General features: G+C 70.4%; 44 protein-coding genes, 1 tRNA gene and 2 pseudogenes. 15 read left to right on the forward strand and 32 right to left on the reverse strand.

The features are described 5' to 3' along the window. From AC1DWC_RS22310 to AC1DWC_RS22340, 7 genes are all read right to left on the reverse strand, one after another. Nucleotides 1-1,280, reverse strand: a 1,280-nt coding sequence (locus tag AC1DWC_RS22310) for an Ig-like domain-containing protein (RefSeq protein ID WP_477911571.1), incomplete at its 3' end; no start/stop codon positions are given. Nucleotides 1,281-1,587: 307 nt separating this feature from the next. Next, nucleotides 1,588-1,663: transfer RNA gene (locus AC1DWC_RS22315), tRNA-Ala, on the reverse strand. Nucleotides 1,664-1,731: 68 nt separating this feature from the next. Beyond that, nucleotides 1,732-2,460 carry a phosphoglycerate mutase family protein gene (locus AC1DWC_RS22320; protein ID WP_477911573.1) on the reverse strand — a complete coding sequence of 243 codons (729 nt, stop codon included), beginning with the start codon at nt 2,458-2,460 and terminating at the stop codon, nt 1,732-1,734. Nucleotides 2,461-2,463: 3 nt separating this feature from the next. Further along, nucleotides 2,464-3,243, reverse strand: a complete 780-nt coding sequence (gene sepX / locus AC1DWC_RS22325; protein WP_477911575.1) for a divisome protein SepX/GlpR — start codon at nt 3,241-3,243, stop codon at nt 2,464-2,466. Nucleotides 3,244-3,479: 236 nt separating this feature from the next. Next, the gene (locus AC1DWC_RS22330; RefSeq protein WP_477837420.1) at nt 3,480-4,091 is read right to left on the reverse strand and encodes a GNAT family N-acetyltransferase; all 612 of its coding nucleotides are present in this window, start codon (nt 4,089-4,091) and stop codon (nt 3,480-3,482) included. 50 nt (nt 4,092-4,141) lie between these two features. Continuing rightward, nucleotides 4,142-5,401 (reverse strand): molybdotransferase-like divisome protein Glp, encoded by a 1,260-nt coding sequence (gene glp, locus AC1DWC_RS22335; RefSeq protein WP_477911577.1) that lies wholly within the window; start codon nt 5,399-5,401, stop codon nt 4,142-4,144. Between the two features lie 23 nt (nt 5,402-5,424). Further along, a complete protein-coding gene (locus tag AC1DWC_RS22340) occupies nt 5,425-6,345 on the reverse strand; it encodes a UTP--glucose-1-phosphate uridylyltransferase (protein WP_477911579.1) in 921 nt (306 codons plus the stop codon). Between the two features lie 101 nt (nt 6,346-6,446). Here AC1DWC_RS22340 and AC1DWC_RS22345 point away from each other — a divergent pair, with 101 nt between their 5' ends. The 4 genes from AC1DWC_RS22345 to mscL all read left to right on the forward strand — a co-directional run bounded on the left by AC1DWC_RS22345 (nt 6,447) and on the right by mscL (nt 8,684). Further along, on the forward strand, nt 6,447-7,034 hold the full coding sequence (locus AC1DWC_RS22345) for a 5-formyltetrahydrofolate cyclo-ligase (protein WP_477911581.1): 588 nt from the start codon (nt 6,447-6,449) through the stop codon (nt 7,032-7,034). A 97-nt stretch (nt 7,035-7,131) separates the two neighbouring features. Further along, the gene (locus AC1DWC_RS22350) at nt 7,132-7,434 is read left to right on the forward strand and encodes an FmdB family zinc ribbon protein (RefSeq protein WP_477836882.1); all 303 of its coding nucleotides are present in this window, start codon (nt 7,132-7,134) and stop codon (nt 7,432-7,434) included. Between the two features lie 87 nt (nt 7,435-7,521). After that, a complete protein-coding gene (locus AC1DWC_RS22355; protein ID WP_477911583.1) occupies nt 7,522-8,193 on the forward strand; it encodes an SAF domain-containing protein in 672 nt (223 codons plus the stop codon). A 95-nt stretch (nt 8,194-8,288) separates the two neighbouring features. Beyond that, nucleotides 8,289-8,684, forward strand: coding sequence for a large conductance mechanosensitive channel protein MscL (gene mscL, locus AC1DWC_RS22360; protein ID WP_477836886.1), 396 nt, complete (start codon nt 8,289-8,291; stop codon nt 8,682-8,684). A 99-nt stretch (nt 8,685-8,783) separates the two neighbouring features. On the opposite strand, the gene AC1DWC_RS22365 is transcribed toward mscL, so the two are convergent. The 14 genes and pseudogenes from AC1DWC_RS22365 to mrf form a co-directional block, all read right to left on the reverse strand. Further along, complete coding sequence (locus tag AC1DWC_RS22365; RefSeq protein WP_477836888.1) at nt 8,784-9,461, reverse strand: MspA family porin; 678 nt, start codon at nt 9,459-9,461, stop codon at nt 8,784-8,786. A 77-nt stretch (nt 9,462-9,538) separates the two neighbouring features. Then, on the reverse strand, nt 9,539-10,204 hold the full coding sequence (locus AC1DWC_RS22370; RefSeq protein WP_477836890.1) for an MspA family porin: 666 nt from the start codon (nt 10,202-10,204) through the stop codon (nt 9,539-9,541). A gap of 263 nt (nt 10,205-10,467) precedes the next feature. Next, on the reverse strand, nt 10,468-11,133 hold the full coding sequence (locus AC1DWC_RS22375; protein WP_072847433.1) for an MspA family porin: 666 nt from the start codon (nt 11,131-11,133) through the stop codon (nt 10,468-10,470). Nucleotides 11,134-11,210: 77 nt separating this feature from the next. After that, a complete protein-coding gene (locus AC1DWC_RS22380; protein ID WP_477836891.1) occupies nt 11,211-11,888 on the reverse strand; it encodes an MspA family porin in 678 nt (225 codons plus the stop codon). 469 nt (nt 11,889-12,357) lie between these two features. Next, the gene (locus tag AC1DWC_RS22385) at nt 12,358-12,540 is read right to left on the reverse strand and encodes a hypothetical protein (RefSeq protein WP_477837421.1); all 183 of its coding nucleotides are present in this window, start codon (nt 12,538-12,540) and stop codon (nt 12,358-12,360) included. Between the two features lie 3 nt (nt 12,541-12,543). Next, on the reverse strand, nt 12,544-13,041 hold the full coding sequence (locus AC1DWC_RS22390) for a MogA/MoaB family molybdenum cofactor biosynthesis protein (protein ID WP_174556753.1): 498 nt from the start codon (nt 13,039-13,041) through the stop codon (nt 12,544-12,546). Nucleotides 13,042-13,094: 53 nt separating this feature from the next. Next, entirely contained in the window at nt 13,095-14,531 is a 1,437-nt protein-coding gene (locus tag AC1DWC_RS22395; RefSeq protein WP_477911585.1) for a S1C family serine protease, read from the reverse strand. 120 nt (nt 14,532-14,651) lie between these two features. Continuing rightward, nucleotides 14,652-16,052 carry a HAMP domain-containing sensor histidine kinase gene (locus AC1DWC_RS22400; protein WP_083577603.1) on the reverse strand — a complete coding sequence of 467 codons (1,401 nt, stop codon included), beginning with the start codon at nt 16,050-16,052 and terminating at the stop codon, nt 14,652-14,654. A 56-nt stretch (nt 16,053-16,108) separates the two neighbouring features. After that, nucleotides 16,109-16,801 (reverse strand): response regulator transcription factor, encoded by a 693-nt coding sequence (locus AC1DWC_RS22405; RefSeq protein WP_477911587.1) that lies wholly within the window; start codon nt 16,799-16,801, stop codon nt 16,109-16,111. Between the two features lie 52 nt (nt 16,802-16,853). After that, nucleotides 16,854-17,324: pseudogene (locus AC1DWC_RS22410) on the reverse strand (trimeric intracellular cation channel family protein); the annotation flags it as partial. Nucleotides 17,325-17,404: 80 nt separating this feature from the next. Continuing rightward, nucleotides 17,405-20,545 carry a protein kinase domain-containing protein gene (locus AC1DWC_RS22415; protein WP_477911589.1) on the reverse strand — a complete coding sequence of 1,047 codons (3,141 nt, stop codon included), beginning with the start codon at nt 20,543-20,545 and terminating at the stop codon, nt 17,405-17,407. 114 nt (nt 20,546-20,659) lie between these two features. Then, nucleotides 20,660-20,833, reverse strand: a complete 174-nt coding sequence (rpmF, locus tag AC1DWC_RS22420) for a 50S ribosomal protein L32 (RefSeq protein ID WP_072842863.1) — start codon at nt 20,831-20,833, stop codon at nt 20,660-20,662. Between the two features lie 42 nt (nt 20,834-20,875). Beyond that, nucleotides 20,876-21,127 (reverse strand): type B 50S ribosomal protein L31, encoded by a 252-nt coding sequence (locus AC1DWC_RS22425; protein WP_072842864.1) that lies wholly within the window; start codon nt 21,125-21,127, stop codon nt 20,876-20,878. Beyond that, entirely contained in the window at nt 21,124-22,428 is a 1,305-nt protein-coding gene (gene mrf / locus AC1DWC_RS22430) for a ribosome hibernation factor-recruiting GTPase MRF (RefSeq protein ID WP_477911591.1), read from the reverse strand. The genes AC1DWC_RS22425 and mrf overlap by 4 nt, the downstream gene beginning before the upstream one ends. An 83-nt stretch (nt 22,429-22,511) precedes the next feature. Here mrf and rpmB point away from each other — a divergent pair, with 83 nt between their 5' ends. From rpmB to AC1DWC_RS22460, 6 genes are all read left to right on the forward strand, one after another. Further along, complete coding sequence (gene rpmB / locus AC1DWC_RS22435) at nt 22,512-22,748, forward strand: 50S ribosomal protein L28 (RefSeq protein WP_477911617.1); 237 nt, start codon at nt 22,512-22,514, stop codon at nt 22,746-22,748. After that, nucleotides 22,748-22,912 carry a 50S ribosomal protein L33 gene (rpmG, locus tag AC1DWC_RS22440; RefSeq protein ID WP_477911593.1) on the forward strand — a complete coding sequence of 55 codons (165 nt, stop codon included), beginning with the start codon at nt 22,748-22,750 and terminating at the stop codon, nt 22,910-22,912. Before rpmB ends, rpmG begins: the two co-directional genes overlap by 1 nt. After that, on the forward strand, nt 22,912-23,217 hold the full coding sequence (gene rpsN, locus AC1DWC_RS22445; protein ID WP_477911595.1) for a 30S ribosomal protein S14: 306 nt from the start codon (nt 22,912-22,914) through the stop codon (nt 23,215-23,217). Before rpmG ends, rpsN begins: the two co-directional genes overlap by 1 nt. Nucleotides 23,218-23,239: 22 nt before the next feature. Further along, nucleotides 23,240-23,497 carry a 30S ribosomal protein S18 gene (gene rpsR, locus AC1DWC_RS22450; protein WP_072842868.1) on the forward strand — a complete coding sequence of 86 codons (258 nt, stop codon included), beginning with the start codon at nt 23,240-23,242 and terminating at the stop codon, nt 23,495-23,497. 131 nt (nt 23,498-23,628) lie between these two features. Further along, nucleotides 23,629-24,555, forward strand: a complete 927-nt coding sequence (locus AC1DWC_RS22455; RefSeq protein ID WP_072842869.1) for an AEC family transporter — start codon at nt 23,629-23,631, stop codon at nt 24,553-24,555. A 102-nt stretch (nt 24,556-24,657) separates the two neighbouring features. Continuing rightward, nucleotides 24,658-25,395: a lysophospholipid acyltransferase family protein gene (locus AC1DWC_RS22460; RefSeq protein WP_477911597.1), complete on the forward strand. Its 738-nt coding sequence runs from the start codon at nt 24,658-24,660 to the stop codon at nt 25,393-25,395. 5 nt (nt 25,396-25,400) lie between these two features. Here AC1DWC_RS22460 and AC1DWC_RS22465 read toward each other — a convergent pair whose 3' ends face one another. After that, complete coding sequence (locus AC1DWC_RS22465) at nt 25,401-27,347, reverse strand: hypothetical protein (RefSeq protein ID WP_477911599.1); 1,947 nt, start codon at nt 27,345-27,347, stop codon at nt 25,401-25,403. Beyond that, a complete protein-coding gene (locus tag AC1DWC_RS22470) occupies nt 27,347-28,702 on the reverse strand; it encodes a sigma 54-interacting transcriptional regulator (protein ID WP_477911619.1) in 1,356 nt (451 codons plus the stop codon). Before AC1DWC_RS22470 ends, AC1DWC_RS22465 begins: the two co-directional genes overlap by 1 nt. Before the next feature lie 260 nt (nt 28,703-28,962). Here AC1DWC_RS22470 and AC1DWC_RS22475 point away from each other — a divergent pair, with 260 nt between their 5' ends. Genes AC1DWC_RS22475 through AC1DWC_RS22485 form a run of 3 tightly spaced genes read left to right on the forward strand, consistent with a single transcriptional unit; the run spans nt 28,963 to nt 31,521 of the window. After that, nucleotides 28,963-29,241 (forward strand): DUF3311 domain-containing protein, encoded by a 279-nt coding sequence (locus tag AC1DWC_RS22475; RefSeq protein WP_477911601.1) that lies wholly within the window; start codon nt 28,963-28,965, stop codon nt 29,239-29,241. Then, complete coding sequence (mctP, locus tag AC1DWC_RS22480) at nt 29,238-30,917, forward strand: monocarboxylate uptake permease MctP (RefSeq protein WP_477911603.1); 1,680 nt, start codon at nt 29,238-29,240, stop codon at nt 30,915-30,917. The genes AC1DWC_RS22475 and mctP overlap by 4 nt, the downstream gene beginning before the upstream one ends. A gap of 31 nt (nt 30,918-30,948) precedes the next feature. Then, nucleotides 30,949-31,521, forward strand: coding sequence for a DUF4126 domain-containing protein (locus tag AC1DWC_RS22485; RefSeq protein ID WP_477911605.1), 573 nt, complete (start codon nt 30,949-30,951; stop codon nt 31,519-31,521). Between the two features lie 27 nt (nt 31,522-31,548). Here AC1DWC_RS22485 and AC1DWC_RS22490 read toward each other — a convergent pair whose 3' ends face one another. Together AC1DWC_RS22490 and AC1DWC_RS22495 are read right to left on the reverse strand one after the other, a co-directional pair. Further along, a complete protein-coding gene (locus AC1DWC_RS22490) occupies nt 31,549-32,418 on the reverse strand; it encodes an alpha/beta hydrolase family protein (protein ID WP_477911607.1) in 870 nt (289 codons plus the stop codon). 219 nt (nt 32,419-32,637) lie between these two features. Then, entirely contained in the window at nt 32,638-33,834 is a 1,197-nt protein-coding gene (locus AC1DWC_RS22495) for a PucR family transcriptional regulator (protein WP_477911609.1), read from the reverse strand. 121 nt (nt 33,835-33,955) lie between these two features. On the opposite strand from AC1DWC_RS22495, the gene AC1DWC_RS22500 reads away from it, so the two are divergent. Together AC1DWC_RS22500 and AC1DWC_RS22505 are read left to right on the forward strand one after the other, a co-directional pair. Beyond that, on the forward strand, nt 33,956-34,921 hold the full coding sequence (locus AC1DWC_RS22500) for an alpha/beta hydrolase family protein (RefSeq protein ID WP_477911611.1): 966 nt from the start codon (nt 33,956-33,958) through the stop codon (nt 34,919-34,921). Between the two features lie 841 nt (nt 34,922-35,762). Further along, nucleotides 35,763-35,954 (forward strand): hypothetical protein, encoded by a 192-nt coding sequence (locus AC1DWC_RS22505; protein WP_072842875.1) that lies wholly within the window; start codon nt 35,763-35,765, stop codon nt 35,952-35,954. Between the two features lie 101 nt (nt 35,955-36,055). Here the strand turns inward: AC1DWC_RS22505 and purH are convergent, their stop codons facing one another. The 7 genes and pseudogenes from purH to AC1DWC_RS22540 all read right to left on the reverse strand — a co-directional run. After that, nucleotides 36,056-37,615, reverse strand: coding sequence for a bifunctional phosphoribosylaminoimidazolecarboxamide formyltransferase/IMP cyclohydrolase (gene purH, locus AC1DWC_RS22510; RefSeq protein ID WP_477836922.1), 1,560 nt, complete (start codon nt 37,613-37,615; stop codon nt 36,056-36,058). Beyond that, nucleotides 37,612-38,253: a phosphoribosylglycinamide formyltransferase gene (purN, locus tag AC1DWC_RS22515; protein WP_477911621.1), complete on the reverse strand. Its 642-nt coding sequence runs from the start codon at nt 38,251-38,253 to the stop codon at nt 37,612-37,614. The genes purH and purN overlap by 4 nt, the downstream gene beginning before the upstream one ends. A 54-nt stretch (nt 38,254-38,307) precedes the next feature. Continuing rightward, on the reverse strand, nt 38,308-39,798 hold the full coding sequence (locus tag AC1DWC_RS22520; RefSeq protein ID WP_477911613.1) for a cell division protein PerM: 1,491 nt from the start codon (nt 39,796-39,798) through the stop codon (nt 38,308-38,310). A gap of 111 nt (nt 39,799-39,909) precedes the next feature. Further along, complete coding sequence (locus AC1DWC_RS22525; protein WP_477911615.1) at nt 39,910-40,824, reverse strand: DUF5336 domain-containing protein; 915 nt, start codon at nt 40,822-40,824, stop codon at nt 39,910-39,912. Between the two features lie 176 nt (nt 40,825-41,000). Continuing rightward, nucleotides 41,001-41,909: a succinate--CoA ligase subunit alpha gene (gene sucD / locus AC1DWC_RS22530; protein WP_072842880.1), complete on the reverse strand. Its 909-nt coding sequence runs from the start codon at nt 41,907-41,909 to the stop codon at nt 41,001-41,003. A gap of 15 nt (nt 41,910-41,924) precedes the next feature. Continuing rightward, entirely contained in the window at nt 41,925-43,094 is a 1,170-nt protein-coding gene (sucC, locus tag AC1DWC_RS22535; RefSeq protein WP_477836928.1) for an ADP-forming succinate--CoA ligase subunit beta, read from the reverse strand. Nucleotides 43,095-43,239: 145 nt separating this feature from the next. Continuing rightward, a pseudogene (locus tag AC1DWC_RS22540) lies at nt 43,240-44,142 on the reverse strand (hypothetical protein); the annotation flags it as partial.

Consider the following 44,142-nt stretch of genomic DNA (forward strand, 5'->3'; position numbering starts at 1 on the left):
CCCTTGGCCAGGGCCTGCGTGATGCTGCCCTTGCCCTCGGAATCGAGAGTGACCGGGCCACCCAGGTTCTCGGCGCCATTCTTGAACTGCACCGTGCCACCAGCCGGAACCGGCGAAACCTGCACGTTCAGAACCACATCCGCACCCGCCACCGCGGAAGCCGGACCCGACACGACCGTGGTGGTCGCGACATCCGCCGGCGACACCGCGACAGTGTGCGCCGCCGACGTCGAGGTCAGGAACTCACCGGCACCCGAGTACACCGCGGTGATGCTGCGATCACCCGCCGCCGCGAACTTCTGCGTGATCGACCCCTTGCCGTCCGCACCGAGCGTGACCGGACCACCGATGTTGGTGGCGCCGTCCTTGAACTGCACCGTGCCACCGTTGGGGGCCGGCGAAACCTGCACGTTCAGGACCACGTCCGCACCGGCAACCGCGGTGGCCGGACCGGACACCGCAGTCGTCGTGACGACGTCCACCGGGGTGACCGGCACGTTCTGCGCCGCCGAGACCGACTCGTTGGCCTTCGCCGTGCCCAGGAATTTCGCCGTCAGACTGTGACCACCGGCGGCGGCAGGCGTCCACGCGAACGTCGCCTTGCCGGCCGCAAGCGGCCCCTGACCGAGCTTGGTGGTCCCGTCGTAGAACTCGACGATGTTGCCGTCGACACCACCGGTGACCGTCGCGCTCAGCGGAACCGACTGGCCCACCTTCACACCCGCCGGCACCGCCGCCAACGCCGTGGTCGAGACGTTCTTGCGCACCGAAATCGTCGGACCCTTGGTGGAGTAGCCACCGCTACCCAGCGAGCCGCTGTAGTCCATACCCGTGTTCAGTGCGACATCGCGGTCGCAGTTCGCGCCGACCTTGTACGAGAACTCGAAGGTTCTCGGGGTCCCGCCTATCAGCGCGCCGACCGGCCAGCTGCCCGTGACCCTCGTGTAGTCCGCCGCCTGGCTCTCGAGACCGATGACCGAGCCGTTCATCTTCGCCGAGCCGTCCACGTATGTCATGCACGACGGGCGGAAGACCTTGACGGCCTGGACGTACTCTCCGACGCCTCCAGTCCGCTCGAACTTCGTCGACGACGTGATGATGTCGCCTTCGCCCGGCGTGACGTCGCTGATCGTGCGGGTGAACTTGCTGTTGCCGTCGGTCCAGGTGATCGAGCCCGGCGCCGCACCTGCCACGCCGACGCCGGCGGTGACGGCGAACCCCGCTGCCACGGCGAATGCGCTCACACCACCGATCACCCGACGGGTGTTTCCTACAGACATAGATTCCTCTCCACAACGAAGCGGGGCAGCTGACCGCCGCCCCGCTCCTCTTCAGTTCTCTCCGACACACACGCAGCTACACCGAGACGGTGCCCACATGGTCGAGTCGATCTGGAGTAGAGCACATCGTTTGAATCTTCAATGGCGCTTTCGAACGCAAGTTGGGCGAATGTTCGGCAAATCACTGGCGATTTCCGACACCGCCGCACAAATCGCCCGGACCCGTGCGTCTGCGAACCTTCGCGCCGGTGCGGGAACAAAAAAGACGCCACCCGCAGCGCGGATGGCGTCGTAGATCAGATGAACTTGGTGGAGCTGAGGGGAATCGAACCCCTGACCTCTTCGATGCGAACGAAGCGCGCTACCAACTGCGCCACAGCCCCTAACCACGCTCCCGGAAGAGCGCTCGGCAACTGTAGCAGGAGCTTGCCCCAAGAAAAAAATCGGCCGGTCAGGCGGGGTTTGCGACGCCAGGCTGGGCCGACCCGGACGCCGCGGTGGTGTGCAGGACCGTGTACCCCTCAGCCGTACTCCGCCATTGCCCGAACGGGTGCTCGAGCGAGAACCGGCCATCCGGTTCGCGGACCAACGACCGAGTCTCGGCGTTACCCGGGTTCTCCAGGGACTCGAAGTACTCGACCGACCAGTGGAACCACCGCATGCAGAACAGGCGCATGGTGAGGCCGTGGGTCACCACCAAGGTGTTCGGCGGATACCCGGGCTTGGCGAAGTGCCGGTACAGCGTCTCCAGGAACGTGCTCACCCGGTCGAACACGTCCGCGCCGGACTCACCCTCGGCGAACCGGTAGAAGAAGTGACCGTAGGTGTTCCGCAACTCGGTCTGCCGAGCGATCGCCCGAGGGTCCTGGTAGTTGGCCCAGTCCTGTTCACGTAGCCGCGGCTCCTCGATCTGACGATCGATCAGGTCGTCGATGCCGAGCGCCTCGAGGGTCTGGTGCGCTCGCAGGTACGGCGAGACGTACACGCAGACTTTCCGGCCACCGAACTGCTCGCGGAGCCGCTCGCCGGCCTCACGCGCCTGGGCGACACCGCGCGCGGTCAGCGGGATCCGGTAGTCCGGGACCCGCTCGTAGATCGACGGGTCGACGTTCGCCTCCGACTCGCCGTGGCGAAGCAACACGATCCGCTCGGGCGCGGCATCCGACTCCGCGGCCGACACGGGCTACTGCCCGACGACTCGGCGCATCTCCTGCCGCGCGCCGTCCTCGAGAATGTCGACGTCGTAGTAGTCGAGGTGGTCGAAGGCCGGGTCCCCGTCGTCGACCTCGAGCACCACCGCACCGGGCCGACGCAGCCGCGCCGGGATGAGGCGCAACTCCTCGTCCTCGCGGGACTCGACGCCGAGCCGGGAGCGACCGAGCCGGGCCATGCGGCGGCGACGGATCTCCTGCTCGATCTGCACCTGCCGGCGCAGGTACGCCAGGTATCCGCCGATCCCCGCGACCGCGGCAGCACAGGCCCACCACAGGGTCGCGGAGATGACGATTCCCAGGGCCGCCGACATGATCGCGGTGAGCACCAGGAGCAGCAGGGCACGCTGGCGGAACGCGTACCGGGCCGCACGGGCGATGGCGTCGGCCTCGGGGTCGAAACCACCGCGACCGCGGCGCATCGGCACGAACTCGCGGGCGTCTCCGGGTTCGTCGTACTCCGACTCCGAGCGGTACCGCTCGTCGAGAGTCGCGTCGGTTTGTGCGTGGGCGTCCATCCAGTCCTCCGCATGCATGGGGCGGTTGGGGTCGCTGACCCAGTTCGGGTCGCTCCGATGTCCGGCCGCGGGGCCACGCTTGTTCTGGCGGGCGAGTTGGTCGCGGTCGAGCACTCGCGTCGCGAGTGCCGCGTCTGTGGTCTGCCGGATCCGGGGCCGACGCTTGACCTGCATGGGAAGCAGCACGAACAGCCACATCACGACCAGCGCGATCCACACAAACGAGCTCGGCATACCGGCGACCTCCCTCCAAGTCATCTACCAGCACATTTGACCCAGTTGGTCTTGTCAGGCTAGTTGTGCCGACGCAAAGTTGCCCGTAGACGCGCCGACTCACCTTTCCCTCTTGTCACATTAGTCACTACTGCCGCAGTCCCGCACACCGGGTAGCGAGAAAGTAGCCAGGGGGGTGAACGGGCCGGTCAGCACGGGGACCACGGCCGGCGAAATTGGTGACTCGGGGCGAGGGCTCAGCCCCAGGCCGCCTTGCCCGCGTGAACCAGCCGGTCGGCGACCGTGCCCTCGACCTCTTCGATCGTCATCGCGACAAGCAGGTGGTCCCGCCACTCGTGGTCCACGTCGAGGTATCGCCGCAGCAGGCCCTCTTCGCGGAAACCGACGTTGCGGAGCACGGCCTGACTGGCATGGTTCTCGGGGCGAACTGTGGCCTCGACCCGGTGCAGGCCCACCGGGCCGAACGCGTGGTCCAGGCCCAGCGCCAGCGCCGCCGTCGCGACGCCCTGGCCCCCCACCTCCCGGGTCACCCAGTAGCCGATCCACGCCGAGCGCAGGGCGCCACGCATGACGTTGCCGATCGTGATCTGCCCGCAGAACTTGCCGTCGAGCTCGATCACCATGGGCAGCATCCGGCCTTTGCGTGCCTCGGAGCGCAACGACGAGCACAGTCCGGGCCAGTTGGCGATGTGGTGCCGCGCGTCCCACGGCCCCTCGCCGGTCGGTTCCCACGGCTCGAGGTGGCCCTGGTCGCGGGTCCGGATCCGACTCCAGGCCGAGGCATCGCGCAGACGGATCGGCCGCAGCGTCACCCGACCGGCGGGCACGACGAGCGGTCCGAGCGCCATGGGCCAGCCCGGATGGACGGAGTACCGCCGCAGCGAGTTCGTCACGTGCCTCAGCCCCGTTGAGCGAGGAAAGCCACGTCGACCTCGTCCCCGGTCCTGACCTCCGTGGTGTCCGGGTCGATCAGGACGAGGCAGTTCGCCTCGGCGAGAGTGGCCAGCAGGTGTGAGGACGCGCCCGGCGCGCCGCCGAGCGCCTGCACCAGGTACTCCCCGGTCGACTCGTCGCGCATCAACTGCCCGCGCAGGAAGCCCTTGCGGTTCTTGATCGAGGTGATCGGCGAGACGGTCCGCGCGGTGACGACCCGGCGCATCGGCTGCCGACGGCCCAGCGCGATCCGGATCAGCGGCCGCACCATCACCTCGAACACCACGAGCGCACTGACCGGGTTCGACGGCAGCAGGAAGGTCGGCACCGCGTCACGGCCGAGCTGGCCGAAGCCCTGCACCGACCCCGGATGCATGGCCACCCGCTCGACCTCGAGGTCGCCCAGTTCGCTCAGCGCATCACGAACCTGGTCGGACGCCCCGCCGCCGACCGCGCCGGCGATGACGACGATCTCGGAGCGGATCAGCTGCCCCTCGACCACCTCACGGAGCCGTCCCGGGTCAGATCCGGAGATCCCGACGCGGTTCACGTCGGCGCCCGCATCCCGCGCGGCCGCGGCCAGAGCGTAGGAGTTCACGTCGTACACCTGGCCCGGCCCGGGGGTGCGGTCGACGTCCACCAGCTCGCCGCCGACCGAGATCACCGACAGCCGCGGGCGGGGGTGCACCAACACCTTGTCGCGGCCGACCGCGGCAAGCAGCCCCACCTGGGCCGCGCCGATGATGGTGCCGGCCCGGACCGCGACGTCGCCGGGTTGGACGTCGTCGCCGATCCTGCGGACGTAGTCGCCGGACCGTACCGGCGCCAGCACCTTGACGCGGTGGAGGCCGCCGTCCGTGCGGTCCAGGGGCAGCACCGCGTCCGCGAGGGTGGGCATCGGCGCGCCGGTGTCGACCCGCACGGCCTGCCGGGGCTGCAGGCGCGTCGGCTGACGGGATCCGGCGGACACCTCGCCGACCACCGGCAGTGTCAGGTCGGCCGGCTCGCCGTCCTCGCTGCGCAGATCGGTGCCTGCGGTCGCGACGTCGACGCCCCGCACCGCGTAGCCGTCGATGGCCGCCTGGTCGAATCCTGGAAGGGGCCGCTCGGTGACCACCTCCTCCGCGCAGAGCAAGCCCTGCGCCTCGGAGATCGCGACACGCACCGGCCGGGGCGCAACCGCGGCGGCGGTCACCCTGGTCTGCTGCTCCTCAACCGAGCGCATGTAGTCACTGCCTCCCGACCCCACTACTGTCCCGTCTGCTGCAATCTCTGGGTGAGCCATTCACGCAGCGACGGTCCGTATTCTTCACTGTCGAGCGCAAAGTCAACCGCAGCGCGCAGGTAGCCTCCGGGATTTCCGAGGTCGTGTCTCGAACCGCGGTGCACCACCACGTGCACGGGATGGCCCTCGGCGATCAGCAACGCGATCGCGTCGGTCAGCTGCAGCTCGCCTCCCTGTCCCGGGGTGATCCGTCGCAACGCGTCGAAGATCGCCCGATCCAGCAGATAGCGTCCGGCCGCCGCGAAGGTGGACGGCGCGTCCTCGACCTTCGGCTTCTCGACCATCCCGGTCACCTTGAGCACGTCCGGGTTGACCGCATCCGGGAGGTCCTCGACCTCGAAGACGCCGTAGGCACTCACCTGGTCCTTGGGCACGTCGATCGCGCACAGGACGCTGCCGCCCCGCTTGGCGCGCACCCGGGCCATGGTGTCGAGCACACCGCGAGGCATCACCAGGTCGTCCGGGAGCAGCACCGCAATGGCGTCCTCGTCGTCGTCGAGCACCGACTCGACACAGGACACCGCGTGCCCGAGGCCGAGCGGCTCGTCCTGGACGACGGATTCCACCTCGATCAGGCCCTGCGCCTTGCGCACCTTCTCGAGCAGGTGCGACTTGCCGCTGGCCATCAGCTTGCTCTCGAGCACCAGGTCCTCGACGAAGTGCGCGACGACGCCGTCCTTGCCCTCCGAGGTGACGATGACCAGGCGCGATGCGCCGGAATCGGCGGCCTCACCCGCGACCAGTTCGATGCCCGGAGTGTCCACGACCGGGAGCAACTCCTTGGGTACCGTCTTGGTTGCAGGAAGGAACCTGGTCCCCAAGCCTGCCGCGGGCACCACCGCCGTGCGGAAGTGCCGTGTCTCGTTGGTCCCGCCCTGTGTCATGCGCACACCCTATCTACCTCGTCCGTGCGCACGAGATTCTAGGGTTGCCAGAGCGGTGTCCACCGCCTCGGGCACCGTAGGTGCACTCGGAGACAGGAACTATGACGGTGACCAAGAACCAGTGGCGCGAGCGGATCCTCGCCGAACGCCGCGCGCTCGACACCACGGTGCGTGCCGCGGAGGCCGCGGCGCTGGCCGTCGCGGCCCGCACGCTGGCCGCGTCGGGCACGGTCTGCGCCTATGTCCCGGTCGGCACCGAACCCGGGTCGACGGACCTGCTGGTCACGCTGCGCGACGCGGGCCTGCGGGTGCTGCTTCCGATCGCCCGGGACCCCGGGCCCCTGCACTGGGCCGTGTTCGAGTCTCTGGACGCGCTGGTGCCCGCGGCGTTCGGGCTGCGCGAGCCGGCGACGCCGCATCTGCCCCCGGAGGCGGTGTCGGACGCCTCCGTGGTCCTGGTGCCCGCCCTGGCCGTCGACCGCGGCGGGGTGCGACTCGGACGCGGCGCCGGGTTCTACGACCGCACCCTCGGACTGGCCGACGCCGGTGCCCGCCTGGTGGCGGTGGTGCGCGACCGCGAACTGGTCGACGTCCTGCCCGAGGACCCGCACGACGTCCGCATGGGTTGGGCGCTGACCCCCATCGGCGGACTGCAGCCGTTGGGCCGCCCGCCCGGCCCGGGGGAATAGGAAGCTGATTAGCGGCGTTGGCACTGCTGACTGTAAAGTGCCAATGCCTGCGGTATCACTACGGCAGGCCTGTGTACCCCGTGCGGAGGAACCTTCAGTGCCGACCTACTCCTATGCCTGTACCGAGTGCAGCAACCGATTCGACATCGTGCAGTCGTTTACGGACGACAGCCTGACCGTGTGCTCGGAGTGCTCCGGCAAGCTGCGCAAGCTGTTCAACTCGGTGGGCATCGTGTTCAAGGGCAGCGGCTTCTACCGCACCGACAGCCGCGGCGGCTCCACCACCGCGAGCGAGGCCGCATCCACCAAGTCCGACTCGTCCGCGACGAAGTCCGATTCCTCGTCCACCAGCGCCCCCGCTGCCGCGCCTGCCGCCGCCAGCACCGCCGCTGCCAGCTAGTTCCCGGTTCTCCACAGCCGCCGGATCCATCCACAGGAAGGCTCCGGCGGCACCGTCCGGGCCCCGGTGCGCCCGTAGCGTGAGTCCATGGACCGCGCATCCGAGACCCGTCGCGACCGTCTGAGTCCCACCCTGGTCGACCGGCTTGCCGCACTGGCCAGGCCGAGCCGAGCGCGCACCACCATGGCCCGACGGGTCGCGGCCGCCGCGCTGACCGCGGTCGCCGTGGCGCTGCTCGTCCGTGGCCACCCGGCCGGCGACCAGGTGCAGGTGGTGGCCACCGCCCGCGACCTCTCCCCCGGCACGGTGCTGCGCCCCGACGACCTGCGGCTGACCCCGCTGAGCGCCGGCGCCGTCCCGGCGGGCGCCCTGCGCCGGGTCGACGAGGCCACCGGCCACACCCTCGCCGGACCCGCCCGTGCGGGCGAACCGGTCACCGATGTCCGCATCCTCGGCCCCCGGCTCGTCGCCGCTGCGGCCGGAGTGCCCGATGCGCGGGTCGTCCCCATCCGCCTCGCCGACCCCCAGGTCGCCGACCTGCTGCGCGAGGGCGACCGGGTGGACGTGCTGACGGTGGCCGGCGAACAGTCACCCGATGCCCGGGTCTTGGCGGCCTCGGCGACCGTGGTCCTGTTGTCCCCCAAGGATTCCGGCCGCAACCCCCGCGAGCGCGTGGTGATGCTGGCGCTGCCCGCGACCGCGGCGACCACGGTGGCCGCGGCCTCGCTTTCGAGCGCCCTCGCCGTGACCTTCCACTGAGCACACCGCGTGTCTGCCTTGCCCTGCCGTGGCGGAAGTCCTTAGCCTTTCACCGAAAGTCGCGCGTCCGGCGCCAGTACGAAACGGAGACATCCATGCTCAAGGGCTTCAAGGACTTCCTGCTCCGCGGGAGCGTGCTCGACCTCGCCGTCGCCGTCGTCGTCGGCGCTGCATTCACCGCGATCGTCACCGCGTTCACCGAGAACATCGTCAACCCGCTCGTCGCGGCCCTCGGCGGCTCGGAGGAGATGGGCTTCGGCTTCGAGATCATCTCCGGCAATGCCGAGACCTTCGTGAACATCGGGGCGGTGATCACCGCCGCGATCAACTTCGTCATCATCGCCGCCGTCGTGTACTTCATCCTGATCGTGCCGTACACCCACGCCAAGAAGCGGTTCACGGTCGAGGAAGCCGCCGCCATCACCGACGTCGAACTGCTCACCGAGATCCGCGACCTGCTCGCCGAGAGCGCGCGCCGCGACCCTGCCTGAGTTCCTGCGCACAGAGACCGTGCTGGGCCCGTACCGAATTCGGTACGGGCCCAGCGGCGTTCGATCCCTGCGACCGCTTCCCGGCCTTGCCCCGGTTCGTCAGCCGATACTGAACGGCTGCCCCCACAACGTCACCGTGCTCGACACACTCGACGTCTCCACCGTCACATTCACGAAAGACCGAGCCTGCGCATACCCCGCACACCCGTTCACCGCCATCGTCGAATCCGCCCACGTCACCGAACCCGAGGTACCCGAGAACGAGTTCGACCCCGAATGCGACTCCCCGCCGAAATCGTCCGCCGACTCCAGATCCAACACCGAGAACGACTCCGCCTGCCCCGGGCCGATCGACACCCCCGCCTCACCTGCCGCCGACTGACCCGGCGCCTCGCCCGCCCAGTCCGACTCCATCCCCGACTCCGCGCCGACCTCACCGCCGAGCGCCAATTGACACCCCACCACGTAGCCGGGCTCGATGTCCCCACCCTCCGCGTTCGGCCCCGACAACTCCACTCGCGCCGACCCCGACACCCACACATTGCGATGCAACGGCGTCGCCCCCATCGACGGCGACACCGTCGCCGACTCCCCGGTCCGGGTCACTGTCACCACCGTCCCGTCCGCCAACGTCCTGGTCACCGACCCGTCCGGCAACGGCACAAACGTGTCCGCACTCGCCGCACCCACCGACAAGAACCCGACCGCCACCGCGGCCACCGATCCGACCGACGCCACCTGCAGCCCGCGACGCAGGCCCACACCACTGAAACTCATGAAAACTCCTCTGCGGAAGAACATCCCACCCACGGGCGGGACGAAGGAACGGTGAACGAGATAGAAGGAACGACTGGTCAGCCGAGGCTGAACGGCTGGCCGTACAACGTCGTCTTCGAGTAGTTGTCACCCACGACCTCGACCACCGTGTACGACCGCGCCTGCGCGTACCCGCCGCAGTTCTGCACCTCGAGCTGCGTGTCCTGGTACTCGACCGAGTACTTGCCGTTCTTCTTGATGTCCTTGCCCACGACGTTGACGAACTTCACCTGCCCCGCCGACACCGGCACGGTCAACGACCCCGACATCGAAGGCCCGTCCAGACTGATGCCCCCGCCGATCGAGCCACCGAGACCGGTGATGTCCACCTGACACCCCACGATGTATCCGGTACTGATCCGCGAAACCCCATGCGTGGACGAGTTGTTCGTCCCCGGCGCACCCGCCGCACCGTTGCTCGGACCCGCCTCACCCTCACCCGAGACCCCGGACACGTCCGCCGTCACCGTCCCCGACACCCACGCCGCCCGGCCGGCACCGTTGGCGGCCAACGACGGCGAGATCACCGCGCTCTCACCGGTCCGCGACACCGTCACCCCCGGCCCCGCCTTCGACCCGTCCGGCAACGGCACGAATGTGTCCGCCTGCGCGACGCCCACCGACAGCACACCGAGCACCAAAACCGCGGCACCCACACCGACCACCCGAACCCCACGCGGACTGGACTTCCCGATCACACTCATTCGTTCCCCTCACAGGTTCGAGCAACCCCGGTCCCGACGGCGGTGGCGGGATCGGGGTTCGCTTGCTTGCCCTGCACAAGCTAGGGGGGAGGTTTTGTCTGCCGTAAGGGGCGCGAGCTCTCCTTTACAGATCCTTAACCGTGAGCACTGCGGCGTTTACGCGACACCACGCCACGTAACAGCCCGCACACCTGACGACCAAAGGAAAAGGGCCGGGGACCGACGCGTCTGCGTCGATCCCCGGCCCGGTCTGTGCGGCGCGGTCAGCCGATGCTGAAGGGCTGCCCCCACAGGGTGACGACGCTGCTCACGTTCTTCGTGTTGGCGGTGACCTTCACGTAGGAGCGCGCCTGGGCGTAGCCGGCGCAACCGTTGACCGCCATGGTGGAGTCGGCCCAGGTCACGCTGCCACTCTTGCCCTTGAAGGAGTTCGCGCCGGTGTGCGACTCGCTGCCGAACTCGTCGGCCTTCTCGAGGTCGAGGATCCGGTAGTTCACGGCCTGCCCCGGTCCGAGGGAGACGGTGCCGGCTTCCTTTGCGGACTGCGACGTCTTGGAACCGTCCCAGTTGGAACCGATGCCGGTGTCGCCGGTGGCCTTGCCGCCGAGGCTCGCCTGGCAGGCGACGACGTAGCCGGGCTCGATCTTGCCGCCGTCGGCGTTGGGTCCGGACAGCTCGACCTTGGTGGAGCCGGAGACCCACACGTTGCGGTGCAGCGGGGTCGCTCCCATCGACGGCGAGACGGTCGCGGACTCGCCCGTGCGGGTGACGGTGACGACGGTGCCGTCGACCAGGGTCCTGGAGGTCGAGCCGTCCGGCAACGGAACGAGGGCGTCCGCGTTGGCGGCACCTGCCGAGAAGAAGCCGACGGCGACGGTAGCGGCGGCACCGACCGCCGCGAGGCGCAGGCCATTCTTGCTGATGTTCATGAATTCCCCTGTGCGGGTAGTTCTCTCGCTAACGGAGAGAGGATGGGCAAGTCAGAGAAGAAGGGCGTCGAGCCGGGTCAGCCGACGCTGAACGGCTGGCCGTACAGGGTGGTCTTGGAGTAGTTGTCGCCGACGATCTCGACAACCGTGTACGCCCGGGCCTGGGCGTAGCCGCCGCAGTTCTGCACCTCGAGCTGGGTGTCCTGGTACTCGACCGAGAACTTGCCGTTCTTCTTGAGGTCCTTGCCCACGACGTTGACGAACTTGACCTGGCCCGCGGAGACCGGGATCGACAGCGACCCGGACATCGAGGGACCGTCGAGGCTGATGCCGCCGCCGAACGAGCCGCTGAGGCCGGTGATGTCGACCTGGCAGCCGACGATGTAGCCGGTGTTGATCCGGGAGACACCGTGAGTGGAGGAGTTGTTGGTGCCGGCGTCGCCCTTCGCGCCGTTGGTCGGGCCGGCCTCGGTCTCCTTGGTGATTCCGGTGACGTCGGCGGTGACGATGCCCGAGACCCACGCGGTGCGGCCCGCGCCGTTCGAGGCCAGCGACGGCGAGATCAGGGCGCTCTCGCCGGTGCGGGTGACCACGACACCGGGGGCGTCCTTGGAGCCGTCGGGAAGCGGCACGAAGGTGTCGGCAGCGGCAACGCCCGTGGACAGCAGCCCGATCGCAACCACGGCGGCGCCGACGCTGGTACCGAGGTATGCAGCGCGACCCCGGCGCAGGCCGGACTTGCGGTTCTCGCTCATTCGTTCCCCTCACAGGAAGTGCAGTGTCTCGACCCCGACCTCCGGAGCCCAGGTGTGGACGCAACCGCTTTTCCGAGAGGCTGCGGTCCACGAAGCCCGGCGAAGTATTACCAATGTTGATGACCACTCGATGAACTGCGGGTGATCATCAGTAGGACCGGTAATTCAACCCGGCCGAGACACGGTTGCCCGGACTCGGCCGGACCCCTCGGGGGCGGACTCGCGGAGGAAGGTAACTGCGGCTGACCTGCAAGGCAACAGATAATGTTGCGGAGAATGCCGTGAGCCGCATCACACCCGGGGTGCAATGCGGCTCAATTCGGACATTGTTCACAAAATATGCAGACGGCCCGGGCGTGTCTGCCATTTCCCGCGAAAATGCGGGAATTTCAGTTCACCGGCCGTTCACTTTCCGTTTGGCATGCCAATTCGGGCTGCTCGTTCGGGCGACCATGTCCGCCGAGGGCGGTCAGCCGTGATGCGGGGGCACCTGCCGGCGCAGCCACTCGTCACCGGAGGTGTCGTTCGGCGCCGACCCGTCGGGGCGTTCGTCACGAGTGGTCTCGGGCAGGACGTCACCGAAGATGCGCGCCAGCCGGGCCCGGTCGATCGGGTCCCGACTGGGGCGCGGCGAAGGCGCCTGATCGCTGATGACCTACTCCTCGATCCCCGAGAGCTGACCGATCACCTGACTGGCGAGCGGGGTGAGCGTGGCCATCCCGTCCCGCACGGCCGCGCGGGAGGAGGCCAGGTTCACCACCAGGGTACTTCCGGAGACCCCGACCAGACCGCGCGATAGCCCGGCATCGAGCGCGCCCGCGGCCAGCCCGGAGGACCGCAAAGCCTCGCTGATTCCCGGGATCTCGCGGTCGAGGACGGCGGCCGTCGCGTCGGGGGTCACGTCGCGGGGCGAGACGCCGGTGCCGCCGACCGAGATGACCAGGTCGACGCCTCCGATCACCGCGGTGTTCAGCGCATTGCGGATCTCGACCTCGTCGGCGGACACCGCGACGGTGGCGTCGACGAGGAAGCCCGCCTCGCTGAGGAGCTCGGTGACCAGCGGTCCGATCGAGTCGGCGCTTTCGCCGTGCGCCGCCCGGTCATCGACGATCACCACGAGCGCGCGGCCGGACAGCGGGGATTCGATTTCCATGATCCCTACGGTAGTGCCCGACGCGGCCGGGTACCCGACGTGCCCGTAAATCATCAGCGGCCGCCCTGCGTGGGCGCCGCGCCGAGGGTGGCCTCGACCGTCTTGGGGTTGCTGCCGTTGGGGTCGGTGTAGGTGATCGACACCTTGTCGCCCGGGGCATGCGAGCGGATGGCCGCGATCAGCGCGTCACCGCTGTCGATGATCCGGTTGTCGACCTTGGTGATCACCGTGCCCTTGGGGATGCCGGCCTTGTCGGCCGGCCCGCCCGCGGTCACGTCCTGCACGCCGGCGCCGTGCGAGGCGTCCTGCGAGGACACCGTGACACCGACGATCGCCTGGGTGGCCTTGCCGGTCTTGGTCAGCTCGTCCGCGATGCGTCGGGCCTGGTCCACGGGGATCGCGAAGCCGAGCCCGATCGACCCGGCCTGCTGGCCGCCCGCGGCGCCGCCGAGGGAGGCGATCGCGGTGTTGATGCCGATCAGCCTGCCGTCCATGTCGACCAGCGCACCGCCCGAGTTGCCCGGGTTGATCGCGGCGTCCGTCTGGATGGCGTCGATGACGGTGTTCTGGTTGCCGGACTCGCCACTGGTCGAGACGGGACGGTTCAGCGACGAGACGATGCCGGTGGTCACGGTGCCGGCCAGGCCGAGCGGGGAACCGATCGCCACCACCTGCTGGCCGACCTGCAGGTTCTCCGAGTCGCCCAGCTCGATCGGGGTGAGATCGGTCTTGCCGTCGGCCTTGATCACGGCGATGTCGGAGGTGGGGTCGGTGCCGACCAGCTTCGCGGAGGCAGTGGTGCCGTCCGAGAAGGCGACGGTCAGCTTGCCGTCCGGGCCAGCCCCGGACACGACGTGGTTGTTGGTCAGGATCAACCCGTCGGACGAGAGGACGACACCGGACCCCTCGCCCTCGGCGCGGGATCCGACGACCTGGATCTGCACCACGCTGGGCAGCACCTTCTGCGCGACGGACTGCACCGAACCGGCCGGCGCGTTCGCGGTCTGGGTGGCGTTGGTCTTGGGCACGCTGAGCGCGTTGGTCGCCGGTCCGGACCCGTTGCCGTCCTGGGCGGACCAGGCACCCACGGCACCGCCGATGCCACCGCTGACCAGTGCCAGGGCGATCGCACCTGCCACGATGGCGGTGCGCCCGGACTTCGGCTTCGCCGGCCCGGGAGCACCGACCGCGGTCGGCATGGCGTTCGGCGTCGGTCCGGTCGGGGTGGACCCGCCGGGCGCGGTCGGGTACTGCTCGGTGGGCCGGTAGCCGTCCTGCTGCTGGTAGGCGCCGTACGGCGCCTGACCGTACGCCTGCTGCTGGTAGCCCGGGTACTGGGACTGCGCGGCGGTCGGGTGCTGGGTCGTCAGGTGCTCGGTGGTCGGCTGCGGGGCCGGCTGCTGCGGCTGGTTCGGGTCCTGGTGGGACGGATGCGGGGCCCAGGACGAATCCTGCCCCTGGTTGTGCTGGCCGCTGCGGTCGTCGCTCATGTGCCTGTCTTCCGTTCTCCCCTGCCGCACCCTCGTGAGGCGCGACTGCGATTCGATCTCGTTACCCTCCAGCCAACACCGGTGGACTGAGAGGCGCCTGAGACCGTCCTGTCAGTTCCCCTAGAACCCGCCCTCCGGGCGTTCGCCCGGCTCGAAGTCCGCCTCGCCGGGTAGCACGATCGTAACCAGCGCACCGCCGCGTTCGGACTCCCCGACCTCCACCGTGCCACCGTGTTTGACGATCATCTGCCGGACGATCGCCAACCCCAGCCCCGAGCCCGGCATGGACCGTGCGTCGGTGGACCGGTAGAACCGCTCGAACACCAATTGCCGGTCCTCGACGGGTATTCCGGGCCCCGCGTCGGAAACCGTCAACGCGAGGTGTCCGTCGTCGATCTGGCTCATCCGCACCCGGACCGCCTGCCCCGGCGGGCTCCACTTGGCCGCGTTGTCGAGCACGTTGAGCACCGCCCGCGCGAGGCCGGCGCCGTCGCCGTAGACGAACCAGGAGGTGGTCTCCGCCTCGAAGTCGACCTCGTTTCGCCGACGACGGACCCGCTCGAGCGAGCGTTCCACGGTGTCCCGCAGGTCGATTCGCTCGTGCACGGTCTCCGGCGCGTCCTCGCGGGCCAGGTCCACCAGGTCGCCGACCAGGGTGGAGAGCTCCTCGATCTGGGCGATCACGTCGGACCGCAGTTCCGCCATGTCCTCGTCCGGGATGTGCGGGGCGCCGGGTCTGCCGGAGGCGATGAGCAGTTCCATGTTGGTGCGCAACGACGTCAGGGGCGTCCGGAGCTCGTGCCCGGCGTCCGCGACCAGCCGGGTCTGCCGGTCCCGCGACTCGGCCAGCGCACGCAGCATCGTGTTGAAGGAGACCGTCAGCCGCGCCAGTTCGTCGTTGCCGGTCACCGGGATCGGCGTGAGGTCGTCGGTGCGCGCCACCCGCTCGGCCGCGGCGGTTAGCCGGGCAATCGGACGTAACCCGGTACGTCCCACCGCCATTCCCGCTCCCGCGGCCAGGATCACCCCGCAGCCGCCGACGACGAACAGCACCCAGGCGAGCCGGTCGAGCACCTGCCCGGTCGGTGCCAGCCGCTGCGCGATCACCAGGGTGCTGCCGATGTTGGTCTTCTGCGTCAGCACCCGCTGGCCGCCGATGGTACGCAGGGTGGACTCGTGTTCGCCACGGGCGACGGACATCTCGGCATCACCGATGGGCGCGTTCGACCCCGGCGGCATGTAGACGGTCATGTCCGGGAAGATCAGCGCCACGCTGATGTCCTTGGAGTACACCGTTGCGATCGAGATCTGACGGAAGTCGAAGGCATCGAGATTGTTGTCGATCAGCGAGGCCGAACGGCTGCGCAGCTGCGAGTCGACGTCGGCGTACAACGCCCGCGACACCACGGCATACGCAGCAATCGCCATGACGGCCACCGCAATTGCCACCACGGAGGCAGCCAGCAGGGTCACCCGCCAGCGCAGCGACACCGACCGGGTCAGCGGCATCGGCGGGCGCATCTGCGGCACCGGGTCCGGCTCGACCACCGGGATGGGCCCGGAGTGGGTGGCGGCCGTCACGGGGGCGTCTCCCGCAGCACGTAGCCGACGCCACGCACGGTGTGGATGAGCCGGGACTCGCCGTCCGCCTCGGTCTTGCGGCGCAGGTAGCCGACGTAGACCTCGAGCGCGTTGCCGGAGGTCGGGAAGTCGTAACCCCACACCTCCTCGAGGATGCGGCTGCGGGTGAGCACCCGGCGCGGATTGGCCATCAGCATCTCGAGCAACGAGAACTCGGTGCGCGTCAGACTGATCGACCGGCCGGCCCGGGTGACCTCGCGGGTCACCGGGTCCAGCGTGAGGTCCTCGAACGCCATGGTCTCCGAGTCCTCGCCGACCTCCGGGATCGCCCGGCGCAACAGCGCGCGCAGCCGGGCCAGCAACTCCTCGAGCGCGAAGGGCTTGGGCAGGTAGTCGTCGGCGCCCGCGTCGAGCCCGGCCACCCGCTCGGAGACCGAGTCCCGGGCGGTGAGCACCAGGATCGGCAGGTCGTCGCCGGCGCTACGCAGCCGCCGGCACACCTCGAGACCGTCCAGCCGCGGCATCATCACGTCCAGGACCACCGCGTCCGGCCGCTCGGCGGCGATCTTCTCGAGCGCGTCGAGCCCGTCGACCGCCATCTCCGCGGTGTAGCCGTTGAAGGTGAGGGACCGGCGGAGTGACTCCCGCACGGCTCGGTCGTCGTCGACCACCAGGATGCGCATGCTCATAGTTTGAACCTATGAACTGAGATATGGCTGAGAGGGTGCTGAGCCGTGTCGTTCAATCCTGCAGCAGTCGCGGGCCCGGCAGGTTCCAGCCCCGCCACAGCGCCAGCAACCGGACCACGGCGGCCAGCACGGTGCCGGCCACGAGTCCGACGTCGGTGGTCAGGCCGAGGTTCGAACACGCCACCACCACCGTCGAGCCGATCAGCGCCGGGATGGCGTACAGGTCGCGGTGGAGCAGCAACGGCATCTCGTTGACCAGCACGTCGCGGAGCACACCGCCGCCGATGGCAGTGGTGGCGCCGATCAGGCAGGCGGCCTGGCCGCTGGCCCCCGCCTCCAGCGCGATCGCCGCACCGCTGCTCGCGAACAGCCCCATCCCCACCGCGTCGAACACCAGGATCTCCCGGCGCAGCCGTCGCACCGTCGCGTGCAGGAAGAACACCACCAGCGAGGTCAGGACGGCGGTGGTGAAGAACTTCCAGGTGTTCAGCGCGGTCGGCGGCGTGATCCCGAGCAGCACGTCGCCACGATTCCTCCACACCCCGTTCGCCGATCCGACCCAATTCACTCACACGGCCTCGGAAGCGTGCGGTGCGGACGGGCTCAGTCCACCTCCCCCAGGGCGAGCGCAACGCCCTCCCGCACAGTCCGCCGGCCGCCCAGCTGGATCAGTCGGTCGGCCTTCGCCTCGCCCAATGCGTCCCGGACGCGGCGCCTCGACTCGTCGTGCTGATCCTGCATCCCGCCGTACCCCAGCATCGCCGTCTCACCCGACGCCCAGCTGGTGGCCGCCGCGCCCTGCATCCGCGCGGCCAGCTCGAAGTCGCCCTGACGTTCCGCGATCCAGGACGTCACCTCGAAGACCCAGGCACAGAGGATCCGATCGGCGAAACCCCGCGCCAGGCGCAGGCACTCGCGTTCGTGCTCGCGGGCTCCGGCGAGGTCACCGGCCACGAAGGCGCCGTACCCACGCGCGAAGGTCAGATAGGCGAACGTCCATCTCTCCCCCGCGGCAGCGCACAGCTCCGCCGCCTCGCGCCACAGGTGCGGGGAGAGGGTGTCGACGCGTCCACCCTGCGGCAGACCGGTGAGCAGTCCGGTGATGGTGACGGCGACGGCCGCGCTGTCGCCCGTGTCCCGGTGACACTGCAATGCGTCCAGGTAACTCGTGAGGGCAAGGTCGAGGTCGTTGCCGCAGATCGCCGCGAAGCCCAGCGCGAACTTGGCGTAGCCCTCGTTGGTCCGGTCCCCCAGCGCGACCGCGAGCTCCCGCGACCGCCGGGCATGGTCGAGTGCCACCGCCCGGTCGCTCTGCAGCATCGCCACGATCGACGAACTCCAGTACGCCCGCGACCGTCCGGCGTCGTCGATCGCACCGGACTCGAGCGCCGCGGACAGCCACCGCCGCGCCTCCGAGAGGCTGCAACTTGCCAGCCAGTAGAAGTGCAGGGACGTCACGATCTCGATCGCCGGCGCGGTGAGCTCCCCGTCGTCGCTCCTCCCGTACGCGAGCGCCGCCCGGATGTTCTCCCGTTCGGCGTGGACGGCGTCGTACACCGCCTGCTGGTGTGGGCCGAACCAGCCCCGCCGGAACTCGACGGCGAGCCGTCGGCACCGCTGCACGAAACGTTCCACACATTCCGTCCCCAGGTCCGACTCGGCCAGCCGCTCCCGCCCGAAGTCACGCAGCGTCACCAGCATTCGGTAGCGGCGGGTTCCGGACACGGTGTCGGACAACAGCATCGACTTGTCGACCAGGGAGGCGAGAATCAGCCGCACGTCCAGTTCGTGGTACGCCGGACCCGCGCAGACCTCGGCGGCGGCCGCCGCGGTGAAGTCGCCCGAGAACAGCGACACCATCGCCCACACGTCCCGTTCCGGCCCGGTGAGCAGGTCGTAGCTCCATTCGACCAGTGCCCGCAGGGAACGGTGCCGCGGATCTGCCGCACGGTTGCCCGTGGCGAACAACCGAAACCGGTCGGCAAGCATCTGCAGCATCTCGTCCACGCCGTACGCGCGGATCCGGGCTGCCGCCAGTTCGATGGCCAGTGGCACGCCGTCCAACTCCCGGCACAGCCGGTCGACGGCGGCCCGGTTCGCGGCCGTGACGGCGAATTCCGGAGACACCGCGCGCGCCCGCGCGGCAAAAAGTTCGACCGCCTCGGAGTCGCTCTCCCCCGCGCCCTCGGCCGCGTCGTCGGCAGGAGCGGGCAGCGTCAGCGGCGGCACCGGGTAGACGTGTTCGCCGCCCACCCCGAGGACGCGTTGGCTGGTCACCAGCACCCGCAGGCCGCCGACGGTGTGCAGGAGCTCCTCCACGAGCGGGCCGCACTCCTCGACCAGGTGCTCGCAGTTGTCCAGCACGATCAGCGCCTCGCGATCGCCCCACGAGTCGGCGAGGCGGTCGGCGAGGGCGCGTGCCGGGTCACGTGAGGGAACCGGCTCGTCCCCGAGACCCAGCGCGTCCGCGATCGTGCCGACGAGTTGCTCCGGCGCGAGCACGGCACCGAGCTCGATCAGCCACACGGCGTCGCGCCAAGCCGAGTCCGACGCCGCCGCCAACGCCAGACGGGTCTTGCCCACACCGCCCGGACCGGTCAGCGTCACCAGCCGCGCGGCGGCCAAGAGCTCGCCGATCTCGGCAAGCGCGGCGCCCCGCCCGACGAAGCTGGTCAGCGGCAACGGCAGCCGACGGGGGCGGGTCTGGCGGGAGGCCAACCCGGTGCGGTCGGCGGTGGCGCCCCCGCGCACGCTCCAACCCGACGGCGAGCCGTCCCGTGCGGTCGCCCCGGCTGCGTCCGACGCCACGTCCGGCCCGGACGCCGGGCCGACGGGAAGGGCCATCTCGTCGATCGCCAACCCGCACTGCAGCTCGGCCTCACGCAGGGCGTTGCCGAACTCGGCGGCCGTGCGGGGGCGAGTGGACGGGCGACGCGACATCGCCGCTTCGAGGAGGGCGCACACGACGTCCGGGACCCCCTGCGTGCGCAGGTCCGGTATCCGATTCGCGGCGATCCGCAGAAACTGGGCGAGCGGCTCTTCGCCCGGCCTGCGTTCGAAGGCGGCGTGCCCCGTCACGAGGCAGAACAGCGTTGCACCGAGCGCGTAGACGTCCGACGCCACAGACGGGGCACCGCCCTCGAGTACCTCGGGCGCGGTGAAGGCCAACGTCCCGGTGACCGCACCCGCCGTGGTCTCGTACCCGCCGGCGATGCGGGCAATACCGAAGTCGGCGAGTTGCGGCTCGCCGTAGTCGGTGAGCAGGACGTTCGCGGGTTTCACATCGCGGTGCAGGATTCCCGCGCCGTGTGCCGTCTCGAGGGCGCCCGCCAACTTCACGCCGACCCGCAGCGCCGCACCCCAGTCCAGCGGCCCTTCCCGACGGGTCCTCGCCTCGAGCGAGCCGGCCGCGTAGAAGGGCATCACGATGAACGGTCGGCCGCTCGCTGTTACCTCGACCTGGTAGACCGCGACGATGTTCGGGTGGCCCGAGAGCCTCCCCATCGCGTACTCCTCGCGCAGGAAGCGCTCCCGATTCTCACGGTCGAGTGACGCCGAGAGCACCTTGACCGCGACCGTCCGTCCGAGGGCACTCTGCCGGCAGCGGTAGACGACGCCGAAGCCGCCGCGCCCGACCTCCTCGGAACCCTCGAATCCGGACGCGCTCAGCTCCGCGGCGATGTCCCCGGCCGAATCGAAACCGGGAAGGTCGGCCTGCGTCGCCGGTGGATCCGCGTCGGCCACGGCACGCTCTTTTCCTCGAACACCCGTGTCGCTGTCTGCTCAGCGTCTCCAGATTACCCGTGGCGGGCGCCCCGGAGACGTGAGCGAACACTGCTGCCCCAGCGACAGGTCGGGTCAGCGCCTGCTGGGGTCGTACCGGCCGAGTTGCACCGCCCGCACCAGCCGGCGCGGCACCCTGTGCACCACCGCGCCGACGGTCACCTCGACCAGGTCGGGGACCGTGGCCTTCCACTGGGACCGCCTGCTGCGGGTGTTCGAGCGGGACATCCTGCGCTTGGGGACTGCCATAGGTTGTTCTCCTTCACTTCTCTGGTCAGGGCTTTTCTCAGGTCAGGGCCGACGTCGCCCGTAGCGGCGCTCGAACTTCTCCACGCGACCTGCGGTGTCCATCACCCGGGCCGCGCCGGTCCAGAAGGGATGCGACTCGCTGGTCACGTCGACCACGACGAGGGGGTAGCTGTTGCCGTCCTCCCACTCGGTGGTGCGGTCGCTGGTCACGGTGGACCGGGTGAGGAACCTCGTCCCGGTGCCCGCGTCCTGGAAGACCACCGGGTGGTAGTCGGGGTGGATGCCGTTCTTCATGATCGGTCCTCTCTGTCGGTGTCGTTGGTGTTGCTGTACTCGCTGTCCCGCAACGCCACGTCGACCGTCTCGCAGGGGTCCTCGTGCCACTGCCCGAACGGGTCCGGCCAGCGCGCCCAGTCGGCCTCGCGACGCAGTTCGTCGTCGGTGACCAGCGCGCCCCGCAGGGCGCGCTCGACTTCGCCGGGCTCGGCGGCGTGCACCAGCACCACCACCGAGGTGTCCCGGTCGCCGAAGCGGTCGTCCCAGCGCAGCGCTGCCATCGCCCGCCGCGCGGTCGGCATCCGCTCCTGCTCCTCGGGCGTCATCGCGGCGAGCCAGCGGCCGGCGGACGCCACCCGCAGTCCGCCACCCGCGGACTCCAGCCACATCACGTGGTCCGGCTGCGTGGCCAGCCACAGCCGCCCGCGCGCGGTCACGACGCCGTCGAGCAGCACGTCCACCGCGTCGTGCAGTCGCCCGGGGTGGAAGGGCCGGTCCGCGGCGAACTCGACGAGCGCGAGGCCGCAGTCCGCGGCCAGCGGCGGCTGCCCGCGCAGCAGCGGCGAGTGCGCGTCGCGTCCCTCTCCCCGCCGGGCGTGCGGCGGGACTCGGCGCAACAGCTGCTCGGCTACGACCTCGCCGGCGTCGTCGACCCAGTCGATCGGCGCCGACGGGGCGAGGCGCACCAGGGCGGCGTGCAGCTTCGCCTGCTGCCAGCCGTCGGCGCCGCGGGCGGACACCACGACCGCGTCGGCGTAGTCCACCTGGCCGACCACCACCTGCGCGACGGTCCGCTCGTCGTCCGGGCTCGCGTTCAGTCCGCGGTCCGCGAGGTCGTCGTCGCCGGTGGCGTCGTCGAACCAGCTCTCGGCGTCGACGCAGGTGAGCACCGCCTCGACCCGGACGTCCCGCGAGGCCGGGCCGTCGATCTGGCCCACCACCCCGACCACCGGCACGTGCTCGACGGCCCAGCACACCGCCTCCGGCTCGAGCGTCCGGTCCAGGTGCAGCACGATCCGCCGCACCGAACTGCGGGCGTGCAGCCGGCGCAGCATCGGCAGCAGGTCCTCCCGGAGGGTGCAGGACACGCAGGCGTGGGCAAGCTCCAGGATCTGGGTGTCGGTGACACCGTCGGCACCGGTCACCGCCCGGCGCACCACGCCCTCCCGCACCCGGCTCAGGTCGTGGTGCACCACCACCGTGCCCTCACCGGCCAGGGACGCGACCGCGGCCTGCACTGCCTCCGACCATCCCGCCACCACCACGAGCGGTGTCCGCTGGTCGCCCACCACATCACCTCTTTCGACAACGATTGTCATTACGTAGAGAGGACGTTACAGTGCCATCCTGTCGTTGTCGAAAATGATTGTCATCTCAATGTGAGGTGACGAAGGAGGTCGCCATGTCGGCGCACTGCCAGGTCACCGGACGCAGGCCAGGGTTCGGCAGGTCCGTCTCGCACTCGCACACCCGGACCAACCGGCGCTGGGACCCGAACATCCAGAAGAAGACCTACTACCTGGCGAGCGCGGGCCGGCGGATCACCCTCACCGTCTCCGCCAAGGGCATCAAGACCATCGACCGGGACGGCATCGAGGCCGTCGTCGCCCGGCTGCGCGCCCGTGGGGTCAAGCTCTGATGGCGCGAAACGAGACCCGGCCGATCGTCAAGCTCAGGTCCACCGCGGGCACCGGGTTCACCTACGTCACCCGCAAGAACCGCCGCAACGACCCCGACCGCATGGTGATCCGCAAGTACGACCCCGTCGTGCGCAGGCACGTCGACTTCCGCGAGGAACGCTGATGGCCAAGAAGTCGAAGATCGCCAGGAACGAGCAACGACGGGCGGTCGTCGCCCGGTTCGCCGAACGCCGGGCCGAACTGAAGGACATCGTCCGGCGGCCGTCGAGCACCCCCGAGGAGCGGACGGAAGCCCAGTCCGCACTGCAGCGTCAGCCGCGCGACGCCAGTCCGGTACGATTGCGAAATCGTGACGCTGCGGACGGACGTCCGCGAGGTCACCTGCGAAAGTTCGGGCTGTCCCGCGTGCGCGTACGCGAGTTGGCCCATCGCGGGGAACTGCCAGGCGTCCGCAAGTCCAGCTGGTAACACTCGATCGGTAAGGGAAGCAATGGCAGTCAAGAGAGCCCCGTCCAAGAAGCCCCGCGGCGCTGACGCGGGCCGCAAGCCCAAGAAGAACCCGCTCTTCGCGGCGAAGATCGAGCACGTCGACTACAAGGACGTGAACCTGCTCCGCACGTTCATCTCCGACCGCGGCAAGATCCGCAGCCGTCGCGTCACCGGCCTGACCCCGCAGCAGCAGCGTCAGGTTGCCGTCGCGGTGAAGAACGCCCGCGAGATGGCTCTGCTGCCCTTCACCAGCCGGTAGTCAGCCAAGTTTTCCAGGCAAAGGCCGCGCAGTCCTCACGGACCGCGCGGCCTTTGTCGTTTCCCGGCACCGAAATCCTTCGCCCGGCTACCGACTAGACTCGGCACGGTTTCGTTCTAGGAGGTCCCGCGGTGTCCGGTGTGTTCGCGGGCTTTCTGGTCATCTTCGTCATCATCGCCATCGGCTACGTCCTCGGCCGGACCCGGGTGCTCGGCGAGCACGGCGAGTTCGTGCTCAGCCGGCTGGTGTTCTTCGTCGCCACCCCCGCGCTGCTCTTCGACACCCTCGCCCGGGCAGACCTGTCGGTGGTGTTCTCCCCCACCCTGGCCGTCGCCGCCGCGACCGCATTCGCCGTCGGCGGCATCTACCTGGCGCTCGCGCTCGGCGTCATGCGCAAGGCCGTGCCGGAGGCGACCATCGGCGCGCTGGCGGCCTCGTACGTCAACTCGGCGAACCTCGGCATCCCGATCTCCGTCTTCGTGCTCGGCGACGCGTCGTTCGTGGCGCCGCTGCTGCTCTTCCAGATCCTGGTGTACTCGCCGATCGCGTTGACCGCACTGGACCTGACGACCGCCCGCAGCGGCGCCTCCCTGCGAGAGACGCTGACCACGCCCTTCAAGAACCCGATCGTCGTCGCCGGCGTCGCCGGACTGGCGGTCGCGCTGTCCGGATGGACACCCCCCGAGGCGCTCATCCAGCCGTTCCAACTGATCGGCGGCGCCTCGGTGCCGGGCGCGCTGCTGACCTTCGGACTCTCGCTGTACGGGGTGCGGGTGCTCCAGCGCGGCGTCAGTCCGCGCCGCGAGATCGCGCTCGCGTCCGTGCTCAAGATCCTGGTCCAGCCCGCACTGGCGTACCTGATGGGACGGTTCCTGCTCGGCCTGGACGGCCACGAACTGTTCGCGGTGGTCGTGGTGTCGACGCTGCCGACCGCACAGAACGTGTTCGTCTACGCCAGCCGGTACCAGCGCGGCACGGTACTGGCACGCGACGCCGCGCTGGTCACCACGCTGGCGTCGATCCCCGCCATCGGGTTCGTCGCCTGGGCGCTGGCCTGACGCCGCAACCCGCTAAGCCGTAACCCACGAAGCCGTAACTTACGTAGCCGTAGGTTACGGTACCGTAGGTCCGGCAGATCGACGGCACGAAATGGGGACGACATGCTCAGGCCCGACGTTTCACTCGACGACCAGCAGGGCGTCTACGACTTCTACCTGGACCATCAGCAGAATCTGCTGCTCGCAAGGCTGGCCTATGCGGCACTCAGCGCCCGGTACCGCCCGCGGGTCAGCTTCGCCCCCGGGGCGGAGGAGTCGATCCGGGCACTGCTCTCCGACGGCACCAGCCTGATCATCGCGGCCAACCATCTCACCGACAGCGACCAGTACATCCTGGCGGCGACCGCCTGGCAGACCCCGCTGCGGTCCGTGATCGGCCGGACCCGGGTGCTGGCGAAGGACGAACTGTTCCGGGAGCCGAAGCTGCGCAAGCGCATCGACATGATGGGCGGCATCCCCGTCTTCCGGAGCAAGAACCACGGGCTGCGCGCGGTCTCCGACGCGGGCCGACGCATGATGGAGATCTCCGCCGAACGGGTCCGCCGCGGTGACAGCCTGGCGATCTTCCCGGAGGGCACCTGCAACATGGAGGATCCCGCCCGCGTCCAGCACGTCAACAGCGGGATCGGACACATCGCCTCGCGGGCGGGGAAGCTCGGCGCGACGCCGGCGCTCCTGCATCTGGGCATCAGCTACGGACCCGCCACCGCAACCGTGAAGTCCGCGAGCGTCCACGTCGGGCACCCGGTGACCGAGATCCCGGCCAAGCCGATGGAGATCGCCCGGACCGTCCAGCGGCACCTGCAGGAAACGGTGGACGAGGCCCGGCGGCGGTACTGACTCCCCTACCTGCGCCGCAGTCGCATGTAGTCGCTGACGACCGCCGCACCGAGACCGTCCAGGTCCGGCGCGACCACCCGGCCGCCGACGCGGTGCGCCATCCGGTCCACCACCCGGGCCAGGCCGGGGTCGTCACCGAGCCGGAAGATCGTCACCTGGGCGCCGAGCCGGGCCACGTTGTCGAGTTCGCGGACGGTCAGGCCCAGCGTCTTGGGGTGCGGCGGGTAGTCGAAGAACGCGTGGCCGTCCGGCTCGAGGTGCGCGGTCGGCTCCCCGTCGGTGACGATCAGCACCACCGGCTGGGCGTTCGGGTTGCGACGCAGGTGCCGGCCGGCAAGCAGCAGCGCGTGATGCAGGTTGGTGCCCTGGTCCCACGCCCCGTCCAGGCCGGCCAACTCGGACGGGGTGAGCTGGCGGGCGAGGCGCCCGAACCCGATCAGCTGCAGGTCGTCGCCGCGGAACCGGGTGGTGATCAGGTGGTTGAGGGCCAGGGCGGTGCGCTTCATCGGCACCCACCGGCCGTCCATCACCATCGAGAAGGACGTGTCCACGAGCAGCGCGACCGCCGCGTGCACCCGCTGCTCGGTCTCGGCGACCTCCACGTCGGACACCTGCAGGCGGACGGGCAGCCGGGGCCGCCCCGACGCCGACTCGCGCAGCACGGCATTGGTGACGGTCCTGGTGACGTCCCACGGCTCGGTGTCCCCGAACTCCCACTCCCGGCTCGCCCCCGTCGGTTCCCCCGTCGCGCCGGCCCGTTGGGTGTCACGCTCGCCGCGGCGGCCCGAGAGGCGCCCGGCGACGTCACGCAACGCCGACTGCCCCAGCTGCCGCATCGCCTTCGGGGACAGCCGCCACTGGCCGTCGGCGCCGCGGTCGAGGAAGCCCTGCTGCTGCAGGGCCCGTTCGAGGTCGGCGAGGGTCCGGGTGTCGGCGGCGGCCTCCTCGCCGAGCTGACGCAGCAACGCCTCGGGGTCGATGTCGTCGAGCTGGGCACCCGCATATTCCTGCGAGAGTTGTTGTGCCAGTTGCTCGAGTTCGGCGATGTCCGCCAGTGCGCCGGTACCCTCACCGAGACCCATGCCGTCGTCCCCACGGAAGCGTTGCCCGCCGCCCCAGTCCTCGCCGGGCCGCGCCGCCCGCAGGTTCGCGTCCAGCCGGTCCAGCTGACCCATCAGACTCGGGCTGCCGAAGGCCTGCTGCGCCAACACATCCAACTCGGCGCGCTGCTCGTCGGTCAGCGAGTTCCGCAGTCGCTGCGCGGCCGCCGCCCGCCGGGCCAGCGAGTCCAGGAGTTCCTCGGTGTTGCGGGGGTTCTCGGGAAAGAAGTCGCCGTGCCGCTTCATGAACTCGTCGAAGTCCTGCTGACTGTCCTCTCCGCGAGAGTGCTTGTCCAGCAGGTCGTTCAGGTCCGAGAGCATCTCGTCGACGCGCCTGCGGTCCTCGTCGGTGGCGTTCTCGAGAGCCTCCTTCATGCCGGCGAAACGCTGGTCGAGCAGCTCCCGGCCCAGCAGGTCCCGGATCCTCTCGTAGTCCGCCTCTGCCTCGGGGCTGCGCCAGGTGTACTCCGACAGCTCGCGGACTGCCTGCGCGGTGGACGGCGACAACTCGTCGAGCTGCAGCTCGGAGAACCTGGCGCCGTCGTCGAGCGCGCGGGCCAGTTCCTGGCGTTCGGCCAGGACCGCGCGGTCGAGCAGCTCGCGCACCTCCGCCAGGGTGCCGCCGAGATTGTTGCGTTCCAACAACTCCCGCCGACGCCGATGCGCCTGCGCGGCGAGCTCGTCGAGGCCACGCATGTTCTTGCTGCCGCGGCGCAGCAGTTCGCGCAGCGCCCGGCGCGGGGACGACCCCTCCAGCACGTCGTTGCCGATCGCGTCCAGCGCCTCGCGCAGGTCCACCGGCGGCGCCAGCGGATCCGGGCCGCCGTGGTACGGGCCGTAACGCTGGTTCATCAGCTGTACACCAGCTGCCCGTCGTCGTCCGGGTCCTTGGCGATCCGCCGCGCCAGGTACAGGCCCTCGAGGGCCAGTTCCACGGCGGCCGCCCGGGCGCCGGCGGTCTGCGCGCCGAGCCGGGCGGCCAGCTGGTCGAACACCTCGAGCTCGGGCAGCTCGCCGAGCAGGTCCTTGGCGGTGACCCGGGCGCCGGTGACCACCGGGCCGCCCGACTCCACTGCCGCCACCAACGGGCCGAGGTCCAGGCCGCCGAGCCGCTCGCGCACCGTGTCCGCGGTGGCCCGGCGCAACAGGTGCTCGAGCACCTCGAGCTCGCGACCCTCCTCCCCCGACTCGAACTCGATCTTGCCGCGCAGCACCTCGATCAGGGTGCCCAGGTCCACCGGTCGCGCGGTCGGGTCGGCCTCGCCGAGCACCGCCCCCCGGTGCACCGCCGCCGCGCTGACGGTCTCCGCCGCGGCCACCGCGAACCGCGCCGACACCCCGGACCGCTGGTCCACCGACGGCGACTCCCGCAGCAGCCGGGTGAAGCGCGCAAGGATCTCGAGCAGGTGCCCGGGGACCTCCGCCCGCAACTGGGCCTCCTGCCCGACGACCGCGATCTCGTCGTCGAGTGCGTTCGGGTAGTGGGTGCGGATCTCGGCACCGAAGCGGTCCTTGAGCGGGGTGATGATCCGCCCGCGGTTCGTGTAGTCCTCGGGATTCGCGCTCGCCACCAGCAGCACGTCCAGCGGCAGCCGCAGCGTGTATCCGCGGACCTGGATGTCGCGTTCCTCCATCACGTTCAGCAGCGACACCTGGATCCGCTCGGCCAGGTCGGGCAGCTCGTTGACCGCGACGATGCCGCGATGCGCGCGCGGCACCAGTCCGAAGTGGATGGTCTCGGGGTCGCCGAGGCTGCGGCCCTCCGCGACCTTCACCGGGTCGACGTCGCCGACCAGGTCCGCCACCGACGTGTCCGGGGTGGCGAGCTTCTCCGAGTACCGCTCGTCGCGATGCCGCCACCCGACCGGCAGCTCGTCGCCCATCTCGGCAGCTCGCCGGATCGACGCAGGGGTGATCGGCTCGTACGGGTGCTCGCCGAGCTCGGAGCCGGCGATCACCGGCGTCCACTCGTCGAGCAGCAGCGGCAGCGTCCGCAGCAGCCGGGTCTTGCCCTGCCCGCGTTCGCCGAGCAGCACGACGTCGTGGCCGGCGATCAGCGCCCGTTCCAGCTGCGGCAGGACCGTGTCACCGAAGCCGACGATCCCGGGCCAGGGGTCGCGGCCGTCGCGCAGCGCCGCCAGCAGGTTCTCCCGGATCTCGTCCTTGACCGGGCGGGTGACGTGTCCCGACGCGCGCAGCTCACCCAGGGTGCGCGGGGCGGGCGGCGACGTCGGCGCGTCGGCGTTCGTGGTGCGAGAAGCGGGGCTCGAGGCAGTCACCCCACTCACGCTACGAGCGTTCGCCGGATTCGGCACTGACAATCCCCGTACCGGGACGAGACGTCGCGTTTCGGCGCGTCCTGCGCGACCCTTCCGTGACCGTCGTTGCCCGATGCGGCCCCGCGATCCGGAGTAACTTCCCGCATGTGCGGGCCATGCCACGCCCGCGTCCGAGTGGGGAGAACGCCGTGACCGACGAACCCGACGACAACACCGCGCCCCCGGCCGACAAGGCGCTGCTGGCCGTGGCCGCCGTCCTGCTCGCGCTGCCCCTCGTCGCGATCCTGTGGGTGCCGTTCTACGCCCGCAAGGATCCCGAACTGGGCGGCGTGCCGTTCTTCTTCTGGTACCAGTTCGTCTGGGTGTTCCTCTGCGCGGCCGCGACCTGGGCCGCGTACCGGCTGGTGCTCAAGGCCCGGCCGCACCGGCCGATGCGCGGGTCCGCCGACCACGGCGACGCCCGGTGAGCACGCTGACCGTGCTCGCCGACGCGGACAACAAGACCGGCGTCGACACGGTGGCCCTGGCCGTGCTGATCGCACTGTTCGCCCTGGTGACGGTCCTGGGGTTCCTGGCCTCGCGGTGGCGCCGGGCGTCAAACCTGCAGAGCCTCGACGAGTGGGGCCTGGGCGGGCGCAGCTTCGGCACCTGGGTGACGTGGTTCCTGATCGGCGGCGACATCTACACCGCCTACACGTTCATCGCGGTGCCGGCCGCCATGTTCGCGCTCGGTTCGGTCAGCGGCTTCTTCGCGATCCCGTACACGATCATCCTGTACCCGATCATCTTCGTGTTCATGTCCCGGCTGTGGTCGGTGAGCCACCGGCACGGCTACGTCACCACGGCGGACTTCATCGGCGGCCGGTACGGCTCCAAGGGGCTCTCGCTGGCGATCGCGCTCACCGGCATCCTCGCGACCATGCCGTACATCGCCCTGCAACTCGTCGGCATCCAGGCGGTGCTGGAGGTGATCGGCATCGGCGGCTCGGACAACGTGATCGCCCGCGACCTGCCGCTGCTGATCGCCTTCGCCGTGCTGGCCGCGTACACCTACTCGTCGGGGCTTCGGGCGCCCGCGATCATCGCCTTCGTCAAGGACACCCTGATCTACCTGGTGATCATCGTCGCGGTGATCTACCTGCCGTCCCGGTACGGCGGGTGGGCGCACATCTTCGACGCCGCCGAGACCAAGATGTCGACCCCGAACCCCACGACGGGCAAGCCGATCGGGTCGTTCATCCCGAACAGCCAGCAGTACTGGGCGTACGCCACGCTCGCACTCGGGTCCGCGCTGGCGCTGTTCATGTACCCGCACTCGGTCACCGCGACCCTGTCGTCGAAGTCGCGCAACACGATCCGGCGCAACGCCACCATCCTGCCCGCCTACAGCTTCCTGCTCGGCCTGCTCGCACTGCTCGGCTGGGTCGCCATCGCCGCCGGCACCAAACCGGTCGGCCTGGACGGGAAACCCAACGCCCAGTTGGTGATCCCGCAGCTGTTCGAGGACTCCTTCCCGTCCTGGTTCGCGGGCGTCGCGTTCTCGGCGATCGCGATCGGCGCCCTGGTCCCGGCGGCGATCATGTCGATCGCGGCGGCAAACCTGTTCACCCGCAACGTGTACCGCGAGTGGTTCCGGCCGTCGGCGACGCCGCCGCAGGAGGCGAAGGTCAGCAAGGTCGTCTCGCTGTTCGTGAAGTTCGTGGCACTGATTTTCGTGCTGACGATGGACAAGCAGAACGCCATCAACTTCCAGCTGCTCGGCGGCATCTGGATCCTGCAGACCTTCCCCGCCATCGTGTTCGGGCTCTACACCCGCTGGTTCCACCGGTGGGCGCTGCTGGCCGGCTGGGCGGTCGGGATGGTCTACGGCTCGGTGGCCGCCTACAACGTGTCCTCGCCCACCGCCGCGCACTTCGCCGGCTCGGTGGCCTCGATCCCCGGCATCGCGCAGATGGGCTACATCGCGCTCACCGCATTCGTGGTGAACATCGTCGTCGCGGCGGCGGGGACCCTGGCGCTGCGGGCGGCCAAGGCGCCGTACGGGGTGGACACCACCATCAAGGGCGACTACTTCGCGGACACCGGCGACCCGAAGGTCCGGCCGTTGCCCGCCACGCCGGCCGAGGCCTCGCCGAGTCCCTGACCGACGCCGCACCGGCCCCTACACTCTGCCCATGGAGACCTGGCTGCTGCCCACGGTGCTCGGACTCGGCCTGGCGGCGGCCACCGGTCTGCGCACCTTCCTGCCGCTGCTGATGCTCAGTGCGGCAGTACACTTCGGGCTGTTCGGCATCACACTCGGCGAGTCGTTCGCCTGGGTCGGGTCGACGGGCGCACTGGTCGCGCTGACCGTCGCGACCGCCGTCGAACTGGTCGCCGACCTGATCCCGGTGGTGGACAACGCCCTCGGCGTGTTCGGCACCTTCACCCGGCCGATCGCCGCGGCCATCGCCGCGGGCGCGGTGTTCACCGACCTCGGACCCACCGGCGCGGTGATCGCCGGCATCATCGTCGGTGCGCCGACCGCCTTGGCATTCAGCGCCGCCCAGACCGGGACCCGGGCGGCGAGCACGGCCGGCACCGCGGGGCTGGCGAACCCGGTGATCTCGGTGGTCGAGGACGCCCTGTCCTTCGTCCTGGTCCTGGTCGCCTTCCTGCTGCCCCTGCTGATCCCGGTGCTGCTGGCCTTCCTGCTGTGGTTCGCGTGGAAGGGCATGCGCCGGGTGCAGGCGCTGCGGCGCGCGTAGGTCGCGCCGCCGTCGCCCCTGCGCCCGTCAGCCCGGGATCTGCGCGGCCAGGCCGTTGCGGCGGAAGTCGGAGAACTGGCTGCTGTCCGAGCAGAAACCACAGTTCTGGCCGAAGAACTCGGCGCGCGCGTTCTGGTCGTCCATCAGCCAGTACCGCAGCCACGCCGTCGACGGGGCCCGCATGTCGCCGCCGGAGATCCCGGTGCCGAAGTGGGTGGCGCCGCGCAGTTCCGCATACTCGGCGGGAACGTGGTCGGCGTCGTTGTACATGCCCTTCACCAGGATCGGCCACACGATCGCGTCGAACTGGCCGGCCAGGTACAGGACCGGTTCGTCGATCAGGTCGACGTCGTTGAGCGGTCCCGGCTGGATCGCGACCACCGTGTCCACCCGGGGGTCGACGGCAGCGTTGACGGCCGCGGAACCGCCCTGAGAATGACCGGCGGACCCGATCCGGTCCAGGTCGACCTTGCCGAAGAAGACGCTGGACGGGTCGGCGTTGAGCTGCTCGGCGAGGTCGATGCCGCCGCGCATGGTGATCGCGAAGTTGGTCATGGGCGTGTTGGCGGCGACCACGATGAAGCCGTGGCTGGCGTAGTGGCGCAGCAGCACGGTGTAGGCACCCGGCACCACGCCGGTGCCGTTGCCCCAGATGACCACGGGGTGCTTCTCGCCGTGCGATCCCATGTTCTGCGGGTAGTACAGGGTGTGGACCAGGCCGACGCTCACCTCCGGGGTGTACGGCCCGGCAGCGCCCCAGTTCCGGCCGACGCCCGGGATGCCCTCCGCCTGAGCCGGGGTGGCGACGGCCGTCATGGCCAGCGCCGCAACCGTGGTCGCCATCGCGGCGGCGAGGATCCTACGGACGAGGGCGGTGCGGGTGTCGTATCTGCGCATACGCGAACATCTTCCCTTCGGCGGTCGCCTTCGACAGGCGAGGGTGGCAACCGGGTCAGCCGGTTTCGGTGGCGCTGACGCGGACCTGCCTGTCCGGCAGGTGAGGTGAAAGGTATTCCCCGCACCGCCGCCGCACAGCGGAAGACCGAACTGGGACGAACCTTGTGCCCGAGCACAATCCGGCGGTGCCGACACTGGCCCGCATGCCCAGGATCGGCGCTACCGGCGGGCGGCCTCGACGGCCAGCGCCAGCTCCACCATCTGCCGAGGATCACCGATGGAGCGGCCGGTGAGTTCCTCGATCCGACGCAGACGATTGAGGACCGTGTTGCGATGACAGAACAGTGCGCCCGCCGCGACCTGCGCCGAGCCTCCCGCGTCGAACCAGGCGGTGAGGGTTGCGAGCATCAGCTCCCGTTCGGCCCGCGGCAACCGGAGCACCGGGCCCAGGACGACCGTCCGGAGGCGCTCGGCGAGGTCCGACTGGGCCGCCACCAGCGCGGCGGGCAACCGCTGGTCGAGCACCACCACCTCGTCGCCCGCGGCCACACAGGTCTGCAACGCGATCTCCGCCAGCCAACGCGCCCTGACCAATTCGGCTGGCGAGCCGACCACCGGGCTCACGCCGGCCCGCACCCCGGGCACCCCGAGCGCCCGGACCGCGTCGCCGAGATCGCCCGAGCCGAGCGTGATCAGGCCGACCTCGTGGTCGGCGCGGATCCGCCACATCACCTGGAAGCCGTCCGTCCGCGGGCCTGCGTGTGCGGATCCCACCCCGCGTCCGTCCGACCGCACGACGGCCACCGCGTAGCGTCCGCGGTCGGCCAGGCCGAGGAAAGCCGACGCCTCCGCGACCAGGCCCGCGCCGCCGCCGGCCGGCAGGTCGGCACCCGGACCGCCGAGGAGGACGTCGAACAACGCGTTGCGGCGCTCGATGTCGCGGGCCAACCGCTCCGACTCCGTCTTCTGGTAGGCGTCGGCGACCGCCCCGGTCATCAGGTCCACGATGTCCCAGAGGTCACCGACGCACGGCAGCAACTCGGGCAGCGAGTCCGGTTCCTCCTGCCGCACCGTCTCGACCATGGCCTGCCACAGCAGCCGGCAACCGCGGCGATAGGCGTGCTGCAGCGAGGCGAGCGGCAGCCCCTGCTCGGCGCGGACCCGTCCGGTCCGGGCGGCGTCGGAGAGGTCCACCGGCCGGTCCGCCGACCGCGCGCGCATCGAGGCCGTCGCGTGCCGCAGGTTGTGCAGGATCGTCTCCCGCAGTTCCGCGGGTTCGATCAGTGCCGCGTAGGCCGCATCCTCGGCCAAGATCTCCTCGGCCAGACCGCCCGCGATCGCGGGCAGCCGACGGGCGAGGGACTTGTCCACGGCGGTGAGAATGTGCGCTGCCGTGTCCCGGACGACCACCACCACGCCGCCTCTCCTCGCCCGACCGTGCCCGCACCACGGGGAAATGGCGCGAGCAGCAGAATAGCCCGGCGGACAGTCCGTGCGGGTCGTTCCGCGGCCGAGCCGTCCTGACAGACTGGTCACCATGGCCGACACCGAGATCACCTTCACCAGCGGCGACGTCACCCTGCACGGCAGCTTCCTCCTGCCCGACGCGGTGACGGGACCGGTCCCCGCAGCGTTGCTGCTTGCCGGCAGCGGCCCGACCGACCGCAACGGCGACAGCGCGCTGCTGCCCGGCGACATCGGTACCCTGCGCTTCCTCGCCGAGACCCTGGCCGGGGCCGGCATCGCGAGCCTGCGCTACGACAAGCTCGGCAGCGGCGAGACCGGGCTCGGCCCGTACGAGGTCGAGGATGTCGCCGGGCTCGGCTTCTCAACCTTCGTCGACGCGGCCGCGAACGGCCTCGATTACCTTGCGGCGCAACCGAACATCGACGCCGACCGCCTGCTGGTGATCGGACACAGCGAGGGCGCGCTGGTCGGCCTCGCGCTGGCCGTGGCCGACGACGCCCCCGCCGTCGCCGGCCTCGGTCTGCTCGAACCGCTCGCGGTCCGGCTGCTCGACCTGCTGACCCGGCAGATCAACGACCAGGTGGACGCCGCCGCCGGCGCGGGCGCCCTCCCGCTGGAACTGGCCGACGAACTGCGCACCGCGCTGACCGAGGCGGTGGAGTCGCTGCGCACCGACGGCACCCTGCCCGACGACCTGCCCGAGCCGCTGCGGATGGCCGGCTTCGTCCCGGTCAACGCCAAGGCCCTCGCCGAGGAGGACGCCCTCGACCCCCGCGAGCTGGCGGCCGCGCTGCCCGCCGGGCTGCCGGTGCTGACCAGTTGCTCGGCACGCGACACCCAGGTCTCGGACGCCGACGTGGACGCGCTGGAAGCGGCACTGGCCGGGACGGCGCTGACGTCGGTGCGGATGACGACGGCGAACCACGTGCTCAAGGAGATCGGCGAGCGCGACTCCACCGGCGCCGACTACATCGAGGACCTGCCGTTCTCGGCCGAGTTCGCGGCCGGGTTCAAGGACTGGATCGCCCGCTTCTAGTTCCGCGCCGCCGTCCGCCGAGTGTGCACTCGGGGGCACCTCCCTGCACGAAGTGGTTGGGGGACTGTCCGTGCGCACTCGGCCGACGCACCCGCAAGTGCACTCTCGGCGGGCTGTGGACAAACGCCGAAGTTGTCCACAATTGCGGAACCTGTCCGCCGACCGGGTGAGCCGTCCGCCAGCCTCGAGGGATGGGGGAATTCGATGAACTGTCTCTGGGAAGTGTCGCCGTCGCGACGGGCGCACTGACCGATCGCCAGTTGCGCCCCGACCACACCCGGCTGCATCGAGATGTCCACATCGCCAAGGGAATTGGCCTCGGCGCCCTGATCCGGGCGCGGGCCGCCGAGACGCTCGACGCGCTGCTCGTCGAGTACGACGGTGACGGCCACTGGACTCGGGCGGAGCCTCGGAGATCTCGAGGCCGGCGCATCCCTGTGAACAGCGCCGAGTGCGCACCCTCCGGTGACCCGCCTCGGCCGGCGCGCCCGCATCTGCACACCCGGCCGCCGCGCCGCGGGCCGATACCGAAGTGCGGATGTCGTCACCGTGCTGTAGCGTTCTCGCCTAACCACCGATGCCTAGAGGAAAGGGACGGCCCACAGTGAAGCAGATTGCGCATTCTTGCGTTGCACATTTCTACGTTGCACGCAGCGGCGCCGTACCCATGTGGCTCTGCCACTCCCAGGCAATGCGTGGACCCCGAGAACACTCCTGACGTAACGGAACTGTTCTCGGCACCCGGGCAATCGCCCCGGGTGCCGTTCTTCTAGCTACCCCAAACTTCTCGAGATCGTCGCTACCGAAAGCACTCTCGAAACTGCACAACAAGGAGATCCACATGAAGCTTCGTATCCACACCCTGGCCGCGGTCCCGCCGCTGGCCGACCTGCCCGCCGACCTCTCCGGCCAGGTCATCACCCTCGACCTGTCGCACACCGACACCCACCAGCGGGCCGCGGCCACCGACCTGGCCCGCGAACTGCTCGACCGCGGCGCCGCCCGCATCGTGATCTCCGGGTCGGCCGCCTGACCTCAGCCCGCGCGAGTGTGCACCTACCCGACACCGAGAGGTGCGCACTCGACGGAATCGAGCGCGCACCTCTCGGCGAACGAGTTGGGCTGACGGTCAGGTCAGTGGGCGAAGTGCCGGGCCCCGGTCAGGTACATCGTGACGCCGGCCTCGCGGGCGGCCTCGATGACCTCGTTGTCACGAACCGAACCACCCGGCTGCACGACCGCCTTGACGCCCGCGGTCGCGAGCACCTGGAAGCCGTCCGGGAACGGGAAGAACGCGTCCGAGGCGCCCACCGAACCGGCGACCCGGTCCCCCGCGCGCTGCACGGCCAGGTGCGCCGAGTCGACACGGTTGACCTGGCCCATGCCGACGCCCACCGAGGCGCCGTCGTGGGCGAGCAGGATCGCGTTGGACTTCACGGCACGGCATGCGCGCCAAGCGAATTCGAGATCCTTCAGGGTTGCGGCGTCGGCCGCGTCACCGGTGACGAGGGTCCAGTTGGCCGAGTCGTCGCCCTCGGCGTCGAGCACGTCACGCTCCTGCAGCAGCGCGCCGCCGGAGATCGGGCGCAGCTCCACGCCGGTCGCGTTCGGAACCGCGGCCTCGAGCACCCGCACGTTCTTCTTGCGGGCCAGCACCTCGACGGCGCCGGGGGCGTAGGACGGCGCGATGACAACCTCGGTGAAGATGTCGGCGACCTGCTCGGCCATCTCCACGGTCACCTCGCGGTTCGCCGCGATGACGCCACCGAACGCGCTGACCGGATCGCAGGCGTGCGCCTTGCGGTGCGCCTCGGCGATGTCGGCGCCGACGGCGATGCCACAGGGGTTGGCGTGCTTGATGATCGCGACCGCGGGCTCGGCGTGGTCGAAGGCGGCGCGCCAGGCGGCGTCACCGTCGGTGTAGTTGTTGTACGACATCTCCTTGCCGTGCAACTGCTTCGCCTGCGCGAGTCCCGCGGCGGCCGCCGGGTCCTCGTACAGCGCTGCGGCCTGGTGCGGGTTCTCGCCGTAACGCAGGACCGCGGTGCGGTTCCAGCTCGCGCCGGCCCACTCCGGGAACTGGGTGTCGGAGTCGGACGCGACGAGGGTCGAGGTCATCCAGCTGGCGACCGCGACGTCGTAGGACGCTGTGTGCTGGAACGCCTGCGCCGCAAGGGCGGTGCGCTCCTGCAGGGTGAATCCGCCGGCCGCGACCGCGGCGAGGACGTCCTCGTAGCGGGCCGGGTCGACGACGACGCCCACCGAGGGGTGGTTCTTCGCGGCGGCGCGCACCATCGACGGTCCGCCGATGTCGATCTGCTCGACGCACTCGTCGGGCGTCGCACCGGACGCGACGGTCGCGGTGAACGGGTAGAGGTTCACCACCACCAGCTGGAAGGCCTCGATGCCGAGGTCCGCGAGCTGCGCGAGGTGGTCTTCCTTGCGGGTGTCGGCGAGGATGCCGGCGTGCACGCGCGGGTGCAGGGTCTTGACCCGCCCCTCGAGGCACTCGGGGAATCCGGTGAGCGACTCGACCGGCGTGACGGGGATTCCCGCGTCGGCGATCTTCGCCGCGGTGGAGCCGGTCGAGACCAGTTCGACCCCGGCCTGGTGCAGCCCGGTGGCCAGTTCAACGAGGCCCGTCTTGTCGTAGACGCTGACAAGTGCGCGGCGCACAGCCTTACGTTCGGTCACTTCGGGATCACGGCCTTTCGTCCATCGGAAATAACACCTCGGGTGGCGACCGCGGCGAGCACCTCGACCAGCAGCCGGCGTTCCACAGTCTTGATTCGCTCGTGCAGCGAGGCCTCGTCGTCGTCGTCGAGGACCGGCACCGCTTCCTGCGCCAGCACGGGTCCGGTGTCGACGCCGGCGTCGACCAGGTGCACGGTCGACCCGGTGACCTTCACCCCGTACGCCAGGGCGTCGGGCACCGCGTGCGCGCCGGGGAACGACGGCAGCAGCGCGGGGTGGGTGTTGACGATCCGGCCACCGAAGCGAGCGAGGAACTCGGGCCCGAGGATCTTCATGAACCCGGCGGAGACGATCAGGTCCGGGGCATGGGCCTCTACGGCCTCGGTGAGCGCGCGGTCCCAGTCGGCACGGTCGGCGTGCTCGCGCAGCGCGATGCGGAAGTCGGCGATGCCGGCGGCGCGCGCGTGGAGCGCGGCGTCACAGTCCCGGTCGACGCCGACGGCCACGATGCGGGCTGGGTAGTCGTCGACCGCGGCCGCGATCAGCGACTGCAGCAGGCTTCCGGTACCGGAAGCGAGGACCACGACCCGGGCCGGCGTGGAAGCGCCGGGCCGGAAGTACTCACGCGAGGCTGTCAGCGCTCTACTCCTGTGTGCGGACCATCGGCCGGAAGTGACCGGCCGCAGTGAATGCTAGTCGCTGCCCGGCCGGGCACCTCCGGGCAGGTCCTGCTCATCCTCGGGCGCCGTGACCTGCGCCACCTCGACGACCTCACCCTCGAGCACCTCACCGTCGAACAGCTCGGCCTCGACCACCTCCGCCTCGACCACGGTGGCGGCGGGGACGGACTTCGCCGCGGACTCGGCCGCCACCGGCTCGCCGACCACCTCGGCCTCGATCACGGTGCCGGACGCCACCGGCGTCTCGGCCACCGGCAGCGCGATCGGCTCGGGGGCCGGCCGTGCAGGCGCGGTTTTCGGCTGCGTCGCGGCCGGTTCCGGCCTGCGCCCGCGCAGCCGCGACAGCGCCGCGACCGCCCCGCCCAGCAGTCCGAGCCAGGCGAACACGAGGCCGACGAAGGCCGGCAGGTCCACCCCGACCGTCCCGAAGGAGCCGAGGTCGCCGCCCCCTGCGAAGGCGAGCAGTCCCAGCCCGGTCGCCACCGCCACGGCGGCGACCGTCGCCCGTTGCGCCGCCTCGAGCGACGAGGACACGCCACCCGCGCAGTCGCGGCCGAGCATCACCCCGATCGCCGCGGGGACCGTCAGCAGCGCGAGCGCCGCGCCCCCGCCACCCCCGGCCGGCAGCGCGCCCAGCAACGGCAACGCCGGCACCGGTCCCCCGCTCACCTCCAGCAGGCTGACGGCGGCGGTACCCACGTGCGCGGTCGCACCGACGAGCACCGCGACCGCGCCCACCACGACATTCGGCAGGTACAGGATCGAGAGCACGGTCAGCCCGAGTCCGCCGACGAAGCCGTTGCCCGCCGCGACCAGCGCCCCGACGGTGTCCCAGGACGAGACCAGCGCGACGGCGGTGAGCGCGGCACCGGAGGCGAGCAACGCCATCGCGGCCCGCMGCGCGGGCTGCGCGGCCGCGAACACCCACGCCGGCACCGGCAGCTGTGCGGTCAGCGGGCGCCACAACCGGCTGCCCATCCCGATCCCCGCGGCGGTCAGGTGCACCGCCAGCACCCAGCCGAACGCGGCCAGGACATTCGGCGACGCCAGCGGGATCACCTCGGATGCGTCCTGCACCACGGCCAACGCGATCGCGGTGACCAGCAGGGGCCCGGACAGTGCTGCGCCGAGCACCCACCAGCGTTCGTACGACGGACTGTCCTCGGTGACCGTCCGCGCGCAGGCCTTGGCGCAGGCCCAGACCATCAGCAGGGTCGGCAGCAGCGGCAGCACCCCGAGGGAGACGCCGCTGACGGTCAGCTGGACCTGGTGCACGGCCAGCCAGCTCGCCGCGATCGCGCCGCTGGTCCCGTTCAGCTCACTGTTCGACGCGACCAGCGTGACCAGCACGCAGGTCGCGATGATCACGAGCGCCAGCACGGTCGGCCGGAATGCGACCCCGAGCAGTGCCCGGACCTGTTCCGGGGTGGGGGTCGGCCGGGGTGCGGCCACCCTCCCCCGAGTCTGATTCCGGGCGGTGTCGCGGCTCAGCAAGGAACTCATCTCCTCGAGGGTGGCATCTGGGTCGGTGGCCGTCGGCCAGGCGCGCCGACGCTCCGGCGCCCGACACGACGGCGCCCCCCAGGTTCACCSGGGGGGCGCCCGACGTCGGGGTCAGTCGTCGGTGGGCTTGGTGGCGGCGCCGAACACCTGCGTCGGCGCCGCCGGTGCGCCGCCTGCCGGCTGGTCGGTGTCGGGAGTCTCGGCGGGCTTGTCGGCACCGGACTGCTCGGCGGGCGGGGCCTGCTGCGGCTGTCCGCCGGGCTGCTGCTGGCCGGCGGCCGGCGGGGTGGGCGCGTAGGGGTTGGCCTGCTGGCCGTAGCCCGCACTGTAGGCCTGCGGCGCCTGGGCCTGCGGCTGGCCGTACGCCTGCGGCTGGCCGTAACCCTGCGGCGCCTGCGGCTGGCCGTAACCCTGGGGGGCGTAGCCGCCGGGGTACTGCTGCTGCGGGTATCCGGGCTGCTGCTGGCCGTACGCCTGCGGCTGGCCGTAGCCGGCCGGGTACTGCTGCTCGCCGTAACCCTGCGGCTGCCCGTAGCCCTGCGGGGCGTAGCCGACCGGTCGCGGCGCGGGCGCCTTGAGGAGGCCGAGCGCGAACAGCACCACCGTGACCGCCAGCACCAGCTGCACGAAGCCGAGGACCAGGATGACGATGCCGCCCCAGGCCAGCGACACGCCTTCGGACAGCGAGAACAGGAAGCACAGCGAGACCGCGAAGCCCACCAGCGACGTCGCCGCGGCGAGCGCCTCGTAGGAATGCTCGGGCAGCAGCGACAGGCCGGCGAGCAGCCCGCCGAGCAGCAGCATCGCGAGCCCGACCACCGGGTATCCGCCCTCGAAGGACGTCTGCGACAGGGTGGTGTCCGCGAAGGTGCTGACCTTCGCGAACGGGGCGAATCCGATCAGGAAGATCACGATTCCGAGCACCAGCACGCCGAGGGTCAGCAGGTGCGGCATGCCCTTCGAGCCCAGGCCGCCGGACGGCTGTGCGGGCGGGCCGTAACCCGGCCCGGGTGGGTTGAAACTCATGTCGGCTCCTTGGGGTGTGCGCACGCGGAATCGATTCCCCTTGAACGCTAGCGCATCCGGGCGCGACGCCTCGGTCACCGAGCACGCCGAAGGGCACCCAAGTTCGCGAGACGCGAGTTCGGGTGCCCTTCAGTGGTGTTCAAGCCGCAGGCAGCGCCGGCGGCGGGCAGAGCAGCCTAGGCGGACAGGCTCTGCAGGATCTCGCGCGCGAGGGCGGCGGTGGCGGACGGCGTCTTGCCGACCTTCACGCCGGCGGCCTCGAGGGCCTCCTGCTTGGCCTGCGCGGTGCCCGAGGAGCCGGAGACGATGGCGCCGGCGTGGCCCATGGTCTTGCCCTCGGGAGCCGTGAAGCCCGCGACGTAGCCGACGACCGGCTTGGTCACGTTGGCCTTGATGTAGTCGGCCGCACGCTCCTCGGCGTCACCACCGATCTCACCGATCATCACGATGACCTTGGTGTCGGGGTCGTTCTCGAACGCCTCGATGGCGTCGATGTGCGTGGTGCCGATGACCGGGTCGCCGCCGATGCCGATGGCGGTGGAGAAGCCGAAGTCACGCAGCTCGTACATCATCTGGTAGGTCAGGGTGCCCGACTTGGAGACCAGGCCGATGGGGCCGGTGCCCGCGATGTTGGCGGGCGTGATGCCGACCAGGGCCTCGCCCGGCGTGATGATGCCGGGGCAGTTCGGGCCGATGATGCGGGTCTTCTTGCCCTTGGACTCGTTGTACGCCCATGCGTATGCGGAGTCCTGGACCGGGATGCCCTCGGTGATGACCACGAGGAGCGGGATCTCCGCGTCGATGGCCTCGACGATGGCGTCCTTCGAGAAGGCCGGGGGGACGAACGCGATGGAGACGTCCGCGCCGGTCTCCTTCATTGCCTCTTCGACGGTGGCGAAGACGGGCAGCTCGACGGCGTTGCCGTCCTTGTCGGTGTGCGAGACCGTGGTGCCGGCCTTGCGGGCGTTGACGCCGCCGACGACCTGGGTGCCGGCCTTGAGCATCAGGGCGGTGTGCTTGGTGCCCTCGCCGCCGGTGATGCCCTGGACGATGACCTTGGAGTCCTTGGTGAGGAAGATTGCCATTGTTCTGTGAGTCCCTTACTTCGCTGCGTGAGCGAGCTCGGCGGCCTTGTCGGCGGCCTCGTCCATGGTTGCGACGACCGTCACCAGCGGGTGGTTGGCCTCGGCGAGGATGCGGCGACCCTCTTCGACGTTGTTTCCGTCCAGGCGCACGACGAGCGGCTTGTTGGCCTCGTCACCCAGGGTCTGCAGGGCGCCGACGATGCCGTTGGCGACCGCGTCACAGGCGGTGATGCCGCCGAAGACGTTCACGAACACGCTCTTGACCTGCGCATCGTTCAGGATGACGTCCAGGCCGGCGGCCATGACCGCTGCCGAGGCGCCGCCGCCGATGTCGAGGAAGTTGGCGGGCTTGACGCCGCCGTGGTTCTCACCGGCGTACGCGACGACGTCGAGGGTCGACATGACCAGACCCGCGCCGTTGCCGATGATGCCGACCTCGCCGTCGAGCTTGACGTAGTTGAGGTCGTTCTCCTTGGCCTTGAGCTCGAGGGGATCGGTGGCGTCCCGGTCCTCGAAGGCCTCGTGGCCGGCCTGACGGAACGCGGCGTTCTCGTCCAGGGTGACCTTGCCGTCGAGGGCCAGGATCTGGTCGTCGGGCGTGCGGACGAGGGGGTTGACCTCGACGAGGAGGGCGTCTTCGTTGATGAAGACCTCCCACAGCTTCTGGATGGTGATCGCGGCGGCGTCGAGCACCTCGGCGGGCAGCTTGCCGGCCTCGGCGATCTGACGCGCGAACGCCAGGTCGACACCCTTGACGGCGTCGACGGCGATCTTGGCGAGGGCGTCGGGGTTCTCCTCGGCGGTGACCTCGATCTCGACGCCACCCTCCACCGAGCACATGGCCAGGTAGGTGCGGTTGGTGCGGTCGAGCAGGAAGGAGATGTAGTACTCCTCGGCGATGTCACTGGCCTCGGCGACCAGCAGCTTCTTGACGACGTGACCCTTGATGTCCAGGCCCAGGATTGCCTCGGCGTTGGCCACTGCGGCATCAACGTCGGGCGAGTACTTCACGCCACCGGCCTTGCCGCGGCCGCCGACCTTGACCTGCGCCTTGACCATCACCGGCTTGCCGATTTCCTCGGCAATCTCGCGCGCCCCGGCGACCGTGTCGGTAACACGCCCGGCCGAAGTCGGTACACCGTGCTTGGCGAAGAGTTCCTTCGCCTGGTATTCGAAGAGATCCATCTGCTCACCGTCTCGTCTGCTTGACGCCCGCTCGAGGGGTAAGAGCGGGTCCGTTCGGACTTTATCTAGTTGAATCATTGGTCCAACCGCCGCGTCGGTGGTATGTGGCATATCTCACCAGATCAGCCCCGTGCGCGGCAGCTCACTACCGCCGGGGCCGAACCGCCACGACAGCGGCCGCGCCCAGCAGCACCACACCAAGGATCGCACCCACCGCCCCGAGACCTGCGACCGGCTCGGCTACCCGGGCACTGGTCAGTGGCCAACCGATCAGGTATATGCCCATACCCACTGCCGACCCGACCAGCAGCGAGGCCGCCCGCGCCGGCCGCGACCGGGCCGCCACCCATACCGCGGTCGCGACCACCACGGCGAGCAGCGCCCGTCCCCACAGGTCCCACCCCCACGGCCACTGGGCGACGGAGGCGGGGCCGAAGTCGGTGCCGCGGTAGAGCGGCAGTGCCAACCCGGCGACGGACGCCAGCACCGCGGGCACGCCGATCGCCAGCACCGCCGTCCGCGGCTCGGGGGGCGCAGAGGTGTCGATGCCATCGCGCTCCACCGAACCGGCAATCGCGACCGCGATCCCCGCCACCGTCGCGGCCACGGCGGACAGCCCGAGCACCACGGCGCCGAGCCCCGGGCCGGCGCCGGGCAGGTCCGACGCGACGACCACGGCCTGCAGCGCGGCGGCCACCGCCATCACCTGCGCCGCCCAGAGCACACCGACGGCGGGCCGCACCAGCGCCGCGAACTCCGAGAGCAGCAACCACGCGCCCGCCACCACCAAGGTGGCACCGGCGACCAGGGCGAGCCTGGTGACCAGCAGGCGCGGCTCGGGCACGCCGGCAGGCAACGCGAGCAGCGGCAGCAGCGCGCCGACCACGGCGAGCACCCCGGCCCCCACGGTGACGACGCCCGCGACCGCGTGCCGTCGGTCGAGCCGGGCCCGGGCGGCGCTCTCCGCGGCCTTCCGGCCGAGGACCGGGTCGCCGGATCGCCGCGCCGGTCCCGAGAGCAGCCGGTCCAGGCCGCGCCGGGCCCGCGC

The sequence above is a fragment of the Rhodococcus sp. P4_C10 genome, from assembly GCF_056402135.1.

Bases quoted from the DNA above. Each gene is read 5' to 3' on its own strand.
- sucC (WP_477836928.1), bottom strand. From the start codon at position 43,094: ATGGATCTCTTCGAATACCAGGCGAAGGAACTCTTCGCCAAGCACGGT.
- AC1DWC_RS22340 (WP_477911579.1), bottom strand. From the start codon at position 6,345: ATGACACAGGGCGGGACCAACGAGACACGGCACTTCCGCACGGCGGTG.
- AC1DWC_RS22465 (WP_477911599.1), bottom strand. From the start codon at position 27,347: ATGAACCAGCGTTACGGCCCGTACCACGGCGGCCCGGATCCGCTGGCG.
- rpmB (WP_477911617.1), top strand. From the start codon at position 22,512: ATGTCGGCGCACTGCCAGGTCACCGGACGCAGGCCAGGGTTCGGCAGG.
- AC1DWC_RS22425 (WP_072842864.1), bottom strand. From the start codon at position 21,127: ATGAAGAACGGCATCCACCCCGACTACCACCCGGTGGTCTTCCAGGAC.
- AC1DWC_RS22490 (WP_477911607.1), bottom strand. From the start codon at position 32,418: ATGCGCAGATACGACACCCGCACCGCCCTCGTCCGTAGGATCCTCGCC.
- AC1DWC_RS22355 (WP_477911583.1), top strand. From the start codon at position 7,522: ATGGACCGCGCATCCGAGACCCGTCGCGACCGTCTGAGTCCCACCCTG.
- AC1DWC_RS22330 (WP_477837420.1), bottom strand. From the start codon at position 4,091: ATGGCGCTCGGACCGCTCGTCGTGCCCGCCGGTCGGGTGACGCTGCGG.
- AC1DWC_RS22505 (WP_072842875.1), top strand. From the start codon at position 35,763: ATGAAGCTTCGTATCCACACCCTGGCCGCGGTCCCGCCGCTGGCCGAC.
- AC1DWC_RS22500 (WP_477911611.1), top strand. From the start codon at position 33,956: ATGGCCGACACCGAGATCACCTTCACCAGCGGCGACGTCACCCTGCAC.
- sucD (WP_072842880.1), bottom strand. From the start codon at position 41,909: ATGGCAATCTTCCTCACCAAGGACTCCAAGGTCATCGTCCAGGGCATC.
- AC1DWC_RS22370 (WP_477836890.1), bottom strand. From the start codon at position 10,204: ATGAGTGTGATCGGGAAGTCCAGTCCGCGTGGGGTTCGGGTGGTCGGT.
- rpsN (WP_477911595.1), top strand. From the start codon at position 22,912: ATGGCCAAGAAGTCGAAGATCGCCAGGAACGAGCAACGACGGGCGGTC.
- AC1DWC_RS22405 (WP_477911587.1), bottom strand. From the start codon at position 16,801: ATGAGCATGCGCATCCTGGTGGTCGACGACGACCGAGCCGTGCGGGAG.
- rpmF (WP_072842863.1), bottom strand. From the start codon at position 20,833: ATGGCAGTCCCCAAGCGCAGGATGTCCCGCTCGAACACCCGCAGCAGG.
- AC1DWC_RS22390 (WP_174556753.1), bottom strand. From the start codon at position 13,041: ATGGAAATCGAATCCCCGCTGTCCGGCCGCGCGCTCGTGGTGATCGTC.
- AC1DWC_RS22525 (WP_477911615.1), bottom strand. From the start codon at position 40,824: ATGAGTTTCAACCCACCCGGGCCGGGTTACGGCCCGCCCGCACAGCCG.
- rpmG (WP_477911593.1), top strand. From the start codon at position 22,748: ATGGCGCGAAACGAGACCCGGCCGATCGTCAAGCTCAGGTCCACCGCG.
- mscL (WP_477836886.1), top strand. From the start codon at position 8,289: ATGCTCAAGGGCTTCAAGGACTTCCTGCTCCGCGGGAGCGTGCTCGAC.
- AC1DWC_RS22375 (WP_072847433.1), bottom strand. From the start codon at position 11,133: ATGAACATCAGCAAGAATGGCCTGCGCCTCGCGGCGGTCGGTGCCGCC.
- sepX (WP_477911575.1), bottom strand. From the start codon at position 3,243: ATGCCGAGCTCGTTTGTGTGGATCGCGCTGGTCGTGATGTGGCTGTTC.
- AC1DWC_RS22395 (WP_477911585.1), bottom strand. From the start codon at position 14,531: ATGAGCGACGACCGCAGCGGCCAGCACAACCAGGGGCAGGATTCGTCC.
- AC1DWC_RS22345 (WP_477911581.1), top strand. From the start codon at position 6,447: ATGACGGTGACCAAGAACCAGTGGCGCGAGCGGATCCTCGCCGAACGC.
- AC1DWC_RS22460 (WP_477911597.1), top strand. From the start codon at position 24,658: ATGCTCAGGCCCGACGTTTCACTCGACGACCAGCAGGGCGTCTACGAC.
- AC1DWC_RS22485 (WP_477911605.1), top strand. From the start codon at position 30,949: ATGGAGACCTGGCTGCTGCCCACGGTGCTCGGACTCGGCCTGGCGGCG.
- AC1DWC_RS22365 (WP_477836888.1), bottom strand. From the start codon at position 9,461: ATGAGTTTCAGTGGTGTGGGCCTGCGTCGCGGGCTGCAGGTGGCGTCG.
- mrf (WP_477911591.1), bottom strand. From the start codon at position 22,428: ATGACAATCGTTGTCGAAAGAGGTGATGTGGTGGGCGACCAGCGGACA.
- rpsR (WP_072842868.1), top strand. From the start codon at position 23,240: ATGGCAGTCAAGAGAGCCCCGTCCAAGAAGCCCCGCGGCGCTGACGCG.
- AC1DWC_RS22380 (WP_477836891.1), bottom strand. From the start codon at position 11,888: ATGAGCGAGAACCGCAAGTCCGGCCTGCGCCGGGGTCGCGCTGCATAC.
- glp (WP_477911577.1), bottom strand. From the start codon at position 5,401: ATGCGCTCGGTTGAGGAGCAGCAGACCAGGGTGACCGCCGCCGCGGTT.
- AC1DWC_RS22400 (WP_083577603.1), bottom strand. From the start codon at position 16,052: ATGCGCCCGCCGATGCCGCTGACCCGGTCGGTGTCGCTGCGCTGGCGG.